Here is a 57,671-nt window from a genome sequence, read left to right as displayed (position 1 = left end):
CCCGGCGCGTTGTCCGATGGTCCGCCCGTGTGGATCTGTGGCGACTGTCATCTCGGGAATTTCGGCCCGGTCGCGGATGCGGCGGGTCACGTGGCAGTCCAGATCAGGGATCTGGATCAATGCGTGATCGGCAATCCTGTGCACGACCTGCTCAGGCTGGGACTGTCGCTCGCGACCGCCGCGCGCAGCGCGGACTTGCCGGGCGTCATCACCAGTTGCATGGCGGAAGCGCTCATCGACGGCTACCAGAAGGCCTTCGACGACACCCGCAGCAACGAGACGAAGCGGGCGCAACGGCCGGCGGTCGTGCAGGTCGCGATGAAAAGGGCGCTACACCAGTCGTGGCGCAAGCTGGACCGGCAAACGCAGCACGGTTGAATTGACCGTCGCAAACGCAGCGGAATATCTGGAGCACTGCCGGCGCTACGCTGTTGACCGGCGGGGCGAACAGGTCAGATAGAGGAAGGCTCCCGCCGACGCGCCGGTGAGCGCAGGTGCACGTCATTGCCGCTTACGAACGCCGGCCAGCACCCTTGCGAGTTCGTCGATGGTGAACGGTTTGCTCAATGCGGTCCAGCGAAATTGCATCGCTGGCAATTGCGGGTTTGCGTATCCCGACGAAAACACCACATGCAGTGAAGGCGCTCGCGCGGTCGCCTGCTTCGCCAGTTCGATACCGTCGATATCCGGCATGCGCAGGTCCGTGATCAGCACGTCGAAGGGTTCTTTTGCCAGCCACTCGAGCGCCTCATGCGGCGACGTCGTGAATTTCCCCGAATGCCCGAGCAGGCCGATCAGTTCGTTGGTCGCTTGAGCCAGATTCACGTCGTCGTCGACCAGCAGGATACGCAATGGGGTGAGAGGGCCGCCGAGCGCCGCATCGCGCGAAGTCTTACTGCGTACCGGGTCGCCGGCATCGAGCACCTGGCGGATCTTATGCGCAAGCTGCTCGCGGCTGTACGGCTTGCTGAGCAGGTCGACGCCCGGGTCCAGCCTGCCGCCATGGACGATCGCGTTCTGCGTATACCCCGACGTGAAAAGGACCTTCAGATGCGGCAGCAGCCGCAGAGCTTGCGCGACCATGTCCGTGCTGCGAAGCGGACCCGGCATCACGACATCGGAGAAAACCAGATCGATGTGGACGCCGCTGCGCAATACGGCGAGCGCTTCCTCCGCGGCGTCGGCTTTCAGGACCCGGTAACCGAGGTCCGAGAGCGTGTCGAGGGCGGTCGACTGCACGTTCCTGTCGTCTTCCACGACGAGGATCGTTTCCGATCCTCCCTTGGGCGCCGGCGTGACGCGTGGCGGCAGTTCGACTGCCGGCCGGGTCGAGCGGGGCAGATACAGTTTGACCGTCGTGCCGTGCCCGACCTCGCTGTAAATCTTGATATGGCCGCCGCTCTGCTTGACGAAGCCGTAGGCCATGCTGAGCCCGAGACCCGTACCTCTGCCCTCCGGTTTGGTCGTAAAGAAAGGATCGAAAGCGCGATCCACCACGTCCGGCGGCATGCCTGTGCCGGTGTCGGTGACGGCCAGCAGCACGTACTGGCCGGCCTGGATGTCCGGCACCGAAGCGACGTACTCGTCGTCCAGCATCGCATTGGAGAGTTCCATCGTCAGCTTGCCGCCCTCGGACATCGCGTCCCGTGCGTTGATCGCCAGATTGAGGATCACGTTTTCCAGCTGATGGATATCGACGAGCGTGTTCCACAAGCCGCCGGCGACGACCGTTTCCACGTCGATCGTCTCGTCGAGAGCCCGGCGCAGCAGATCGTCCATGCCGCGAAGCGCGGAGGCCAGGTTGATAACGACCGGCTGTAGCGGCTGCCGCCGTCCGAACGCGAGCAGTTGCGACGCGAGTTTCGAGCCGCGCTCGACCGCCGTTATCGCTTTTGCCACGCGCTCGCGAGTCCATTCATCGCGGTAATGCCGGCTGTCGAGCAATTCCAGATTGCCGCGCAGGATTTGCAGCACGTTGTTGAAATCGTGAGCAACGCCGCCCGTCAGTTTGCCGACTGCTTCCATCTTTTGCGACTGGAACAGCGCCTTGCGCGTGTCCTCCAGCATCCGGCTGGCTTCCATACGCTCGGTGATGTCGCGCGTGATTTTCGCAAAGCCGGCCAGCGTCCCCTCTTCGTCGCGGATCGCATCGATCACCACGTGCGCCCAAAAGCGCCGGCCGTCCTTGCGCACCCGCCACCCTTCGGCTTCGAACCGTCCCTCGCTGGCTGCGATCGACAGTCCCCGTTGCGGCAGGCCGGCCGCGGCATCCTCGGGCGTGTAGAAGCGCGACATGTGCGAGCCGATGATTTCGTCGGCGCTGTACCCGTGGATCCGGCGCGCGCCGGCGTTCCAGTTCGTGACGATGCCGGCGGGAGAAAGCATGAAGATCGCGTAGTCCGTCACTCCGTTCACGAGCATGCGAAAGCGCCGTTCGCTCTCGACGACGGCATCGTGCGCGGTCTTCTTGTCCGTCATGTCGCGCACGATCTTGCCGAAGCCGAGCACACGCCCCGTGTCGTCGATCAGAGCGGTGATCACGACATTGGCCCAGAAGCGTGACCCGTCCTTGCGGATGCGCCAGCCTTCGGACTCGGAGCGGCCGGTGCTTCGGGCGATATCGAGCAACGCAGCGGCGCTGCCTTTGTCGCGATCGTCCTGCGTGTGGAAAATGTCGAAACGCTGCCCGATGACTTCGTCAGCCAGAAAGCCATGAATTTTCTCGCCGCCGACATTCCAGGTACGGATGATGCCTTCCGGCGAAAGTCCGATGACCGCGTAGTCGATGACCGAGTCGATCCATCGCTGCGCCCAGTCCTCAGGCATGGATGGCTCGCCTTGCGCGCCGTCTGTTGCTCGGTAGTCGCCGGGTTTCGATTGATTCATGCTATGCGATCCTGGGGAATATGATCTCGTAGCACGTGTTATGCCACAGCTGGGCAGGATCGGGAAATCGGTTCAGGAACCGAGCCAGCCGCGTCGTGCTGGCGGGTTCGATCAGTTCGACGGCACCGGGTTTCAAGGCGCGGGAAGGAACTGGACATCGCCGTACCAGGCGCGCGTCGTGGTAGCGGTATTGTCGGTATCGGTCAGCAGCCCGTAGCCGGTTATTCTCCCTGGCGGTTCGTGAAAGACCCGCTCGTAGTCTTGCACGATATTGCGACGCAGATTTTGCCATTGACCCGCATCGCCGGGCTGACCGGAAACCACGATCATCTGTACGCGGTTCGTGCGAGGGTTCGCAATGACGGTGCCCGGCGCGGCGTTGGTCGACCAGACGTACATCAACGTCGCATAGGGCAGATCTTCGCCGCTCAGCTGTTTGGCCAGCCCCATCTTCGCCCGGTCGAACATCGACAGCTTGCTCTTGTCGCCGTCGAACATGAACATCAGCCGCGCTGGCGCGTCTTCCTTCGACGCGACGCGGTTATCGGCGCCCTCGATCGGCCCCTCTGCTTTCCAGCGCCATGCCACGACGGGTGTGCGCGCGAGGTCGATATTCCCTTCGTGCATCAACGCAGAAGCGGAGCGGTTCGCGTCCGCCTGCAGCACCGTGGTGTGGTCGTCGTGAACCAGCGTGTATTGCGTGATGGGCTTGCCTCGCACCACCGGCAGGTTCTTCCAGCCGGCGGGCAGCGATGCGCCGGGCTCGCTCGTGGAAAAAGCGATACCGGGTTTTTCGTCCTGGGCAAGAACGGGGAGCGGCAACAGCACGAGCGCGACACATGCGGCGATCCAGGCTGGCAGTGCGGTTCGTTTTTGCGCTCGGCGGCTCGAAGGAAGGTGCATGGCGGTCGCATTCGTCTTTTGGATAGCAACCATTGTAATAGGCTGCGCGGGCGACATTTCAGCGGCCGCGTACGTCCGCGGCGGGTCGGGCCCAAGCGGCGCCGGAGCGTCTGAAAATCCTTCCCGACCGTCGCCGGCTCGTGCAACAGCAGGCGCACGGCCGACCTCGCAGTTGCAGGCTTCAGGATTTCCTGACCTCCGGATCAGGCTTTGCCGTAGTCATTTGCAGCCGCCGACGACTGCATGCAATCGCCCGTTCATCCATCATCGGTGGGGCTTGCGAAGATCGAAAGGCGATGTGCAAAATGATTGCGGACTTTCTGGACCGACGCAGGCGCTTGCAAGAGATCGACAGAATCTGCCAGCGCCTGTTCGAAACGTGGTGCGAGGCGCGCAGCCTGACACCGCTGACATACCTGCTGTTTTGCTGGCCGTTGCGCGACACTCGTCCTGTCGCGATACGACGTTTGCAGCAGACGTTGAAGGAACTGCGCCGCGATCATGCGGAAGGTTTCGATGCCGGCACGTTCGTGGCGCTCGATCAGCTCGTCGACCGTCTCGACGAATTGATCGATCGGGCAGAAATCCCGGTGACGCTTTCGCTGGTCACCTAGCCGGGCGGAACTTGCCCGCCGCGAATCCTGCGAGATGAACGGAGCAAGGCTTCACCAATCGGGCGCCTCACGCACGAGTTCGGATTCGGGACATGATCAAGATCCTCATCGCCGACGATCACGCGATCGTGCGCGGCGGCCTCAAGCAGATCATCGCAACTACCGCCGACATGATCGTGGTGGAGGAGGCTGGCCACGGCTCGGAGGTGATCGACAAACTTCGCAGCTGTGACATCGATCTGCTGTTGCTCGACATGACGATGCCCGGCATTAGCGGCGTCGATCTGATCCGACGCGTGCGCTCGGACCGGCCCGGGTTGCCGCTTCTCGTGCTCAGCATTCACAACGAGGCGCAGGTGGCGTCGCGCGCGCTGAGGGCAGGCGCGACCGGTTACGTGACCAAGGACAGCGATCCGGAGGTATTGCTGGCGGCAATCCGTAAGCTCGCCGACGGCGGACGTTTCATCGACCCGAAACTGGTCGACGCGATGGTCTTTGAAAAGCACGCGGGAGACGTGCCGCCGCACGAAGTCCTGACGGATCGGGAGTTTCAGGTGCTGCAGCTGCTCGCCAGCGGCCGGAGCATCAATGACATCGCGCAAGCGTGCTCGCTCAGCGCCAAGACGATCAGCACGCACAAGATGCGGCTAATGCAAAAGCTGGGTCTTTCGAACAACGCGGAGGTGATCCGTTACGCGATCAGGCACGGCTTGATCAGCGAGTAGTCGATGAAGCTGGACCATTGCTTTCGAACGAACCCGTCGCGCGGGTACACCTGATGGGAGAACATCGCATGGAAGTGCTATCGGCGCGTGAAATCGAATTGCGAGCGTGGATAAGCCGATGGTATGACCATGCCGTCGCAGTGGGCCTCGTACGGCCGCCGTTTCTGCTCGACGATGCAAAGGCCACACGCCTCGAGGCCTATTTCGCAGCGGGGTTGACGCCGGAGGAGGCTGCGCAGCTGTTCTTCGGAACCGTGCATTAAGTCTCGCCGCTCCTGGCGGTTCATCGACCGCAAACTCCCTCTCCAAGCACGGTGCCAGGCGCAAGTACCTGGCACCCGCCCGGTCGCCCGGCGCTCGCCATTGCGGTTGCCTCGCGCACGTCTCGCCCGCTCATCATAAGCGCGCATTTCCCACATATCGGGGAAACTCCCTGGCTCTCGAAAATTGGAATTCGACTTAACAAAGTTAGAATGACTGCTCTAAGACGGCTTCAGACCGTCTGCCCGACCGACGGCCCGGCGTGGGAACGACCTTCACGAATCGCAGTGGCAGCGATCACCGTGTCCGCGAGAACCTGAGAGATATCCCGTGAGCAGCCCAAAACAGATGCCATTTGCCCTATCCGTTTCGACCGACGTGTCGCAACTGCCGAACCAGTTCGTCGCCGGCTTTTGCGCGCTGATGAGGTTGAACGTCGATGCGTGCAGGTCCGCGGTCACAGGTGCCGCGCTGCACTGGGAAAGCCTATTGCGCGCCCAGACACCTGAACAGCTGATCAGACGCCAGGCCGATGTGATGCCTTGGCTCGTCCTGCAGTTCACCGGTTACACGCGCGGCTGGATGGACATCGCGTCGGAAACCATCGCGCCGTGCCGCGCCGGCAGCAATCACGACGACGGGCATCAGCTCCACGAGGGCACCCTGTCCGCTGAGCAGCCGGCCTGCGCAATGAGCATCGACGCGACGCTGAGCGAGGACCTCGTGCCGCCGCAGGAGCAGCGGGACGGCGAGTCCGTCGCCGAAGCAGACGTAGAGGAAATGGTCCGTGCCATTCTCGAGCGCGTTGCAAAGCCAACCCCCGACACGCCGGAACGCCGAAGTCCGCCTCGCGCACGCCGCTCGTCGACACGATAGGCGACAGGCTTCCACAAATTCTGCCGGGTCTGGTTCTCGCGTGCTGCCGATGCAGCCGTGGCCGGATCTGGTCACCCGTTGTTTCTTCCTGCCGCGAGGTAAGCGATATGTTGAGCCCGCACGAAGTGGCCACGCTGCTGCTGTTGAAGGATGCGCCTGAACGAATCGATTCGGATCGGGTAGAACTTGGCGCGCTGCGCGAACTGCAATTGATCGCGAATGAGCCAGCTGGCTCGGGATTCCGGCTTCCTCACGTGACGCCGCGTGGCGACGCTGTGCTACGGGCGTTCGCAAGGGTCCGTTGACTCGTGCAAGACAGCAAATAACACAGCATTCTCCCGGCGCGGGGAACGAATTATGCGGCAGCTCGAACCGAGGCTCGCGGTTCGATACCTGAAAACATCCGACAGGATGCTGCCACCAGCTTATGAAATATCTCGCCCGGGTTGCCGCACTTGCCGGCCTGGCTATTGCCGTCTGGCTCGTGTGGCACGTCGACGCGCAGAAGGTGCTCGGTTTGATGCGCGCGGCCGGCGCCGGGCTCGCGCTTGCAGGGATGGTCCATGTTCTGCCGATGCTCGCCAACGCGAGGAATTGGCAGATGCTGATGCGCGGCCCGATACGCCCGAATCTGTTCGCCGTACTGCGCCTCGTCTGGATTCGGGAGTCCGTGAACGGCATGTTGCCCGTCGCCCGAGTGGGCGGCGAAGTCGTGACCTTTCGCATGATGCGCAAATGGGGCATGGAGCCGGCCCCCGCCATGGCGAGCCTCGTCGTCGATCTGCAACTGACGCTGATCAGCGAAATGCTGTTCGCCATTGCGGCAATCGGCTATCTGATCGCCCATGCGGGCGCCGCGGCGTTGCACCTTGCGGCCAGGCTCGGAGGCGGCATCGCCATTCTGGCGGTTCTGCTTCTGGCGTTTTCGTTCGTGCAGCGCGCGAGTCCGTTCGCCCGTCTGACGAAGCTGTTCAATCGCATCACCAGCGGCAAATTCCGCTCGCTCGTCGGCGAGTCGGTGCGCATCGATCAGTCGATCAGCGAGCTCTGGCATCAGCCTGGCGTGATCGTCCGTTACCTGCTCACCTGGCAATCACTCCAATGCATCGCGACCGCGCTCGAGCTATGGCTCGCGCTCTATTTTCTGTCGGCCAAAGCAGGTTTCCTGCAGGCACTCGTGCTCGAGTCGCTGATCCAGGCGCTCAGCAGCATCGCGTTCTTTGTGCCTGGCGCGCTCGGCGTTCAGGAAGGTGGGTTTCTGCTAATCGGTACGGTGCTTGGTTTTCCTCCGCAGCTATGCCTGGCGCTCGCGGGTGCGCGCCGTTTTCGTGACATCATCGTCTTTTTGCCGGGGCTGATTGCGTGGCAGGTGGAGGAATGGCGCGACAAGCGGCGGGCTCCGGCCGGTGCGGCGGCAGGTGGCGCCGCTGAGGATTCCGGTGAGCACCGTAGCCGCCCTTCGCAGAGGGTCGGTCGCAAATCATGAGGCGAGACACTGGAAAACATGATGCGGTAGTGCTGTTCGGCGCCTTCGATCGCCACAACCTGGGTGATCTGCTGTTCCCTCACGTCGTCGCAGGACTGCTTGCGTGCGATGACGTGATCTTCGCCGGCCTCGCGCAGCGCGACCTGCGCGTCCACGGCGGTCACGCTGTACAGGCGCTCGCGCAATTGGCCGCCGAACGCGGCAAGGACCGCGTGCATATCGTGCACGCAGGCGGCGAGATCCTGACTTGCGGCGACTGGGAGGCGGCGGTGATGCTGCTGCCGCGGGACGAGGCACGGAAGATCATCGCGCGACTGGATGCACATCACGATGAGCGACGCGCATGGGCACGTGCGCTGACGGGTCTCGATGCGCTTGCTCCCTACATGGCGTCCCGTGAGATGTTTCCCTTTGCGTCGAGCGTCATTTATCAAGCGGTTGGCGGCGTCGATGTCGAGCGGCTGGACCCCTGCATGCGAGCAGAAGTCCTCGCGAAGCTCACGCAAGCCGACGACGTCAGCGTGCGCGACGTCCACACGCAGAATGGGCTCGCCGCGGCGGGCATTGTCGCGCGGCTCGTGCCGGACCCGGCGGTGATGGTGGCCGAGTTGTTCGGCGCGACCATTCGCGCGCGCAAAGAGCGGAGCGGCGTGGCGAATTTGCAGCGGGCGTTTCCGGACGGATATGTCGCCGTGCAGTTCAGTGCGGACTTCGGCGACGATAGAACGCTCGGTGTGCTAGCGAGCGAGCTCGATCGCGTATCCAACGAGAGCGGGCTTGGTAGCGTCTTTTTCCGAGCGGGTGCCGCGCCCTGGCATGACGATATGGCGTGCTACGAACGGATTGCCGCACGGATGAACGTCTCACGTACTCAACTCTTCCGTTCGCTGGAGATATGGGACATCTGCGCACTGATCGCCGATGCCGCTGCTTATGCGGGAAGCAGCCTGCACGGACGGATCGTCGCGATGGCGTTCGGTGTGCCGCGGGTGAATTTCGTTCATCCGGCGCGCGTGCATGACGCGACGAAACAGTCCGCGTTTGCCGCGACGTGGGAGCCAGCGGGCGTGTCGGGCTGCGTCGGGATCGAGGCGCTTTCGGAAGCAATGCTCGATGCGCTGACGATCGACCGGGCGTTGCTGGGGCGGACGGCCACACACCTCGCCGCGCGCTACCGCGAGGGGTTCGCACAGATGCGAGCTGCGATGTGTTGCGCGTGAAATCCGGGGCCTTGCGCGACGAGCGCAAAGCCCTGTCAGACAAACGCCGCAAGCAATGCCGTCAGATTTTCAGTCGAGAAACCTTCGTGCCGGCCAGCGACACGTCAGCCATCAGACCTGAATTCGTCAGCACGATCGCCTGAACGGGTTCGGTGGCCGTTGTCGTATCGATCGTGCCGTTCGCTCCGACCTTCACGAGCGCGACCGAACCTTCGCCACCGACCGACCATCCATTGGATTTGCGAAAGCTGTCGAGCGCCTCTTGCGTCATGAACAGAAAGATCATGGCCTTCGACTGCGCGCCCGCCTGCAACCCGAACGATCCCGATATCGTCTTGAAGTAGCCGACCGATTTCCCGTGCACCCGCAAAGCGCCTTCACCGTATTGGCCACCCGCGATGAAGCCGACCTTGAGCACGGACGGGAACACGAGTACGCCGTTCGCCTTGTCGACGAGTTCTCTTGAACCTTTGACCGTCTCGAACAGCCGCGTCAGGGTCTCGTTGACCTTCGCATCGATGACCTGCCGCTTCGATGCGTTGGATTCGGCGGCAACGGCGTCACTCAACGTGACCGCAGACCCGCTCAGCGCCACACCCGCGACTGCCAGAACCGCGGCACCTGTTTGTAAGAAGCTTCTTCTGCGCATGCTGCCTCCATCGTGGTTCACGGTCGGACCCGTGATGCTGCAATGGTTGAAGGAATATATTCCACCGACACTTGCCAATTGCGTTGACTGCTGCGGGACCGACTGCCTGTCGCCTTGAACGAATAAGCCGTGCATTCAGTCACCACCTGATCGTAGAAGATGACCTCGCTATTGTATGTAAGGGGCAGCACGGGTATTGCGTTGACATGCGTCGAATCGCGCAATTTGCGAATCGAAACTTTAAGCCTGCCTTAATCCGCACTTCATAGATTGAACGCTGGCCGAGCCGAGTTTGGTCGAAGGCTTTTCGAGCAAATCGACTTGGGAATGAAATGGCTTATCGGATGGAGAAGAAACATGACGCGGACGCGAGGAATCGATGCCCACTAGAACGATCACTAAAGGCAACCATACATACCGGATCGTAACCATTGGGGTAGCGGAAGGTGGCTACACATTTGAAATCATCCACATCGACCGTTCTCGGAACGTAATCAAGGAAGTGCGCCACCAACCGGGTATCGCTTACGCTCTGGAGGAAACCGCGTTGGACAACGGAATTCAAGTGGCGACAGAAATGGCCGGACAGCAGAAAGACTGAATTCCGTTTCGTTTCTCCTTTGCTTAGCCGACGTGCGCGAGCGCGCGCGCCGTGCGAACCGTGGACGGCCGGTCGCGCAGCAGTAGTGGCATCAAACGCCGATTGGCTGTCCGCGCCGCCCACTCGCAATACGCGGCGCTGCCGAGCACCCAGCCGTTGAGCGTCGCCTGCATCAGGTTATCGACCTCGCATTCGTCGAGCGGCTGTGCGCCCAGATCGCGGTAAGCCTGCTGGCGCTCGAACGGCGTATTGCCGAGCGCCCGGTACAGCGCGTGATCCTTGATGAAGCTATCCACACGCGACCCAATGTGGTGCGCGCAACTCGACCACTGGTAGTTTGCCGGGTCGGCAACAAGACGCTTGCGCACCGGTGCCTGATCGATGACCTGGCTCGTGAGCAGGAAATACCGCTCGGGCTCGATCACCGTCGCCCGGTACCCGCCGCGCCACACCGCACCGCGGCGTCCATGGCGGCGGTTGAAGGTCTCGACATAGCGGCGGCACACTGCCTGCATCGCCATGGCCACGCTCGATTCGTATGAAGGCGTGACGAGGAACTGGACCGCGTCAGGCATGAGCACCCACGCGTGGACTGCCAGATCGGCGACGCGCGCGGCGTCTGCCAGACAGGCGAGGAAGTACAGGTAGTCTCCCTCGTCCAGGAATGCAGGGCCCGCGATTCCCTGCAAGATAACGTGTTGCGGTTGTTCGGGGACGTAGTGCCGTGCGAGCCGTGTCATGCTGAATTAACCGGAAATCCGCTGTGGGAACGCGATCCCACAGATATCGCACGCGTCATGGTGCGTAACGCGCTACAGAAAATTCTATCGATCATCTCCGCGCATTTGCATCGCGAAAAGGCCATTTTTCTGGCCTCTTTTCGCTGATTTGCCGATCGCAGCCAGCACCTTTTATGTCACCGCTGAATTACGGCGCCGCTGCGCATCCCAGCTCTATCCCTTGTTGAAAAGACTTAAAACACGCGAGACCGTCTTGGTGGTCAGCACCAGCAAGGCGCCGGCGACGCTGTAGTCGACGTGATGCATAACGTCGACCAGATAGAAAACGGAAAGCGCAATGATCGGGTGGTAGATCGCACGGCTTATCAGGCTTTTCATCGGTATCTCACGCTGTAGTGTTCGCGCGAAGCGGTCAGTTCAGCGACGCGCCAGGTTCTAAAGTCCGAGGAAGGCTTGACTGCCGAAGTACGGATGACGTCGATCCGTGATGTTCCTTCCTGTCGTGAACTCTGCCTGCGACAAGCCGCTGCCGTCCTGCCCGTGAGTCGATGTTTCTTGACCGATCGTCCACTTTTCGCCGACGCATTGCGCGAGTCTCCAGCCGATCCGCAAAATGCTTCATAAGCTTCGCGAAAACATCGGTAAGGAATTTGTCATCGCGTGAGATAGCAGGTATAACATGTAGCCCTTGGCCGTCCTCGCGATTGCGCGACGGCCAGGTTTCTCGCCCGGGAAATCGCATTTCACGCGAGCTATCCATGGATGCAGTCTCTGATGTTCTGCGCGCCGTTCGTCTGAGCGGCGCCGTGTTTCTGAACGGGACATTCACCGCGCCGTGGTGTCTGATCGGCCGCACCGATGCATCGCTCTGCGGCGCTTATTTGCCGCCTTCCGAGCGCGTCGTTTCCTATCATCTGATCACAGAGGGGAGTTGCTGGGCGAAGCTGGCCGGCGATCCCGGTTCGGCCATTCACGTCCATGCCGGCGAACTGATCGTGGTGCCCCAAGGGGAAACGCACATCATGGGCAGCGCGATCGGCTTATCTCCGGTGCCGTCGGACTCGCTGCTGGCCGGGCAGATGGCGACAGCACCCGGTGAAGTGATGACGCTGTCCCATGGCGGCGGGGGCGCTGTGACGCGCATCGTGTGCGGCTTTCTGGCCTGCGACGATACTTTGAACAATCCGCTGCTCTCGGCGCTGCCACGACTCTTCAAGATCGACATGCGCCAGGATCCGCGCGCGGCATGGCTCGAGTCGTCTCTCAAACTTGCTGCCGCCGAAGCGGCCGAGTCGCGCGCGGGCGGCACGATCGTGCTTGCCAGGCTATCGGAACTGCTTTTCGTCGAAGCGATCCGCAGCTGTATCGAAGCGCTGCCTGAGAACCAGACCGGGTGGCTGGCCGGCGTGCGTGACCGCTACGTTGGACGCGCGCTTTCGCTGCTTCATGCGCAGTCGGCGCATGCGTGGACCGTCGAGGAGCTTGCGCGCAAAGTGGGACTGTCGCGCTCCGCGTTGGCGCAACGCTTTGCCGATCTACTGGGGCAGCCGCCGATGCAATACCTCGCCAGATGGCGCATGCAGATTGCGGCGCACGAACTTCTGACCGGTAGCAAGCCGCTCAACGCTGTGGCGGAACAGATTGGCTATGAGTCGGAAGCCGCGTTCAGTCGCGCGTTCAGACGCGAATTCGGCATGCCGCCTGCCGGCTGGCGCAAGAGCAAGGGACAGCCCAACGGCGCGGCAACATCAGCGCAGCCCGCGCAACATCCGGGTGGCCTCGCCGCAATGCCGGACCGGTGATGTCTGCCAGGAGGCGCCGTGCCGGCTCGACGACCTCGTCTGTCGATCCGTGCAAGCAGCGAGAAGAAACGGCGTTTCAGTCATATCGCGCGGCGACTCGATCATAGAACCTCCAGACTCCCAATCGTAAATTGAGCGTGCCGGAAAGCCAGACCATTCGACTGGCTCTGCCCGGCGAACCGACGCTCAACGCCGGACCGCGCAGCGGTCCACATTGGGAGAACTTTTATGAACGCAGTATTGCGGCTGTCCGATCGCGATCGCTACGCCCGATGCATTCGCGCTTCGAAATTGGTCAATTGGGATATCGACCGTGATGTGATCGGAGGCCGTACCTTCGATATGTCCCAGAAGTATTTGCCGGACGGACTCTCGCTGGTGCCGGATTTCATCACGCTGTCGGACGCGGAAAAGCGGTTCGTTAGCCAGATTCAGGGGCGCACCTACGCGAACGTATTCGGGCTGGTCGAGCGCTTCATCAATGCCAAGGTGCTGGAAGTGAGCCGAGACTACTGGCTCGGCGATCAGGTCGCGCTCGAAGCGCTGGTGCGCTTCAGCGACGAAGAGCTCAAACACCAGGCGCTGTTTCGGCGCATCGAACGAATGATCGGCGAAACGCTGCCCGCCGGTTATCGCTTCGACGTCGATCCCGATGCGCTTGCCGCCGTGGTCCTCGGCAAGAGCACGTGGGCGGTGCTGGCCATGACGCTGCATATCGAACTGTTCTCGCAGATTCACTACCGCCAGAGCATTCATCCTGACGATCAGCTATCCGAGCTGTTCAAAGATGTATTTCTCTACCACTGGAAGGAAGAGAGTCAGCACGCGATTCTCGACGAGCTCGAATGGAAACGCCACGACGCTACGCTGACGGATGCGGCGCGCGATCACGCGGTCAACGAGTTCATCGAACTGCTGACCGCGTTCGACGGCATTTTGCGCGTGCAGGCGTCAGCGGACTCGCGCTATTTCATCGCGAACTGCGGGCGTGCCGTAGTCGAGGCCGAAGCCATGTCGATCGAAGCGAATTTCCATCACGCTTACCGGTGGCAGTACCTCCATTCCGGTATGCATCATCCTCATTTCGCGGAAGTGCTCGATGGGCTCGTCTCCGAAGAGCAGGGGACGCGCATCCGGGCGGTCCTCGCCACGATGCATTGAGCGCGCGGACGCGCACGACTCATCCAGCTAAAGGAGAGAAATATGAATGCCAATGTACAGCCTACCGAAGCGCATATCGTCAACGGACTCAACGTCGACGATCTGCTCGCGCTGATCGACGACGTCAGGCGCGATGTGTCGAAAGCCGCGACCAGCTGGCGCGTCGCGACCGTCTGGCAGGGCCAGACGCATAGTCGCGCGGAGGTCGACGGGTTCTCGATCGGCGGCCAGCGTGTGCCGCGCCGATTCACGATAGATATCGACGAGCCTTGCGAACTCGGCGGATCGAACCGGTTTGCGAATCCCCAGGAACATCTGATCGCAGCGTTGAACGCGTGCATGACGGTGGGCTACGTCGCGCAATGCGCGGTTCGCGGGATCACGCTGCAATCGCTCGAAATCGAAACGGAAGGCGACATCGACCTGAGGGGGTTTCTCGGGCTCGATCCGCAGGTCGCGAACGGCTACGAGAGTTTGCGTTACACCGTTCGTATCAAGGGCAACGGCACCAGGGAGCAATTCGCGGAAGTGCATGACGCGGTGATGGCGACGTCTCCGAACGTCTACAACCTGGCGAATGCGGTTGCGTTGAAAGCGACGTTCGTCGTCGAGTGAATGGCAAGGCGTGACGCGCGCGGCGAGGACCGGATGGTTTTCGCCGCGCCGCGTTTGCCTGGCGTGGACCTTACGAGGCGGTGAAGACAATCATTGGCGGGCGCGGCGACGGTCGGTGCTTCATCATTCCAGTCCCTCGTGCTTCATCGCAAGCTGGACGGCCGGACGCGCGCGCATGAGTTCGGCAAAGGTTGCCAATTTCTCGGGCACTTCGATACCCATCTTTTTAGCCCAGAGCAGCATGGTGAACAAATAGGCATCAGCCACACTCGCTTCGCTGCCGAACAGGTAATCACCCTTGAACATGGTGGCGATCAACTGAAAGCGTTGACCGAGCTTCTCACGCGCTGCCGTTGCTTCAGCATCCGAAGTGGGCTTGAAAACACGGCCGAACTGCTTGTGGATTTCTGTCGAAATGAACGCGAGCATCTCGAGCAGGCGCAGGTTGCCGGGTTCGCTGTTGGGCGCAAGGGCAGGCTTGCGCTGTGCGACCCACGAAAGAATCGCGACATTCTCGGTAAGCCGCTGACCGTCATCCATCTCGAGGGTTGGGACGTAGCTTTTTGGATTGATCTGATTGAACTGCTCCCCCGTTTCGGTCTCCTTCGACTTCAAATCGACGCGAACCCTGTCGAAAGTGAGGTCGGCCTCATGCATTGCGATATGGTCGGCGAGGCTGCAGGCACCAGGCGAATAGTAGAGCTTCATGGTAGGGGTCCCCCTTTCTTGAAATGAACTCGACCGTTTCATCGCAGCAAAGGGTGTGCCGCCGCCAGAGAAACCGTCCGGCGGACTCGATAGCATGTAGAAAGTAGGGTCACTAGTATTCTGACTATGGCTCCTACAATAATTCAAGCTGTCTGACCCGGCCCATCCGAACCAGGATCACAACCGCAGCACGGCATCGGCGACGGCCAGCACAGGAGGGACTATGCGGTCGGAAGTGAAGTCCGGCGTGCGTCTGAGACGTTATGCAATCGCGGTGGCGGCCGTGGTCGTTGCGCTGATCGTCGTCGGCCGCATCACCGGCGTCCTCGTCGACTGGCTGTGGTTCTCCTCGGTCGGCTATGGTGGCGTTTTCTGGACCCTCCTTTCCGCGCGGGTGCTGCTGTTTGCGGCTGTGTTCGTAGTCTCGGCGTGCGCGATCTGGTTGTCGGGGATGTTGGCGCATCGTTACGCGAGGCGCGTCGATGTCTTGCGAGCGCAAGCGGCCGATCCGTCGCATGCGAGCGAGGTTGCGGTCGAACTGTCGGAACTGATCGCGCCGCACGTTCCCTGGCGCGCCAGTATTGCCTGCGCCGCGATCGTCCTGGGGCTGGTTGTCGCCGCTAGCGAAGCTTCGAACTGGGACATCGCGCTTCGCTTCATTTATCAGGTGCCTGTTGGCGCGCGCGATCCGATCTTCGACAGGGACATCGGCTTTTATCTTTTCTCGCTCCCCGCGTATGTCGCTCTGAAGAACTGGCTGCTGCAGCTAGTGTTCTGGAGCGCGGCCGTGGCAGGTGCGGTCTACGCGTTGCGCGGCGACATTGCGCTGGAGCGGCCACCACGCACGCTGTCGGCCGCCGCTATCACTCATGGCTCCGCATTGCTCGGGTTGTTCTTTGCGGTGAAGGCGTGGTCGTGGTGGCTCGACCGCTTTCTGCTGCTCTATGGCGACAACGGCGTCGTGGTCGGCGCGAGCTATACCGATGTCCACGTCGAGTTGCCGGTCCTGTGGATGCTTATCGGCCTTGGAGCCGCCTCGTCCGTTGCCCTGTGCATCAACATGCGCCGGCGCAGCCATCTGCAGCCCGTCGTTCTCGCATTGCTCGTATTCGGCAGTTCGATTGTGTTCGCCGAGATCTACCCATCGCTGTTTCAGCGCTTCTATGTCAAGCCGAGCGAGCTGAAACTGGAAACACCCTATATCGAGCATACGATCGCGCTAACGCGACAGGCATACGGCCTCGCAAACATCGAGGTCAAACCGTTCGAGGCCGAGCAGGGATTGACGCTCGACTCGCTGCAGGCCAATCGGGCGACCATCGACAACATCCGGCTATGGGATGTGCCACCGCTGATGGACACTTACGCACAGTTGCAGGAGATCAGGACTTACTACAAGTTTCTTTCGGTGGACATCGACCGCTATCAGCTCGATAGCGGATACAGACAGGTGGTGCTGTCGGCGCGCGAACTCGACCCGGCGATGCTTCCATCCAACGCCCAAACCTGGGTGAACCTGCACCTTATCTTTACTCACGGCATCGGCGTCGTGATGTCGCCAGTCACCGAGAAGTCCACTGAAGGCTTACCGTCTTTCTATCTGCACGATATTCCGCCCGTCTCCAGCGGTGGCCCGGCCATTCGCGAACCACGTCTGTATTTCAGTGAAGGCCGCCAGGACTATGTGATCGTAAACGGCAACGTAGCTGAGTTCGACTATCCGCGCAGGCCGACGAATGCATACACGAGGTATAGCGGGCGCGACGGCGTCACGCTCGGCGGTGTGGGGCGCCGCAGTCTCTTCGCCTGGCAGCTCGACGATCCGAACATTTTGCTGAGCGGCTATATCACTGACCAGAGCCGGATCCTGCTTCACCGCAACATTCAGGACCGCGTGCGGACGATCGCGCCGTTCCTGACTCTCGACCATGACCCCTATGTCGTCGCGAGCGATGGGCGGCTGTTCTGGATCCAGGACGCCTACACCGTCAGCCGGTGGTTTCCGTACTCCCGGCCCGGTTTCGGCGACAACGCCAATTACATTCGAAACGCGGTCAAGGTCGTGGTCGATGCGTATGACGGCACGGTCGATTTCTACGCCAGCGATCCCGCCGACCCGCTCTTGCGCACATACGAGCGCATCTTCCCCGGTATGTTCAAGCCTTTGGACGCGATGCCAGCGGGTCAACGGCAGCATATCCGCTACCCCGAAGATCTGTTCCTGATCCAGGCGCAGCTCTACCGCGCGTATCACATGGATGCGCCGGAAGTGTTCTACAACCGCGAGGACCTGTGGCAGTTTCCTCAGGAACTGGTCGGCATGGATGGCGGAAGCTCCGCCAGTACCATGCCGCCGTATTACACGATCATGCGACTCCCCGGCGATCCGCGCGCCGAGTTCATTCTGATGCTGCCGATGGTGCCGAGCCAGCGGGAGAACATGATTGCGTGGCTCGCGGCGCGCTGCGATCAGCCCGGGTACGGCAAGCTCATCGTGTATACCTTTCCGAAGGACAAGCTGGTCTACGGGCCGTTTCAGATCGAAGCGCGCATTCAGCAGAATACCGAGATCTCGCAGCAGATCTCGCTGTGGAACCAGATGGGCTCACGCGTCATTCGCGGTCATCTTGTAGTCGTGCCGATCGAGAACTCGATCCTCTACGTTTCTCCGCTCTATTTGCGCGCGGCGTCCGGTCAGTTGCCGGAGATGAAGAGAGTGATTGCCGCCTATGGCGAGCGTGTGGTGATGGAGGACACGCTGGATCAAGCGCTGGCGGCGCTATTCCAGCAGACCGCGCGAGCGTCATCGCCGTCCCGGGGCACGGTGGATGCTCGCGCGCGAGAGGCACTTGCTCACTATGACCGCGCCATCGAGCGATTGAAGGCGGAAGACTGGAGCGGCTTCGGCGCGGAACTGAATGCGCTGCGGCCGTTGCTCGAGGCGCTCGGTGCTGGCCGTTCCGATGATCAAAAATCACCAGCGGGACAGGGGACAGGCCGTTGAATGCCTGTGCGTCGATCAATGCGGCTCGCCGAGGCAAGCGTCGGCAACATCGACGATCGGCTCGCTGTCGGTGTGAGCTTCCGGAAACCGATCAACGCACCTGATCTGAACGTAGGTCCACCACGTTCCCGGTGGATCGTGACCCAGCCACATCACGGTGGCCGCGACCTTGGTTCGCAGCCCCCATTGCCGCCAGTCGGCGCCGGTCGGCGAAAAGTTTCCGTGAATGTCCTTATACAGGTTGCGGTCCAGGCCGTACCGCTTCAGATAGGGCGGGTTGATGCGCTCCTCGAGCGTAGCCGGCTCGCCACGTGCGATGCCCACCTGCGCCAGATCCGCGTCCCGGCGGAAATCGCTGACGGCACGGCCGACCACCAACAGCTCGAACAGCAATACCCCGCCAATTGCGATGCAAGTCGCAACAATGCAAAGCGAGAGCGCCCAAAGCACCCGCCTTGTGGTCGTCGGTGTCTTCATCCCTGCCGACCTCGGTACCGGCATCGCGATTCGCTGCCAGCAAGAGCCAAGCCGGTCCGCAGTCCGGTACGGGTACTTCAGGCCCTTTGTAGAAGGTCAATCGCCTTTTCGGCGTCGTCCAGCGAGTCGAGCGCGAGATAAGCGATGAACTGCGTGCCAAGTACAGCGGCCGACACGCCGCGGAGATTGATCCCGCCATCCGCCAGCATCTGGCTCAATTGCGCGATGATGCCCAACTGGTCCAGACCCATTACACGGATGGAGTGAAGGCTCGGCGTGACGCTGAACCCCGCCTGGGTGGCGGCGCGGGTCACACTGTCTCCCTGTAGCGGAGCGACGAACACGACTCCCTTACCCGATGCCTCTGGCGTGCGACGCGCCACGATGAACTGCAAGTCGGCACCAGCATCCCGCAAGACGCTTAAGACTTTCGCAAGACCTCCCGGTTTGTCGTCGATGGTAGCTGCCCAAACCTCGACATGTTCCACACTCAGTTCCATGGCCGTCCCTCCCGGCTCGAACCTCATTAGAAAAATCTACTTCACGAACGGCAGGCGGGCAAGGCCCGTTGGACGGCGCACCGGTCGGCGATCCGCGTCCAACTTGCTGCTGCTGGGCATCTGTATCAAGATCAAGTCGCCTCTTCACCAACAGGCGACTCTGATGACAGACGATCCCGATGACGATCCCGCTACCGATCCCGACGAGCTGAAAGGCCCAGGCGGCATGAGCTTGAGGCAGATCCACGAACAGGTGCGGAAGTCCGCCCAGCGCGACCGCGAAGCGCAGACTGCACGCCACGCGCCCGCTCCTCCGCAAAGCCGCTGGCAGCGATGGGTGCGCTATGTATGGGGCCGTAGCGGGCGACGCTAGGCGCAGGTTGAAACAGGTCCGAACTGCATCTACCCGGCTACCCATTTGGGTGGTGTGCGCCCCCCGTGGTTCTGTCATTGTGAATCCGTCGTCATCACGCAATGGGCAGGGGGCTTGAAATGGAAACCACATCCTCGAGCGGCAATCCTTTGATGGATCTCTCGGACAATCTGGCGGACATCGTCGCGCGTGTAGGGCGGAGTGTCGTGGCGGTACACGGCCGGCATCGCATGCCGTCGAGCGGCGTAATCTGGCGACGTGGCGTCGTCGTGACGGCAGCACACACGATCAGGCGTGAGGAAGGAATCGAAGTCACATTGGCCGACGGCCGCACGGTCGCCGCGGTCCTCGCGGGCCTGGACCCGGGCTCCGACGTCGGCGTGCTGAAACTGGACGGCGTCGATCTCGACCCGATCGATTCTGGCGATGCCCACTCACTGAAGCCGGGTCATCTTGCGCTCGCCGTCGCCCGTGCGGACGATTCCGGCGTTAGCGCTGATTTCGGCGTGATCGGCGGCGTAGGGGGAGCCTGGCGCACGTGGAGAGGCGGACAACTCGATGCGTTCGTGCGACTGGACGGCGGCCTGCGCCCTGGTTTCTCCGGGGCGGCCCTCGCGGATATGCGCGGGCAGGTCGTCGGCATCTGCACGTCGGCGCTGATGCGCGGCGCCGGCATCGTGATTCCGGGGACGACCGTGGAGCGCGTCGCCGATGAACTGCTGGCGAAAGGGCGCGTGTCGCGGGGCTACCTTGGTGTCGGCACGCAGCGGGTCGGCCTGCCGGAAGCCTGGGTCAAGGAAATGAACCTGTCGTTCGGCAGTGGCCTGTTGATCAACTCGCTTGCGCCGGGCGGCCCTGCGGAGCAGGCGGGCGTGCTGATAGGCGATGTACTGATCGAACTGGACGGCAAGGCTTGCCGCGACATGGGCGACGTCAGTGCCGCGCTGGGTTCGGCAAGCGTTGGGCAGCAGTTGCAGATCGCCTTGATTCGAGGTGGCGAACGCCACGCGTGTTCGGTCACGGTGGGCGAACGGCCCCAACGGAATTCGTGCAGATGAGGTCCGGGAAGGGACGAAATGTCGGATGGACAGACAGGACAGACAGCGCCTTTGCGGGTCGCCGTGATTGCGGCATCGTGGCAAGAGCGCGCGAGCCTGCAAGCGCTTGTCGAGGCGAACCCGGCACTCAAGTTCCTGGGTAGCGCAGCCGACGCCGAAAAGCTCGTCGATTGCCTCGCCGGTTCGGTGCCGGATGTGATCGTCACCGACATCGCGCCGGAGGCAAGCGACGCGCTCAAGACTCTGCTCGAACTCTCGCACGCGTCGCCGTCGCTCGTGCTGTTGAGCGACGACCCGGACAGCGACTGGATGCTCGATGCGCTGCTCGCCGACGCGGCGGCCATCCTGCCGCGCAACGCGATGCCAGCCGAAATCGTCGCGTCCATCGAAGCCGTCGCCGCGGGCCTTTGCGTGCTGACGCCCGACATCCTCGCAAGGCTGCTCGCCGAAACGAGACCGTCGCGCCAGAAGGCACCCGGCGACACGTTCGAAGCGTTGACGTTACGAGAGATCGAAGTGCTGGCGATGCTCGCCGACGGACTCGGCAACAAGGAGATCGCGCGGCAACTCGACATCTCGGATAACACGGTGAAATTCCACCTGTCGTCCATCTTCGGCAAACTCGGTGCGACCAACCGCACCGAGGCGGTGATGCTCGGCATGCGGCACGGATTCATCATGGTGTAGACAATCTCGTGTTGGTCTACCCACGACGCTGCACGACGTCATGTTCGAGCGTTTTCCACGAGCGCGGCAATCTGCACGAATTCGACGTCGGGGCGTACACCGTAAAGACCGGTTACCCGATGGCGGAGCTCATCGGTGAAGAACGCTTTGGCTGCGTCCTCCGAGTCCCAAACGTAGAAGTTCGTGGCTTCACGCTTTGCGGAATTGAGCGTGAAAGCCTTTGAACGTAGCCCCGGCATTCCCTCGAACCTCCCACGTGCGGTCTCGGCAATCGTCCGCACAGCTCGTTCATCGAAATTGTCGCCGTAGCGAAACGTAACGAATACACCGATCATGTCGTACTCCTTTCGACGCAATCATCAATGGAAGCTTTGACGGAAGGGCCCGTCTTGGCAGGAACTGCACCCGCGCGGACTCGCGCATGCAGGTATGGCTGGGCTTGCCTGATCTACGTTAGTTCAATTCGCTCGTTAGCGGGCGGCTCGCTCGATTGCGAGCGAGAAAGCGGTGACGCAGAGCTTCGGTTGCCTCGCCAGACGCGCCAGGCAATGGCTGGCCTCAGCAGCGACGGCGGTGGAACCATCAGGTTGACGACCTTCAGAAACGCGGTTGCCAATGCGCTGTCGCGGGTCGCGGCAACGTGAAGCCAGCCGATATACCGGTTGATGAAACGTAGCATCGGCGGCCGCCGGCCCTCGATGAGCGGATTGCGAAGGTCGTTGCCGACCGCGATATCCCATGCAATGTCGACGATTTTCGCGGCCTCCGCGAAGAATCGCCGCGCAAGATCGTGCGCGCCTGCGCGCAGCAGGCACCGTTGCAAGGTCAGCGCTTCCTGCGCCGCGACCGTCATGCCCTGTCCGTAGACCGGGTTGAAGCTGCAGATTGCGTCACCGAACACCAGGTAGTTGCCGGGAAAGCGTGCAAGCTTCTCGTAGCGACGACGCAAGCTGTGGACGTAGCGGTAGCGCCTGTAGCCGCTCAACGGCTGGGCTGCGGCGACGATGTCATGAATTTCCATGGTCGGCAGTGTCGCCAGATACGCGAGAAAGCCCTCATCGTTATCGGGCGCCTCGTCGCCGAGAAAGCCGCCGGTACTGACGATCCAACTGTCGTTCTCCTGTGCGAGGATCACGCCGTTTCGCCAGTTCGGCGCACTACCGGCGACGATGATGCCGAGCTTGCCGTCGAGATCGGTCGGCCGACGTCGATAGGTGCGGGTCGTGTAGCCGATGCCGACCTCGACCTTCTCGCTGACGGGAGCCGGGTAGCCGAGCACTGCGAGCCACGTCGCGCTGGACGAACCGCGTCCACTCGCATCGACGACGAGATCCGCGTCGAGGGTCTCTTCGGGCTTGCCTTCGGCGCGTATGCGCACACCCGTCACGCGCTCGCGGGCGGAGTCGCTGGCGAGCCCTCGCACCGCGCAGTTCTCGATGGCGCGCACATTCGGCAGTGCCAGAAGCCGCCGTCGCAGATGGCCTTCGAGCACCGGACGGCTCGCGAGAAGGCCGGTCAAATCGCTGTTGCCATTGGCAAGCGTGACGTTGCGGCCGATCCAGAGCAGGTCGTTCACGACATCGCCGAGCAACCCGCCGCTTTGCGTGACGACCTCGTTGTTGTATCCGGGAAAGAACTCCTCGAGCACCTCGCTGCCGCGGGCAAGCAGCCCATGTGTGTGACGGCCCTGCGGGACGCCTTTGCGCCAGCTGTCCTCTGCCGGAAACGCATCGCGTTCGAGCACGGTCACGGTGGAATAGAAATCCGACAGCGCGCGCGCGGCCAGCAGCCCACCCATTCCGGCGCCTATCACGATCGCATGCTTACCCAGGTTCTTCATGGCAAATCCTCCGGTGCGATCCGCCGCAATGAGTGCAGCGATGATCGTCTGGCGTGCATGGTAGGATCGACGCGTCCCCTGAGCGTCCCCTCGACGCCGTCATGGAGGCTTGCATGACGATGGCTCTGTTCAACGTGCGGACGCTTGGTTTTCCGGAGATTCGTCGGGACGACCAGCCGTGTCCGATAGGATTGCGCAAAGGCCTGGCCCTGCTGATCTATCTGGCCGAAGCGAAGGGGCCGGTCGGACGCGACGTCGTCGCGACCATGTTGTGGCCGGATAGCAGCGAAGATGTCGTACGGGTGCGGCTGCGGCGCCTGATGTACCGCCTCCAGCTGACGCTGGGCGGCGACGTCCTCACCACCGACCGGTCGACGCTTCGATGGTCATCGGCGATCGACCTGCGTATCGATTCGCAACTGTTCGAGCAAGCCTGCGATGTCGGAGAGTTCGAGCGGGCATGCCGTCAATATTCGGGCGACTTTCTCGAAGGTTTTTCACCCGGCGATTGCCCGCAGTTCGACGAGTGGGCTTTCTTTCGCCGCGAGGCCTTGCGGGGCAGGGCGATCAACGCGCTTGAGCGGGTGGTGCAAGACAGGCATGCGGCAGGCGACTACGCGGCTGCGGCAGCGCACGCGGGCCGTCTCGTTGCGCTGGACCCGCTCAGCGAAGCTTACGCGCGGCATCTGATTCGCAATCTGCTGCTCGCCGGTGATCGGGCTACGGCCGAGCGCCACTTCGATGCGCTGACCCAGCGCCTTCGCGACACGCTCGATGTGGCGCCCGAAACCGAGACCCGTGCGCTGCTGAACGCCGTCACCGCATTGCCGATCGAGGCGCCGCCGCCGACCCGTTATGTCCTCGGCGGCGGCGTCCATCTCGCGTTCCAGACCTACGGCGCCGGCCGCATCGATGTGTTGCTGCTGCCTGGTTTCGTGTCCCACGTCGAACGGATCTGGGAGGAGCCACGGTGCCGGGCGTTCCTGTCCTCTCTCGCTGAGATGGGCCGGCTCATCCTGCTCGATCGTCGCGGTATCGGGCTTTCCGATCGTGTCGGCTTCAACCCCGGCGTCGACGCAACCGCGCAGGACATCGGCACGGTGCTCGACGCCGCCGGAAGCCGCCGGGTGGTGTTGTTCGGTGCGTCCGAGGGTGGCCCGGCGTGCATCAAATTTGCCGCCGATCATCCCGATCGAGTCATCGGTCTCGTTCTGTTTGGCTCGCTGGCGAAGGGAAGCGCGGCACCCGACTATCCGCACGCGCTGCGGGCTAGCCAGTACGACGCGTGGCTCCAGCAACTCGTCGCGGCGTGGGGCGGGCCCGCGGGCATCGAAACGTTCGCGCCGAGCCTGTCTCGTGACCCCCAGGCGCGAGCGTGGTGGGCAGGTTTGCTGCGGGCCGCGTCGAGCCCGGGAGCGCTCAAGGGCGTGCTCGAGGCGTTGCGCGATATGGATGTGCGGGATCTGCTGGGCCGGATTGCGGCTCCGACTCTGGTGCTGCACCGTCACGACGACCACGCCGTTCGGATCGGCGCTGGCCGGCATCTTGCCAGCCACATCGCGCACGCACGATACGTCGAACTCGACGGCGCGGATCACTGGGTTTTCGCGGGCGACCAGGCAGCCGTGCTGACCAGCATCAGACAATTCGTTGGCAGTCTGGCTGCATGACTGAATCGGTCCTGGATGCTTGACGCACCTCAACGGAGAATCATTGGTGGGATCTCCGCAACCAGTGCATCGATGGCGCAACGAGTCTTCGACGGAAGATATCGCGTGTTCGGCCACACCGCGTGGATGTCCTGTGGTCGCACGCCGCAACGCTCCCTCACTGCGACGAGTTCGCCCGTCATCACATATCGTGTCAGCAACCAGCATGGCAACTGCACGAGCCCCAGACCGGCGACGCCTGCTCCGGCAATCGCCTGGATATCGTCCAGGCTCAGTTGCGGCTTGATCAGCAATTCGCGTTCAATCCCGTCCGTGTCGAGTACGCGCCACGGCGACATCGCACCGGCGCGCGAGTAGGCGATGCCCGCATGCTTCGCGAAATCGTCGATATCGACGGGCGTCCCATGCCGCGCAAGATAGGCCGGGGCCGCTCCGATGCTCGTTTCCTGAACGCCGAGATGCCGTGCGGCGAGGCTCGTGCTGTCGCGCAAATCGCCGATGCGCACCGCAAGATCGATGTTTTCCTCGACGAGATCGACTGCCCGGTCTGTAAACGAGATGTCGATCTGTAGTGTGGGGTGCATGCGTGCCAGTCCGAACAACACCGGAGCGACGCAATGGTGGCCGAATGCGAGCGGCGCGCTGACCCGCAGGCGCCCGCGTGGCTCGCTGTATCCGGTCTCCAGTTCGGCTTCGGCGGCGTCCAACTCGGCAAGCGCCCGGACGCATCGATCGTAGTAGCTGCGCCCCGCCTCCGTCAGTGTCTGGCTACGCGTCGTGCGCTGAAGCAGACGTACGCCGAGGCGAGCCTCGAGCTTCGCTATCACTTTGCCGACGGCCGACCGCGTAAGGTGCATGCGTTCGGCCGCAACCGTAAAGCTGCCGGCTTCGATCACCTTGACAAAGACCGCTACGCCATCGAGTTGATCCATTGAATTGAGTCCTTGTGGGAATAAGTTGTGGGAAAAAACTGCCTCAATAGGGACGTTTGTTCCCGTTATAGTACATCGGACGTGATGCTGCTGATCGATTAGCTCCCCTGTGTACGCCGACGTGTACGCGCAAACGCACCTGTTCCCTGCGATATCTCATGACACTCGCCACCCCTCCGCAAAATGCCGTGGCGCTCGCCGCGGTATGCCTGACCTCGCTGATGTTCGGTCTCGAAATTTCCAGTGTGCCGACGGTGCTTTCCACCCTTGAAAGCGTGCTGCACGCAAATTTCAAGGAGATTCAATGGATCATGAACGCCTACACGCTCGCGTGTACCACCGTGCTTATGGGCACGGGCGCGCTGGCAGATCGTTTCGGACGCAAACGCGTCTATGTGGTCAGCATCGTGATGTTCGGGATCACCTCGCTCATCTGCGGGCTCGCACAGAGTGCGCCGGTCCTGATCGTCAGCCGTTTTTTTCAAGGGATGGGCGGCGGAGCGATACTGATCTGCCAGGTGGCGGTGCTGTCGCATCAGTTCCAGGAGGGGCGCGAGCGCAGCAAAGCGTTTGGCGCTTGGGGAATCATCTTCGGCATCGGCCTTGGGTTCGGTCCGATCATCGGCGGCATGATCGTCGCAGTCGCCAACTGGCAGTGGGTGTTCCTCGTCCACGCGTTGATCTCGATCGTGGCACTAGGTCTCGTCTACGCGGGTGTGCAGGAGTCCCGTGACCCACATGCGCAACACCTGGACCTTGCCGGCATCCTCACGCTTTCCGCGTCATGTTTCGGGCTCGTCTATTTCATTACGCAAGGACCGGATCTCGGCCTGGACAGCCTCGTCGCGCGAGGCATCGTCGCGGCGACGGGGTTGAGTTTTATCGCGTTCATCGTCGTCGAGAAGCGTAGTCGTCGGCCGATGTTCGATTTTTCCGTGTTCCGGACCCGCCGGTTTTCAGGTGCGATATGCGGATCGATGGGCATGAACTTCAGCTACTGGCCGTTCATGATCTACCTGCCGATCTATTTTCAGGGCGCGCTCGGCTACTCGAACGTGAAGTCCGGACTGTCGCTGCTCGCCTATACGCTACCGACACTGATCGTGCCGCCATTTGCCGAGCGGCTTGCGCTGCGCTTCGATGCGCGCAGGGTCATTCCGCTCGGACTGTTCATTATCGGTCTCGGCTTCATCGTGATGAGGTTCGGCGCTGGCGTGGAGCAGGCGAGTTGGCGCACGATGCTGCCGGGATGCCTGTTGTGCGGAACCGGGCTGGGGATGACCAACACGCCGGTCACCAATACCGCGACCGGCTCGGTCTCGCCGAACCGCGCAGGCATGGCCTCGGGTATCGATATGAGCGCGAGACTGATCAGCCTGGCCATCAATATCGCGCTGATGGGTTACATACTCTTCGAAGGCGTGCTTTCTTATCTTTCTCGCGCGCTTGCCGGCCTTTCCGAAGCATCGTCGCTGCGTTTTCTCGCGCAAAAGGTGGCCGCAGGCAATTTTGCGGATCTCACGCAGGACAGCGCGAAACTCGCAAGCGCCGATCCGCATGGCGTGATCGCTCATGCGGCGCTCGTCCACGGCTTTGGTCTCGTGATGCTGTACGGCGTGATCTGTGTATGGGCTTTGGCGCTGCTCAGCGTCGTCGCGTTCGGACTGGGCACGCAAGCGCATCGTCCGAACTCTGCACTGGATGAGTGTGCCCGTCACCCGAGCACCTAAGCCTGCTGAATCACGCGTCCCACTGGGGAGCGAAGGGGGGAGTGACGTAACGCTGGTCCTTGCGAAGCGCTGCGATTGCTTTGCGGTCATCGTCGTCGAGTCGAACCGCTAGCGCATTGAGATTGGCTTGCTGGCTTTCGCGCCGCTGTGCTTTGGGGATCGCAATAACGCCGTCCTGATCGAGCAGCCAGGCAATGGCAATCTGTGCGGCAGTCGCACCGTGCTTGCTGCCGATCCGCGCCAAAGTCGTATCGCCTGCCGCACGTCCCTGTGCGAGCGGCGCATACGCCACCAACGGGATGTTTTTCGAACGCAGATAGGCGAGCATCGCGGACTGATCCAGGAACGGGTGATATTCGAGTTGATGACAGGCGATCGGCGCGCCAATGTCCTCAACGGCCGCTTTGATCAGCGGCATATTGAAGTTGCACACGCCAATGCCGCGGGTAAGCCCCGCCTCCTTGAGCTCCATGAGCGTCTCCAAAGCAGCCGCAAGATTCATGTCGCGGGACGGCCAATGGATCATGTACAGGTCGACGAAATCAAGCCGCAGCTTCTCGAGACTGCTGGCAAATGCGCGGCGCAGGGCATCGGGTTCGAGGTTCTCGTGCCATACCTTGGTCGTCACGAATAGCTCGTCCCGCGCGATCCCCGAGCCGGCGATGGCGGCGCCCACCGATTCCTCGTTCTGGTACATCTCGGCGGTATCGATATGCCGATAGCCGACTTCCAGCGCGCTTTCGACGACCGGCTGACAGTCGTTGCCGGGCATGCGGAACGTGCCGAAGCCCAGGCGTGGTATTGCGAGCTCTGCGCGTTTGATCGTTTCCATGCTGTTCCTCCGTGTGGGTGAGGCGTCCAATGTCTCACGCGCCAATTGATGAATAAAGTATGGTTCAATCAAATCTGAAATGATTAAAATCACGAATCCATCATTGCTCGAGGCGCATCATGACCTTCGACGGTCGATTGTTCGCGGGGATAACGGTGCTTGCCGCTGTCGCGGAAAGCGGAAGTTTCGTTCGCGCCGCGGAGGCGCTCGGCGTGTCAGCGTCCGGCGTAAGCAGAGCGATAAGCCGGCTGGAAAAGCAGATCGGCGTCCGCTTGCTCGACCGTACGACCCGATCGCAAACCTTGACCGACGAAGGAAGGCGTCTCTACGAGACCGTCAGCCCGCATCTGGTCGGCATCGAGTGCGCGGCAAGTACGGCATCGGGTTCTGCCGGCGTGGTCCAGGGCAAGTTACGCGTCAACGTGGACCCGTTCTTTTCGCGGACCGTCCTCGCGTCGAAGCTGCCGGCATTTCTGCAGCAGTTTCCAGAGCTTTCGGTGGAATTGATCATGCGCGATGACGTGGGCGATCTCGTTGCGGATGGCTTCGACCTTGCGATACGTTTCGGGCCGCCACCCGTTGGTACTCTGGTTGCTCGCAAGCTGCTGGAAGCGCGGATCATCACGGTCGCGTCTCCGGCTTACCTTGAAAGCAACGGCAGACCCAATCGTCCTGATGACGTCGTCGATCACGAACGCGTACTTTTCTACAATCCGTTATCGGGACGCCCCTTTGAATGGGAGTTCCATCGGGGCAAGGAAGTCGTCAGCATCCCGGTTTCCGGGCGGCTGCTGGTCTCCGATGTCGGCACGATGCTGAACGCTTGTGTAGCGGGCGCAGGAATCGCCCAGGTCATGTCGATCGGAACGGAAGCACTGATCGCACAGCGAGAGCTTGTCGATCTGTTTCCGGACTGGCCGGATGAACGTTTCCCTCTATATGCGCTCTACCCGTCGCGTCGGCATCTGGCCGCAAAGGTGCAGGCGTTCATCGCGTTCTGCGTTGATGCGCAGATCACGCCGAATGGATCTGCGGCCTCGGCGCAAGCAAAGCGGAGCCGATCCCCATCGAGGCGTTCGCGTTCCCGGTCGCGCTGATGTGTGCGGAGAAGGCGAGGAGCGGGGATTTCAGATATTTAACGAACGCTGACCGGCGAGGCGGCACAGGACTCAAGGAGGCTATGCGATGCTCGCACTCTTTACCGATTTCGGGGCCGACGACATCTACGTCGGGCAGGTGAGGGTCGCCTTGCTACGACACGCGGCAGCCGGCACTCCCATTGTCGATGTGCTGCACACTGCGCCGAACTACGACGCGAACGCAGGCGCGCATCTGCTCGCCGCGCTATCGCATTGGTATCCGCCGGACTGTGTGTTCCTTGCCGTGGTCGATCCCGGCGTGGGTAGCGAGCGGGATGCCGTCGTGCTGCAAGCCGACGGGCAGCGGTTCGTCGGGCCGGACAACGGGCTGCTCTCGGTCGTGGCGGCGCGCGCGGCGCATACCCGGACCTGGCGGATTACATGGCGTCCGGGCGCGCTTTCCGCCTCATTTCATGGTCGCGATCTGTTCGCGCCGATGGCGGCATGGGTCAGCCGCGGCGAGTTGCCTTCCGACAAGCTCGTTGAGAGGGCAGGCTTGAGCGTGCAACTGGATGCGGGCGATTTCGCCGAGGTCATTTACGTCGATCACTACGGCAATGCGCTGACGGGGCTGCGGGCTGGAACGGTGCCGAGGTCTGCACGGCTTCGCATCGGAGATGCCGATGTCGAATACGCGCGGGTCTTTTCCGATGTAACGGCCGGTCAAGCTTTCTGGTATGAGAACTCGATCGGGCTCGTCGAGATCGCCGTGAATCGCGGCAGCGCCGCGACGCAGCTTAGTGTACGTGTCGGGGATGCCGTCGAAGTGAAGGGGGGCGGTGAATCGATGTCATAGCCCGCACTATCAGAGTTGGAGCGCCGCGAAAGTGCCTGAAAATTAAAACCTACGAGCGGTGAAGGAGGGCTGGGCGGCGACCCTTCCGTCGCCGCCATTTGCGCTTACGGCAAAGTGATCTTGCGCGTGAATTCGGCCGTCACGTTGGGTCCCGTGGCTACACCGAATACCGGGTAGACAGTTTTCGAGCCGCTAGCAGCCAGGCCCATGTAGTCGCCGAGGAAGTGGCCGCCCGCCACGGGCGCGTTAAGGATGTTGAACGAGGTGTCGGTGAGCTTGCGTTCATTACTCCAATTCGCCGGATTGGTACACGCAGTAGCAGTCGAGCAGAACACCGCGAAATAGTCGGTTCCCTCGAAGCCGGCGGGGGTGTTCGTGTCGTTACGAAAGTCGTAGTAGGTCACCACGATCGTATTGCCGTCGCCCGACGGCACGACTGCCGGAATGAAAGCCTGCTGACGGCAGGGGTTGGTTGCGTTTGGCGGCGTCTTGTTGATCATCACCGGCGTTGACCAGGTAGCACCGCCATCCGTCGATTCACTGAAGGCGATCCCGTCGATCGGAATCGATCCAGTGGGCGTGGTGCAGGTCGCGGACGAAAAGCGATCGTCCTGCCAGGTGAGATAGATTGCCCCCGAGACCGGGTTCACAGCGACACTGTAAAGAATGGACGCATCGCGTATCGACTGGCCGCTGTCAGGCGAGACCACTCCGACCGCCTGAATGTCGTTGGTGAATGTCGGCGCCGACCAGCTCGCGCCTTTATCCGCAGACTTGATATAGCCGATGCTCAGGCCCGACGGCGTCGCATTGATCGCCGTGAAGAAATCGAGCAGGGTTCCATCAGGCAACACGCGCACCATGTTGTCGATTGTCTGTGCGTTCGTTCCCGGCTGATAAATCGGGGCGGCGGTGCTCCATGTCACGCCTTTGTCAGTGGATCGCGAGAAGAAGCTCGGGCCGGTGAAGTTGAACTTGAATACGGGAGCGCCGCCCGCGGCGGATGCTGCACCGTTACGCAATTGCCGCGCGATCAGAACGCCATCGTTTTCCGCGAGCAACCTGGCGCCTTCCTTCGTTGGAGGGAACACGCTCAACTGGTCCCAAACCGCATAGACGTAGTTGGTCGCGGTCGGGTCCGCAGTGAGCGAGTTCTTGTCGTTGAGCACGTGCGGCGAGTTGCTGCGGATCAGCGTAACGGGAGTCTGCCACGTTACGCCATGGTCGCTGGAGCGGCTGACCAGCATTCCGCTATTGCGCGCGCCAAACGGCGTGGTCGGTTGCGCGGGGTCCAGCACCAGAGAGAAGAAGAAGGCCGTTCCGTCTTGCGCAAAGTCCACCCAGGGATCGGAAGCGCGGCGGAATTTGCCGCCAGTGCAGTTAGTCACGCCGGACGGAATCGAGTTGGACCAGGTGCTGCCCGCATCTTTGGAGACGACGCCGACGAGCCCGCGTGAGCCGCCGTCGCTCCAGCGATCCTGCTGGTGGCCGGCGAGGAGGCGAGACGAGTCCGTCGGGTCCACCGCAACCCAGGGCTCGATCGAGGTGGCGGGAAACAGGACGCTGCCGAATGCGGACTCCTGCGCGTTCAGCTGGTCGGCGGTGCAACCGCTAAATGGGTCGCCCGCGGCCACCTGGACGAGCGATCCCAGCGTTTGCGCGTGCGCGCCCGTGGCGATCGAGCATGCGAGCGTGACGACGCCACCACCTGCAATGCCCTGCAAAACAGACCGGGATAGGCAACTGAAATTGATTTTCATTCTGGGCCTCGCGAAAAAGGGAAAACGCCTGTGAGTTGCCGGCTTTCCTTCGCCGGCGCGATCACTTCCGACCTTCCGATATATGTGAAAACGTCTTTTCCCAGCGCAGAAACGATGCTTGCTTGCCGTCCGCCGAAGACATGCAGCAAGGCACGTATCTACCGAAACACACTAGGTCGCGGTGGCCAGATTTGTGTGAATAAATCTTGGCGTATGCCATTTCAACACTTGATATCCCCAGCATTGCTGGCATGGCATGGTGATTGCAGCGGATCACACATCGCGGTCGAAGAATGTATCCGCTGCAGAATCGTGGCGTTTGAGATCGACAACCAAAAAAAAGCCCGCCCTCGAAAGAGGGCGGGCTTGGATTCAAAGAAGCCACCCGGGGTGTTAGAGACCCAGGGATGCCTGCACTACATCAATGACTCGTGCCCAGATAAGCGGCCTTCACCGACGGATCGTTGCGCAACTGCAGCGCCGGCCCGTGTGCGGCGATCCGGCCGTTCTCCAATACGTAACCGTAATCCGCCACGTTGAGCGCCGCCGCGGCGAACTGCTCGACGAGCAGCATCGTCACGCCCAGGCCCTTCAGATTTTCGATGATGCGAAAGACCTCTTCGACGAGTATCGGTGCGAGCCCCATCGAAGGTTCGTCGAGCAGCACGAGTTCCGGGTTCAGCATGATCGCGCGCGCCATCGCGAGCATCTGCTGCTCGCCCCCGGAGAGGGTGCCGGCGAGTTGATGGCGCCGCTCTTTCAGACGCGGAAAGAGTTCTATCGCGCGTTCCAGATCGGCGTTCACATCGCCGCGCGGCCGGGCCCACGTGAGGCGTGGAAAGGCGCCGAGGATCAGGTTGTCATGCACGCTCATCGTCGCGAACACGCGCCGTCCTTCCGGCGAATGCGCGAGTCCGAGACGCGCGATGCGATGCGAGTCGAGCGCGTCGATCCGCTTCGCGCTCGCGCCCACGCCCATCGTGATCTCGCCGTCGCTCGCACGGATCATGCCGGAGATCGCGCGCATCGTGGTGGTTTTGCCCGCGCCGTTCGAGCCGATCAGCGTGACGACCGAGCCCTTGGGCACGTCGATCGAAATGCCGTGCAGCACTTTGACCTTGCCGTATCCTGCATGCAGATTCTTGACCGATAGCATGTGTGTTCCTGAGTGTTCCTGTGTATCTCGTGAGTCGAGGTAGGGGAGCGCGGCTCAGGCCGCTTGCCCCGCCGCCTCGCCGCCGAGATAAGCCTCGATGACTTTTTCGTTCGACTGGATGTCGGCCGGATTGCCTTCCGCGATCTTCTGCCCGAAGTCGAGCACCGACACGCGATCGCACACGCTCATCACGACATCCATGTGATGTTCGATCAGCACGACGGTGATGCCGTGATCGCGCACCTTGCGGATGATTGCGACCAGCTCCTTGATGTCGGGCGCGGTCAGGCCGGCCGCCGGTTCGTCGAGCAGCAGCACTTGCGGGTCGAGCGCGAGCGCCCGCGCGATTTCCAGCAGCCGTTGCTTGCCGTAGGGCAGGTTGCGCGCTTCTTCGCCGGCCGCATGTTCAAGCCCGACGAAGCGCAGCATGCCCAACGCACGTTCACGGGCGGCGCGCTCCTCGCGCCGGTAACGCGGGGACATCAGTCCGACGTCCGCGATATGTGCCCGAAACGTGTGATGCAAGCCGACCAGCACGTTTTCGAGCGCGGTCATCTCGCCGAACAACTGCACGTTCTGGAAGGTGCGCGCGATGCCCGCCAACGCGATCTGCGACGAAGTCTTACCCGCGAGCGACATGCCGCGATACTCGATCGAACCTGCGGTCGGCACGTAGATGCCGGTCAACACGTTCATCATCGTGCTCTTGCCGGAGCCATTCGGGCCGATCAGTCCGTGAACCGTGCCGCGCCGCACGCTCAGGTCGACCTGGTTGAGCGCCTTGAGCCCGCTGAACTGCATCAGGATGCCGCGTAGCTGCAGGATCTCTTCCGTGTCGCCCGCGTGCACGGCGGCGACCGCGTCTGCGCCGATCGTCGCGGCTTGATGAGCGTCGACGGTGCTCGCGCGCACCGCGCCGCCCATCATGCTCTTGCGCACGAATCCGATCACGCCGTCCTGCAGGTAGTACACGACGAGCAGGATCATCAGGCCGAAGATGCTCAGCCGCCAGTCGGCGAGCGTATCGATGCAGTATGAAAACGCGGCGAGCCCCACCGTACCGAGCACCGGAATCGCCACCTTGCGTGCCGTCGACACCTTGCGCGCGAGCGCTACGCCTGCGCCGATCACGACCGCGACCGCCAGCACCGATGCGACGATGCGGAACATATCGATGTCATCGAGCAGCTTGGGTAACAGCACGATGATCGCCGAGCCGAGCACCGCGCCAGTGCGCGTCTTGCGCCCGCCCATGATGATCGCGAGCAGGAACAGGATGGTCAGCTCGAAGTTGTAGGTATTCGGTGAGATGTACTGCTCCGAATACGAGTACAGGCAGCCGGCCAGACCGGCGAAGCCCGCGCTGATCACGAACGCGTAGACCTTGTAGCGGTACACCGACACGCCCATACAGTCCGACGCGATCGGACTGTCTCGCAGGGCTTCGAAGGCCCGGCCCAGATGCGACTTGAGCACCCGGTGCACGACGATCAGCGAGGCCACCAGCAGGGCCGCGACGAGCCAGTAGTATTCGACTTCGTTCATCGGCCGCGCGCCGAGCGACGGCTTCGGAATCTTGACGCCCATCGGCCCGTTGGTCAGAAAATCCATCTCGTTGATGAGAATCTGAAGGATCGTGCCGAACGCGAGCGTCACCATCGCGAGGTAGGGGCCGGACACGCGTAGCGCGGGCAGCGCGAGAATCGCGCCGAAGCCGGCCGTGACGAGAATCGCGAGCGGCGCGGTCACGAAAATCGGCAAGCCGAGCTTCATGAACAGCACGCCGGCCGTGTAGGCGCCGACCCCGAACAGCCCCGCATGTCCGAGCGAAACCTGGCCGGTGTAGCCGACCACGATGTCGAGACCGAACAGCAGGATCGCGTAGATCATGATGGTCTCGACCAGATGGATGTAGTACGGATTGCCCGACAGCACCGGGAACACCGCAAGCGCGATCAGCACAAATGCCGTCGCAACGAGTTTCTTCAGATTCACGGCGGCCCTCACACTTTCTTGATTGAAGTCTTGCCGAACAGCCCGGCGGGTTTCATCGCGAGCACGATGAGCAGCAGGACCAGCCCCGGCACATCCTTATAGCCGGTGGAGAGATAGAAGCCGGTAGTGGTCTCGGCGATGCCGAGAATCACGCCGCCGACGAGGATGCCCAAACCGCTCGTGAGACCGCCGATGATCGCCACCGCGAACGCCTTGAGGCCGAGCACCGCGCCCATCGTCGCGCCGGTCAGCGTGAGCGGCGCGATCAGCACGCCGGCGAACGCGGCGGTCAGCGACGAGAGGGCATACGAAAACGTGATCACGAGGCCGGTGTTGATGCCCATCAGCGCGGCGGCGTCGCGGTCGTTCGCGGTGGCCACGACGGCCTTGCCGAAGATCGTCTTGCGATTGAAGAACTCGACGGCGAGCATCATCGCGAGCGCGCCGCCGACCACCAGAAGTTCCATCGGCAGAACGTTCGCGCCGAACACCTTGAGCGGCGCTTCCGGCAGCGGCGACGGGAAGCGCAGATCGTCGCGGCCCCAGACGTTTTCCGCGACGTTCTTGAAGATGATGCCCAGCGCGATCGTCGACATGATCCAGCCGAATTCGGATTTAATCCTGATCGCGGGCCGCACCCCGATCCGTTCGACGAACGCGCCCTGCAACAGACCGAACGCGCAGACGAGCGGGATCATCAGCCAGTAGTTGACGCCGAGCGAGACCAGCGTGAGGCCGACCAGCGCGCCGAGCATCAGCGCGTCGCCCTGGCCGAAGTTCAGCGTACCGGAGGTCGCGAATGTGAGTTGGTAGCCGAATGCGATCACGGCGTAGATCATGCCGAGTGCGATCCCGCTATAGATGAGCTGTAAAAGAATGGTCATCGTCGAGCGCCTTAGAGTTCACCATCTATAAAACAAAGCCGCCCCCGCTGGCGGGCGGGTGCGGCTTTGGAGCATGCTGCCGCGCTGGATTTGCGCTTGTATCCGCGCTTAGTTCGTCGACGCCTGCTTGGCGCGCAACTGGCTGCCGTCCTTGCGATCAGCGTCGTACGCATAGATCACGCGGCCGCCTTTGACCTCGCCAAACACCGGCACTTGCGCGAGTTCGTGACCTGTACGAACAGATTTCAGAAGCCGACGCCGCGCAAGAAAACGGGCAGGTCGCCCGCGAGCGCCTTTTTGAAGCGATCCAGCGGGAGCTTGCGGCTGTTCGCTTCACGGCACGGACTATCGATGCGCTATGCGCTGATGTGCAGCAGCAAGTCGCACAGGTACGTGCGGTCGAGCGACGTATTCTGCAGATTGCCGTTGACCGGTGCGGCATGCCGCGCGCGCGTTTCGTCGAGTCGTTTTTGGGATACGAAACTGATCTCGCGTGGACTGAAAACTCGGCGACGTCCCGCGAGTACGGTGCGGCACTTTCACGCAGTCTACCGGAGATCCAGACTGAACAGCAGAAGCTTATCGATATTGAGGCTAAGGCCGGCCTGCCCTTGCGACACTTGAAGAAGATCAACAGGCAGATGGTGGCAGCCGAGTCGAAGATGCGGCAGGCGAAGCGCAAGATGATCGAGGCGAATCTGCGTCTCGTGGTCTCTATCGCGAGAAAGTACGCGAACCGAGGCGTGCCCCTTCTGGATCTGATCCAGGAAGGTAACATCGGCCTGATGAAAGCCGTCGACAAATTTCAATATCGACGCGGCTGGAAGTTTTCAACTTACGCAACATGGTGGGTCAGGCAGTCAGTCACGCGTTGTCTTGCGGATCAGGCGCGCACAATCCGAGTCCCCTCGCATATGATCGAGTCAATCAACAAGCTAAACCGGATTTCGCGGGAGATTTTGCAGGAGACTGGGCAAAAGGCTAATCCTGCTGCGTTGGCTCAGCGCATGGAATTATCAGAAGACAAGATTCGTGACATACTGAAGGTCATGAGGCAACCCTTATCGCTCGAGACGCCAGTGGGCGAAGATGCCGACGCCACGCTTGGCGATATGATCGAAGATCCAATGGCTGGATCCCCGGCGGATGCGGCCGCGCGCTCGAATCTGCGAGCCGCAATCGACGAAGCGCTGGATTCATTGTCGCCGCGTGAAGCGAAAGTACTGCGAATGCGGTTCGGGATTGATGTAGCGTGCGGCTACACGCTCCAGGAACTTGGCAAACAATTCGACCTGACGCGCGAACGAATCCGGTACATCGAAAGCAAGGCGATGCGAAAACTGATGCAGCCAAATCGCGCCGACAAGTTACGGCGATTTGTCGACGATTAAGTCCCACGTCCACGCATCGGAGGGACTCGTGGTCAGAGCAACATCGAGCTGCAGCATCCCATCCCGATCTGTGTGTTCGCCAACAAGGAACACATCCGTTATCATCGAAATGTGATGGACCCGCTTGTCTACGATTGTGGCCGCATCCTTGAACGTTTCGCAGACGACGGCTCACGGCTTGGACGAACTCATGTGCATTGTCTATGCCAAGGACTTGAAGCCCGGTGCGATGGTTTCGCACCAATACGTAGACCTGTACATTGAGATAGTCAATGCTGGACCGCAGAACCTTCGGATCGGTGTTGTCGAGAATCTTTGGCGTCTTTCGTGGCAGCGTGATACCGTTCAGACCAATGCCGATTGCGCTTGTCCGACGCCAAGGCGGCTTGCTTCGTCAGGATGCGGTCTATGCATCATAGTCGCCCCGCGTGAAACCACGAAAAGGAACCGACTTGACGATAAGGGCGGATTCGATGATAGGTCGTGTCCAGCTTCCCAGCATGAGCATCTACGTCATGGGAAGCCGCTTCACCAACAGTTCCCGCGCATGTGGACGGTCACTTTGACGTCTTTCGGAGTCGACCACCTTGGACCGCCGCCAATCCACCTTTTGCTGAACCTTATTCCAACGTCTGGTGCTCATTTGCTCACAATCGCTGCCAGCAAGCGAATGCGGCGGCTTGATTGTCCCCACGGCTTTTCGGCTACTGAGTTGGATTCGAGCCGCTCGCTTGGGTACGCACTGCGAGCGACCCAATCGCGCAGCGTCGAATCCCTGAGTCGCGAAAAAAACGTCATCACGCCAGCTGTGAATATCGCCGTCAGCCTCAGCATCCTCCACAGGTTACGTATCCGATTCGGTGTCCGCACCATGTGCACGAAGGGCAGCGAAAGCGTCGCCGAACTGGACGATTGCCTCTAAATCGTCATCCAACGCGAGCGATGAGTCATAGTCAGATAATGCATTTTCCGTCGCTTCGACAAGCATGGCCTCAAGCGTTTGCGGATCGATCCTTTTCCTGAGCATGGAAGACTCCTTGTGAGGTGTGCAGCCATTCCCAGCAATTTGTGGGCCACAAGAAAGAGACGGTCAGTGCAGGTTCCGACCGACTGGGCCCCATCACTTTGTCGCGTTCCGGACATGCGACCGTCATAAGTGCAACAAGATGGTCATCTCCGGTGCAGCATCGGAATCCCTGAGATTCGGCCCTCAAGAGGTGTCTTGTGAGACGTAATCTCCGGAAATCGAAAAAGCCTCGCCATTGTCAATGCAAGAACACCTTGACGCATCGCACACTTTGCCCTCTTGTCGATTTGTGTTTGCGGGACTTACCTTTATCATCCGCCGTGTCGAATCAGTTCATGGCCTCAGCTCGCGATGGAACTGGCAACAAGTTGGCGACGAGTTCTCAAGGGCTCCTCTGAAAGGGAGCGGTTTGTCGAATTGGAGGGCAGTTGCATGTATTGGGGAAAGGAACATATCGCGCACGAAACGATCGTCGTAAGTCTAATGGTTCGATCAAACCGTTTGGAGATTTGAATGCATTTTCATGAGCTAACCAATGACGAATGGGGGCGACCAAGATGCCCCGCGAATACGTTTGAGCATCGACCGCTTAAGCGAGATGGACCGATGGAACCCGGATCGTCTCTTACCCGGCGGTTGCGCGTGGCCGCGTTGCAGCGCTTTATCGAAGTTAACGGGTCCCTAGATTACAAACTCAATTCTATGGTCATCCGGCAGACAGTCAATCACAGCAAGCGCGTCGCGGCACTCGCGGGTAGGATGACGAGCAAGATGAGCGGGATGGGCTGGAACACGGACACCGCCTGCGAAATTTGGGCGAAGCGCCTGTCAGTTGCTGCGCTTTTTCACGACATAGGCAAAGCCGCTGTATCGGCGCGAATCCTTGGCAAACCGAGTGCGCTTGACAAAGCGGAATACTCAGCGGCGAAGGCTCACGCGGCACTCGGTGCGAAGCTGATTGACCAGGTAGCTTCCGGCTTTCCGCAATCCGATTTGGCTGGTCTCCTCAGGGAGGTAGCCCTGTGTCATCACGAAAAATGGGACGGAACTGGCTATCCTAGCGGCCTTCGGGGCGAATCGATTCCGATGGCAGCGCGTCTCGTCTCAGTCGCTGATGCCTACGACGCCATCCGGTATGCGCGAGTCTACAAGCGCGCTATCCCCAGAAGTCAGGCGATACGGGCGATTGTTGATGGTGCAGGCTCGCAGTTCGACCCTCGTATGGTGCACCTCTTCCTTTCGGTCGTTTCTGCCGTTCGTCAGAAATAGATGGATCTAGAAGAGGAGGGAGGGGGCCACGGAACCGAAGCGCACCCTTCCCGATTCACTCGAACTCGTCAAGGGCAACTGATCCTTCACCAAATGAGCTCCTCTCCTCTCGCACGCCAAGTGTAGAACGATGCATGACTGAACCCCTGCTTCTCGCTTAGCTCTTTGACTGGCACACCGGCATCGGCTTCCTTCAGAAAACCGATGAGTTGTCCTTCCGTAAAGCGCTTCTTCATGTTCGTCTTCTTCTCCGAAACGAACTTTACTAGGTTCCGGTTAGCTCTACTCGTTGGGAGCAGGTCACTGGGGGACGAATCATGCGGGGCCTAGCAGGCCAAAGCCACAAATATCGAGGTGGGAAGATAGTAACGGGGATCACGGCCGGGATAGAAGCGCGAGGTCAGGGATCTCGACTATTGCTAGCGAGTGTTTCGCCGAAGCTCGATGATCGCACGAAGCTCGTCTGCACTAAATCTACCGTCCAGCACAATCTTTCCTTGCCGCCAGTCCGGCGCGTTCCGGACGTCATTCCAGTCGATCCAGCCATCAGCCTGTCTGAGTACATTTCGCGCTGTTTGGTCGTCCATGCTTCCTACCTCAGCGTAGAAGGTTGATGAGCCGAACACGGCGTATTAAAGGATGATGCGTACTAAAGGATGATGCGTACTTCAGCGAACTTGATCGCCGATTTGGAATCGTGACCGACTCGGCGGGTCTGGCATTGCGCGATGTCGATTGTAGGTTTTTCCGCAGTTGAGATCGAGTTCGGCTCCAGGACGTTGGGGTTTTGGGGATGTTTTCTAAGTGGTCCACCTGTGCGTGATCCAGTGATGACGCCACATGAGACCGTAAAGCATCGCGTCGGCAATGGTTTCGTCGCCACTCTACTCACGGATAGTCCCCAAAGAACGTTGCGCACGTCGTCAGGGCACGCTTCGACATTGAAACAATGCTGGTGCCCCAGCGCAGGGGATCCTCTCCATCTCAAATGCGCAACGCCGCCATTTGCGCAACCGAGTTCCGATATGTCCGCCTTCAGGAAGCTTCCTTGCATGTCTTTAGCCCCCCCGGAAAGTCAAAACTTGACACATATCCGCGCGACCGCACGGTCGAGGGCCGCGAGATGTAGGGCATCAAGCGACGTTTGTTGGGCGACGCGTCCCACTGCTGTTGCAACCTGTGTCTGGCAGTCTGTATTGCTGCGAAGAGGCGCCACGCCCTTCAAATTCAGCATGATATTGGCCTGCAGCTTATCCAGAATGGGTCGAATAACGCCCGGCAAGCTCTGGCGAGGCGTTGCGGGAGCATTGCCCTGACGCATCCAGTTGCTGAGCAGCTCGTACTGAATTTCTTTGTTAGCTTCAATTTGGTCCGAGAAAATGTTTGTCACATCCTCCGTGGTTAGTCCGTACTCAGACGCCATCGCCACCGCATTTGCGATGACTTGCGCTTCTCGCTGAGGGTCATAGACGGGTTGGCCCGTGTCCCACTTGTTCAGGGCGACCTGGTCCGCGGTGTTGAGGCGATCTGCCATGCTGCGCACGAGCGGCACGAACGCATCCTGCTGTGCCCCGGCAGAGCAGCCTGTCACGAGCCATACGGCTAGTGCGAGTGTCACGGCATTCCGAGTGCAAACACACCTCATGTTCTTCTTCAGTTTCAAAACTACGACTCCCTATTGGTTCATTCTCGCCTGCGGCGAAGCGCTCCGATACGACGTCCATCGCTACAGTCGCTCTGCAGTTCGCACTACATTGGACCTCAAATCCGGATAGTTAGGACATGGTCTGAGCCAAGACATTGGTCAACGCTAATTTTCGACGCCCACTCGACAAGAATTTTCCATTTTCCAGAGCGCCGGAGAATTTAACGTAATCATCAAAACTCTCACGGTCCAGACAGTTGTCAACATGACCAGCAAGCAAAACCTCAGATTCCGCGCCCCCCATTCTCGAACTTAAGCCGGCAAGCTCCGGGAGTTTGTCGTCCGACGTCCTTGAGCTTACATGCTTCGCCGAGCGCCCCCAGTTTGCCTCCGTTTTCATTGGAGCCGACAATCGTCAGAAATCTTCCGATATCCCAACCCGTTCAATCAAGGTCAGCTTGACCGCTTGTCGCGGAGCTCCTTCGTATAGACCGCTTTTGAAATTCGATTCATCCATACCTCCGCTTCTCGGTATTACGAAACGTTGGCTCACATTCTTTTCGACCGGGCCTCATTGCGCCCGCAAGTCGGTGTTGCGGACGAAATCGCGGATCTTGCTGAACGCAAAAGCGAGGCGAGAGAAATCGTACGCTTACGATTGCTCAGGTCAGGGCCGCCGAACGACCTCGAACCTACAACGCCAAGCGGCCCGCTCAGTGCATTCATAGTAGTCGAGATCGTAAGGTCCCGATTTCCGGCGCCATAAACCTACATCGACCCTTAGACCAGGTAGCGGCGGCCTGGGGTCGAACCGTAGATCCAAATGGCCGCCTTGGGCAAGTTCGTAGGAGCACCGGACTAACGGCGATCGCACAGAACCGTCATTATCAAGTTGCGGCGGAAAAAACATGGCAGAAGTAAATTCCTTGATATTACCGTCGCCCGGCCCTCTCGAAGTACCAATCCATTCACCCTCGTTATCGTTGGTTGTTGCCGTGTACACACCCCGCGCAATCTTGATGTTGGCAGGCATCGGGCAGCTTTCGTACGTTTCAGCAGCAGCGCAATACGATGCGCCGAGCGCAAGGGCAACAACAAGTAAACTTTTCATCATCGGTTTCGTTTCTCCACTTTGCAAAACGGTAAGTTCAAGCATCTGATCGTCTGGCTGAGCACTCAACACATTCTATTATGCAAACTATAGGTGGCAGCCAATTTCGCCCTTTGATGACCTATAGTCCACAATGACCATAGAAACCAAAATCATACTTATATATTAATGACGCGGATGATGAAAAGTAAAAGTAACTTATGCCTAATAAAATATCGTTTATAGTATGTCGAGCCCATGTTTCCCGTAGCAACAAGGAGGGCGGCGATAACGCATTCAGCGGACACGAGGAAATGACGAAGATGATCCGACGCACACTCAATGGCATTCAGCGCGAAACAGGCCACCCGCAATAGTCTGCGGACAGTATGAACACTTACCAGGGCGGCGGGATCGCGACAGGTGCATGAACCAGGACCGTGCTGGCACGCGGCACTTGCCCGTCGGTGAGCGGCAACAGTCTGTTGGCAGGAATGCGAAGAAATGAAAATGGCATCAAAAAGTAACCGGAAAGTCGTGGGCTCTTTGCCCGCGTCGTGCCCGAGACCACCTCTCGACCTAGCAACACGGTCCCCACCGACGATCGTGCGTTGGTATCAATATACTTGATGCTTTTCTTCTGGCAGTTGATCAGACAATTTAGTAGGGTACGCGATTGCGGCGCCCAGTGGACGAGTCACATAATTTACGGCATGTTGACAAAGGAATGTATATGGAAAAGATGAAGAGTGTGCTTTTTGGTGGCCTTCTGTCCGCGGTTCTAATGGGTGTAGCGGCGCAGGCCTATGCGGTCGCGGCGAGCGATATATGCATATACACAAACCAGAAAGACCCTACCGAGAGTTATCCCTACTACTGTGGGACCGGCCCGATAGATGGTCCGGGGAGTCAGGCGACGGAGTAATGTGGCCGGTCTTTGGGCTTGGCACAATGTCGGCCGAGAACCTAGGCGATGACAAAAGGAACTCGCGCAATCATCAGCGGCGTAGTATCAAACGTAGCATTGGCCGATGTCCGAGGGGAAGGTGCACTGGTGGAACTGGCTTCCATTCCGCTGTTTGTCTTGGCCAGATCACTGATTGCGGGCAAGGAACCCGCGGCGGAAGTGGTCCGCACGCCCGCCGCAGTTGTGAAGTGCTTCTATCGAAATTAGGGAGCGGCTGACCCATTTCATGCGCCCGGTTTTTCGCCTTCCAGAGGCCCCGAGTTAGTCCGTTAGCCGCGCAGGCCAGTCCTGCATGAACTGAGTTGGTGACAAGCCACGCCATGAATGACGACGACTGGCGGTTATAGAACATGTCAAGGTATTTGAACAAGTCGGCCATGGCTTCGCGATGCGTGCGATACTGGATCGGACGGAATTGGCGAAGGCCAACAGGTTAAGCAGTGATTTGATTCAGATAAAAGCGTCGTGTGAACGCGACAGGCGATTGGTAGTCAGCAGCGCCTGCGGGCGTTGCCGGTTGTAGAGGATTTCGATGTATTCGGTGATCGCCAAACGTGCCTGCTCGCACGTGGCAAAACATTAATGCTAGACCAGTTCATTCTTCGGCGTTGCCCCGACGGATTCGATCGGGGCGTTGTTGTAGCGGTTGCCACGGCGGCTCAGCAACGCGTGTATGTCAAGGTGGCCGATGAGTGTTTGATAGGCGAGCGGGCGCTAGTGCCATCCTCGATCGCTATGGTGAACCAGGCCGGCGGGTCACGACAGCGCGAAACAGCGCCGACATGACCAAATTTGTCGTCATCCGTTCCCTTACCGCCTAGCCGACAATTTCACCACTGTACAGTTCCTTCAGGCCGGCAAATACAGTCATGCCCCCGCCCCTGCTTCTCGGTATGACGAAACGTTGGCTTCCACTTTTTCCGACCGATCTCGGAACGGCGAGTTCCGGATCTGCGGCGCGCACGGATTCCGGACCTTCGGTTCAGCACGCCGAGCGAGCGCAGGCGTTACGTGTGTGACTTTAACGGCTATTCTCGATCGCTCACTTGTCAGGAAGTCGCACCTTGATCATGGTGCCGGCTCCCGGCGAGCTGATAACGTCGATCGCACCGCCCAGCATCAGAACACGCTCTTCCATCCCTGCCAGTCCGAATGACCTCTTTCTCGTTGCAAAAACATCGAATCCGCAACCGTCGTCGTGCACTTCGAGAAGGCAAGCATCGGGGGTTCGCTCTAATGCGATGATTACTCTTCTGGCCGCAGCGTGTCGGGTGACATTGGTCAGTGCCTCCTGAACGATGCGAAACAGCACGATAGCGCGATCCTCGCTTACGGCGATATTCTCGTCCTGCAAGTTGAGATGACAGACCGTCCGGCCGTTGCGGTTGAAATCGGCCACGAGCCACTCGAGCGCTGCTGCAATACCGGAATCAAGCGCTGCGGGGCGCAGCGACGCGATAACGCCTCTGACCACCTGCATCGTTACATCCACAAGTGAAACGAGCGCCTGCGTATGCTCGACCAGATCCGGGTGATCCGCGCCAAGCCTCATGCGCAATATCGACGCCCTCAGGCGAAGCGCGGTAAGGTGTTGCCCGAGTTCGTCGTGCATTTCCCGCGCAATGTGCTTGCGTTCATCCTCGCGAGCCGTCTCGCGATGTGAGGCAAGTTCACGCAGCATCTCGTAGGACTCACGCAAGCGGTGCTCAGCTTCCTTGCGCTCCGTGAGATCAACTACAAAAGCAACGCCTTCGTTCCCGCTACAGTCGAAAGCAGCGCGGCCGACCATGACCGGTATACGACTGCCATCCTTCCGCATGTATTCTTTTTCCTCGGGTTGAACGTCACCGTCGTTTCTGATTTGGGCCAAAGCCCGTTCGCTGCTTTCCTTCCAGTCAGTTGGCGTGAGATCCCTCCAGCGGAGGCATCCTGACGCAAGATCCTCTCGCTCATATCCCACCATGCGAAGAAAAGCGTCGTTGGCTTCGAGAATGTCGCCGGCAGCATTCCAGACGATGATGCCAATGATATTGGCGTCGACGAGGCGGCGAATCCTGGCCTCCCGTTCCCGCAGGTCGCGGTACAGGCGGGTGTTCTCCAGCGCAGTCGCCGCCTGCGACGCGAGCAGCCGCAGCAGTGCAATCCGGGTCGATCTGAAGGCGCGGGTGATCAGATTGTTTTCGAGGTACAGGGCCCCGATCAGCTTCGCTTGATTCATTAATGGCAGGCATAAGACGGAACGAGGCAGATACTGCCGGATATGAGGATCTGTCGCGAACCTGGGATCGGCCGCAGCATCATCGAGAATGACACTTTCGCCTGTGCGCAATACATCGTAGAGAACAGGCTCGGGAATCATGGTCGCGCTCACGGGTGCATCGCGCAATTGGACGCATGCCTTGTCGCTGTCCGTCCATGCTTCCGCTGCGAGCCGCTGTTCTCCTGTATGCGAAAGTATCAGTAATCCACGCTCGGCTCCCGCCTGCTCGATAGCGGTACGCATGATCGTCTCAATCAGTCTGTCGAGGAAAACCTCTCCGGAAACAGCCTGCGACACCCTTATGACGGTAGCAAGGTCAAGGTGTTCGAGAGGCGCCCCGATAGTGCTGCCTGAGTCAGGCGCTCGCTCGTCGGCCCTGAGACCTGGGTGCAGTTGGTCGAGTTGACGCACCTTGCCTTCTGCCCCCCAGCGTCGATAAGCCCGTCGTGCGTCCTGCAAATAGACACGGGCAATCTTCTCATACCCCCGCGCCGCGTAGAACGCGGATGCGAGTTCATTGGCAAGCGCTTCATTGTGTATGAGGTCGTTTGCGCGCGCAAGATGAATGGCCGCTTCGTAGAGTCGCATCGCCTCGAGATCACGGCCTTCCAGGCGCGCCATCTCGGCGCTTACCAGTGAAACCCGATTGCCGAAATTCGCCGGACAGTTGTTCGCCCAGATCTCCAATTGCCGACAATGCGCGGCGATGCTGTGGAGGTGCTCCTGTCGCTCCTCGGCCGGCACCCGGTCGAAATGCGCGGCCCTTGTGAGAGCGGCGTAAAAATGGTACTCGCATTCCTCCAGGTGCGGCGACGAGCTCCAAAGTTGCTCTTGCGCGATCGATGCCGCGTTCATGGCGGCCACATAGTCGCCTGAAAAGAATCGTCCCTGCAGTTTCCGGATCCAGTACCAGCACGCGGCCGTCGCGAGCGCGGGGTTGCCGGACAGGTGCTCCTCTGTACGAAGCTCGTTGAACTCGTCATAGTCGAAGTGGCCGAATTTCAGTGTGACGCCGCGGAGCATCCGGATCAATGCGAGTTGCGTGGTGAGGTTATCGACGACCAGGCCGAAACGTGCCTTCCTGGAAAACGCGAGGCCCTGTACAGTTTCGAGTTCGACATCGCTTAGAGGGTCACCGCCGAAAAGTCGGTCCGAAACGATATGGCAGCAGGTATAGGCGCCAGACGGAAGGTCACCGGTCCGGCCCGCTGCTTCGAACGCACGGCGCAGCACTTCGCTGCTGAAGCGCACGTGTTTCGTCCAGCGCACAACATACAGCGCGTAGCAAAGATAGGTGACTGCCTCGAAGCGTTTGAGTCCGCGTCGCTCGACCAGATCGAAGCCGAGCTGACCGAACTGGACTCCAGCGTGGTAATCGCCAAAGCGTGGCCCAGCGATCCGCGGGAACATGACATACGCGAAGCACGAGGCGTCGCAGTTCCCGCACTCCAGACTCAAGCTGATCACTTTGCATATAGCGAGAGAAGCCAGATTCGCGTCAAAAAACCAGGCTGGTCTGAGGAGCTTGCTAAGCACGTCAGTAATTGCGAGCGACGCTGGGTCCGACATCAACGGCATATCGATGAGTGCCTCGATAGTCCGGCCCGCAAGCCGCAACCGTATGTTTTCGTACTCCCCCCGTACGTTGCTTTCATGTGGGTGTGCCGGCCAGTCGATGCCGAGTTGACGGAGGTGATCGAGGCAAACCTCGACCGCCAGATCGCTTCGATCGAGAGTCAGGTAAACATCCATTCGCAGACACGCGACGCTCGCCTGATCGACCGTGTTCGTCGCGCGGTTTGACAGCATCGCCAGCCGCTCTTCGGCATCGGTTAGCCGCCCGGTGAGGAACTCGCATTCTGCCAGGTTCAACTGGAGCGGAAAGACCAGTTCGTGCCTACGTCCCCAGCAATCGTCCTGGAGGAGTTGAGCGCCGGCAGTGAGATAGGTGAGCGCCGACGCATAGGCTGTCGACGCCTTGGCTCTCTTGCCGGCGATCAGGTTAAAGGCAGCCAGTTGTTGGCGTTCCTGCCTGGATCTCACCAGCGCCGCGCCTCGGTTAAGCTGACTGACGATATCGAAGATCGCCTCTTCCCGTTTGCTAGCGGGAGTTTGCGCCGCGAGTAGCCGTCCAATACGCAGATGCGTGTGAGCACGTAACTCTTTAGGAATCAGCGAATAGGCGGCTTCCTGCACCCGGTCGTGCACGAACCCGTAGGCGTCTTCTAGTTGCTCCACCAACTCCTGCGCGAGTGCCGGCTTCAGCAGCGCCCGAATTTCCTGCTCCGAGACGCCCAGAACTTTAGGCAGCATCACATAGGAGGCGGTGTTGCCGAGACAGGCAAGCTGTTGCACGGCGCGTTGCGTTGACGCCGGTAGGCGCACTAGCTTTTCCACCATTAGGTCGACCACATTGTCGGTGTACTCTTTCCGGTGGATGCGGGGCAGGTCCCAGCTCCAACAGGCCGTGTCATGGGCAAAGCTCAGCAGATCGCTATCGGCAAGCTCGCGCAAAAACTGAATGACGAAAAACGGATTGCCCGCCGTCTTCTCATGCACGAGGTGCGCAAGCGGTGCCGCACGTCCCGGCTCACAGTGAAGCGCTTCGACAATCAGTTGCTCCACGTGTTCACAAGCAAGAGGCGCGAGAACAATTTCATCGAGCTTTGCGCCGGCAGCCCTTAACGTCTGAAGCTTGTGCAGCAGCGGATGTCCGGGAGTTACCTCATTGCTGCGATAGGCGCCGATTACCATCAGATGCTGCAGATCCGAGCGCGCAAGGAGCCCGTCGAGCAAGTCGAGCGTCGCGGCGTCGAGCCATTGCAGATCGTCAAGAAATAGTGCCAACGGATGTTCACGTCGCGCAAAGACGCCGATAAAGCGCTGGAAGACGACTTCAAAACGGCGGCGCGCCTGATTCGGCTCGAGCTCTGGGACGGGCGGGGGATCGCCGATGATCAGCCTGAGCGCAGGGATCAGATCGGTCACTAGTCGCGCGTTAGGACCGAGTGCCCCGATCAACGTCTCGCGCCAGGTTGCGAGTTCCGCGTCAGGCTCGCCGAGTAGCGGTCTGACCAGGCCCTGAAAAGCTTGAACGAGCGTCGCATAGGGTATGTCGCGCTTGTATTGGTCGAACTTGCCCGACGCGAACAGCCCGCGCGATGGTACGAGTGCCTTATGCAGTTCATGGACGATTGCGGATTTGCCGATACCCGAATACCCGGAGACGAGCACGAGTTCAGGGATGCCAGTCCTGACTACGCGATCGAACGCAGTGGTCAATGCATCCACCTCCCTCTGCCTCCCGTAGAGTTTCTCAGGGATCAGGAGGCGGTCGGTCATGTCGTATTCGCCCAGCACAAAGGGATCGATGTGGCGTTGACGCTGCCATTCGGTCAGGCAATGCCTCAGATCCCGCTCGACGCCAGCCGCCGTCTGATACCGTTCCTCGGGCGTCTTGGCGAGCAGCTTCATGACAAGCTCTGAGACGGGAAGGGGGACCGTGTCTACCCGTGCTATCGGAGGCACCGGCTTACGCGCAACATGGCAATGTACCCATTCCATCGGATCCGCAGCAGTGAACGGTAGGGACCCCGTGAGCATTTGATAAAGCGTAACTCCGAACGCGTAGAGGTCGCTGCGAGAGTCGATCGAGCGGTTCGTCCGCCCAGTCTGTTCGGGCGCCATGAAGGGTAGGGTGCCGGCGATCGTTTCGGGTGGCTGTGGAAATTGCCGCTCGCGCGGCAGTCGTGAAGCGATCCCAAATCCTGTGAGCCGCGGCCGGCTGTCCGTGCAGTCAACTAGCACATGAGCAGGCTTGAAATCCTTGTGAACGAACCCACTCCGGTGGAGCTTCTCAAGCGCCCCGGCAATTCCGACAGCGAGGCACAAAACACGTTCCACCCCGAGAGGCGCGCCCACCAGTCGCTCAAGTGGTTCGCCGCCCGGATCCTCGAAAACCAGTGCCATCCGTTCATCTTCGCGTACCAGCCTTATCGGGTGCACCGCCCACGTACCATTCAGTTGTTCTTTCAGCGCGAATTCGTGAGCAAGGCGCTCGAGAAGGGCGATCGAGGGATGTTCCTCGGTGGTCCGCAGAGTCAGGACGCTATCGCTGCCGCTCGGGGACTGGACGCGACAGAAAGTGCGCTCTGCATCCTCCCAAAGGATGTGGACACTGAAGCCTGTGTCAGAGCCATGTGGATCGTTCATCTGCCGTCATTCACTAGTCAAGTTCAGCCCCCGATCGTATCAAAGGACGCAGCCCAATTCGTCTGTCTAAAGTGCCTATGGCTACGCGTTAGAACCATAGGGTAATTGCCGCACAAGAGCGCCGCGACGCCGCAATGGCCACTTGCATCGCACCTTTGTATGGTTTATGGAAATCCTAGCAAAAGTATCTGACACTGGCTGTCCGGGCAAGGGTTCTAACATATGATGAAACCGTCGAGAAGGCTCGGTGAGGTCTTGACTACACCCGGAACGTCTGGGTTTTGCCAATGGAAAACCGGCGTTCATCGCAAGCGTGTAGCCCGTCGGAGGTCCAGTTCCAGGGAGCTTTAATGGCTGCAGCAACAGAGCGAACGGTCGCGATGCGCCCGCTGGACAATTCCATACCATTTTGAACGTCGTGGTGGATAGCAAGCTGAAACCGCTAACGTTCCGCGCAACGGCCGGAACTGACGGCGCGGCAGATTCGCCGGCTTGTTGTGCGGCTCGGAATTTGGGCCGTGGACTGGTTTCCGGACACAAATCCCGCGCAGCGAGACGCTGTCGAGATGCCTCGTTCCGATCGTGCTCACGATTATCCGCGGTTGATACGCCGATTTTGGGCCGGCCCCTAGCGTTGGAGAAGCCACGGGAATCTCAGAGTCCGCAGGGCGACGAAAGGGGTCATATCGAATGACGAGCGAAGGCCTGTGGATCCTGCGTCGACTGCATCCGCCGACGGTCTACCAGTCACGCACACGATAGGAGCGCTTGGACGAGTTCATCCAGATTGATGGCGGGATCACCGCTAGCTCGAGGACCGCGGTCCAGCGTGCACGCTGTTGGTGTGTATGTCGATGACGCAACCAGTCCCGTCATGCACCTGCAATTCACTCAGGCGGAATCGACGTTCCACCAATTTAAGGCGACGCGCGTTCTTATCGAGCGCTGCGGCAAACCTGGCGCTGTCAGGTTGGTGCCCATCTGCACTCCCTGTGTGAACAGTAGTAATGCTTACTATATGATTGTTTTGATTGCTCCCGGAACGTACAGCCGTACCATGTGCCGATGCGCTGTTTGACTATGGCGAAATAACAGGCCGCGTTCCTCCGTGTCTGCAGCACTAAGCGCTGACGAAAGGGGCTTAGCGATTGTGTGCGACGCGTATCTCGAAAGGGAACATCTGACGTCCGCGGTTACGGGTCGGCAGATCACGCGTGCAGCCGCTTTGATAAAAATGCGCTTAGCCCTAGGGAGTCTAGGAATTCCCACCTGCCGCGGGATAGCTGCGCGATTGGTCGGCGACGCTTTGCTCCAACACGCCGGGTTTGCGTGTCCTGCTCATCGAGCAGTTTCCCCACCACATACGTCTCGTCGCGCGGCGTCACAAACACCACTTCTAAATTCCTAGTGCTGCGAGGTTTCTACCGAACCGCCCTAGCGCACCGAGCCAATCGATAGCCGGACTTGACATGCCAGCAACGAATCGTCGGTTCCGTACCTGAGTACGCCGCCTCGCTCCGAACGAGAAGTGTCCGTCAACAGCGCAGCTGATCATAACAGCAGGGAACCGCTGGCCGTGGTAAAGCGATTTCGTCGCGTTCATTCTCTCCTTCCAACGAGCGCCTCATCGGCAGCGTGATGGCGCATTTTCGGGCAACGGATAGCCATCATGCCAATGCCCGCGCGGCCAAGCGGGGCGGCTAGGGGCATCGATATCGCCGAGCTCGTACTGGAAGCGCTCCAAGGTCGCGGCGATCGCTGCATCAATCTCATCTTCGGATCGACCGCGGTAGCGAAACCGGCCGAGGATCTTGTCGTAGCCGCCCTTGCCGTCGAAGATATGATTTGCCTTCGGCGTAATGGCCGCATACAGCGGTGCGATACCGTCCGGGACAACGGCTCGCAAGAGGCGGCTGCCGGTCGCCTCGGGGAGCAGCAGAAACCCTCCTAGCTCGGTGGAGCGGGCCGCTGCACCCACGCCTGCCTCGGATGCGAGCGGCGTCCCGTAGTTGAGCTGCTGACGGACCCACAGGCTGAAGATGTCAATGCCGTAGAGATCGCGGAACAGGAACGGAATTTCGCCGCCGCCTACGCGCGCGCCAATCTCAAGGAAATACAGGCCGTCGGAGCCACGAATCACTTCGAGATGAAAGGCGCCGTCCACCAGCGATAGAGCGCGGAGACTCGTTTGCGCGAACGCGAGTAGTTCGTCGTTCGACGGTCCAGGCTGCAACATTATCGACCCGAGCGGTTTGCCATTGGCGAAGTCAAGACATGAGTTAAGGTAGCGCGACGCCCGGATCAGCAACGGCTTGCCGCTCGAGACGATACCGTCAACGTGATAGATCGGCCCTTCGATAAACTCCTCGCATTCGTACGAAGTGCCCGTAAGTCGGGGCAGGAGCGCACCGAACTGTTCCACCGAATCGACCCGGTGGACACCCATGCTTGCCGCGCCGGTTCGCGGCTTGACGATAAGCGGATGCCGCAATCCGGCGACAGTGGCGAGCGCGTCCTCCCGATCGTTCAATTCGACGAACTGCGGCACGCGCAGACCGGCCGCACTGACGACGCGCTTCATCACCGTCTTGTCGCGAAAGCGTGCTGCGGTGGCGGGCCGGTCGCCCGGGACGTCGAAAGTTTCCCGCAGCTGTGCCGCGGCGAGCAAGTCGAATTCGGACAGCGCGATCAGTCGGTCGACGCCGTTCAGCCTAGTACGGCATGCGTCGAACGCCACGCGCAGCCTGTGTATATCGTTGAAGTCCGGGAGGATCTCGATGTGCGAGATGCGCGTCGCTTCGAGAGCTTTCGCGCCTTCCGGTGTGCACAGATAGGCAACGTCGTGCGCATCGTGATCGATGTATCGGTGATAGGCGGCAAAATCGTCGGACCAGCGATTCATTACGACACTTCGGGTACGGCGGGGGAAGGGGGTATACGTCATCGCGACTCGTCCTTTAATGGACCTTGAATGTCAACCCCATTTCGAGCGCGCATTGCGCGCCGTTCAGTCGGCGTTCGAGCGTGGGGCGATCGGGCGCTGTAAATAGCACGTGGCCGAGCCGGCCACGGAAGTCGGTCGGCGGCGATACCCAGTCGCCGGCGCGCGGATAGATTTCCGCTTCTTGGAAGCCAGGCTGCGCACGCACTTCGTCAAGCCCGCTGACACCGACGAACGGCCCGGCTGCCTCGGGTGCGAGAAACCGGACGCCGCTTACCCGGGTGCTCCGCCCGTGGCAGTATCCCGGGGCCGGGTCCCATTCCCCGAGATAGCTACGGAGCATGACTTCCGGTAGCGAGATTGACTTAGCTAGCTCAACCAGCCGGTAGATCCGGTCGCCGCCGAGCCGCGCGGCGATTTCGATCAGCGTGGGACCGTCGCGCGTCATGCGCACTTCCGCATGAAACACGCCCAGCGTCAGGCCGATCTCTCTCGCCACCGTTTCGACATACGCGCTCAGCCGAGCTCGGTCGCGGTCGTCGAGCGTAGCGTCGACCACATGTCCCATTTCGACGAAGTAGGGCTCGGGCCCGAGGATCTTTTCGGTAATGGCAAGCATGCGCGGACCGAGCGGACCGACGTAGCCTTCCACGCTATATTCAGGTCCGTCGAGATACTGTTCAAGCATCATCGCTTGACCAACTTCGCGGCCCATGTCCTGAACAGATCGATGCGCAACGCTGTCGATCGTCGCGTGCAACTGCGCGAGCGAATCGACGCGGCGCACCAGTAGGCTGCCGCAACCATCGACCGGCTTCACGACGGCCGGAAATCCGACGTGCGCCGCCGCGCGGGCGACGTCGCCACGCTTTGCGATCGGCGCGAAACGCGGTACAGCCAGCCCGGCCATGCTGAGTCGCTGACGGCTACGGTATTTGTCACGTGTGAGCGCGGCCGCTTCGGGCGGTAGATGCGGCAACCCCAATTGCGCGGCCGCCTGCGCGACGACGTCGACCGCGTACTCAAAGCCGGGAACGAGCGCGTCGATGCCCCCGACTGTCCGCACTGCTGCAGCGACGTCATCAGCCGAGCCAGTGTCGACACTCGTCAGCGACGCCACGGTCCGTAGGTGTGTTGGCGGCACGATGTGGGTATCTGCGCAAAACACGTGTACCGGGTGCCCGAGCCGCTGCGCTGCAGCGATCAGCGCAGTGCCCGATGAGACAGGCTCCACTACTACAATAGCCACGATGCGCTCCTCATGCAACGACCACGTCCGACTGGCGCCCGGTTTCTGCCTTTAGTTCGTCGAAGTAATCGCCGACCAAGCCGATGAAGTTGCGAAGATGCATTTCGGCCTTGTCGATGCCACCCCATCCTTCGATCGCGCGCTGGACGGCGCCCCACATCAGATCGTCGTGGTCGTGCGATTCGTCGTATTGGATATGGCCAAGCGAACCCTTAACGGTGTGGTGCCCGAAGGCTCGACCCGCAGCCTCGGTGATCGTCTTATTGTAGCGGCCCGAATACCATTCGACGAACCAGTTCCACGCCATCGTCGGCAATGGGCCATCGCGTTCGATGCTGAGATACAGATAATTGATCAGCTTCCTAGTCGAGTGGAGCGGCTCAATGGTGTCAATCTGTTCGGCCGTGAGACCGAATTTTTCGATGTCGCGCAGAAAGAGCCCTTCGTGGCCGTATTCCTCGGCGAGGTATTGCGCGAGGATCTGCGCGAGTTGATTGTCCTTGAAGCCGATCTTGTAGAGCGCGAATGCATCGACTTCATTGTTCAGGCGGATGCGCAGCACTGTCTCGACGAGATGTCGCCGATAGTATTCGCGGTCGATCCATTCGCCACGGTGAAACGCGGCGGTGTCGGGCGAGGCGGTAAAGAGCGCCTGCATTTCACAGTCTGCAACCAGTTCAAAACGGGCACGATCTTGGTGGGCCATTTTCAGTCTCCAGTAAAACCACATGAAGGGAAACAGCATCGCAAGCGCGACACATACAACGACGAAGCGAACCATCCGCAGTTAGGGTCTCGGCAACATTCGAAGACGCGGAAGAAAATGCAGTGCGAGACGACGATCCACCTGCCGGCAACGCCGGCCTATGCTTGGCGGCAGCAGGCTATGCTGGCGCTGATCACGAGCAACGTGCCGATGCTTTGCAAGACCGTCATAGGCTGACCGAGGACGACAAAACCGATTGCGGCAGCAATGGCGGGTTCGATGCTCATCAGAATGCCGAACGCGGACGCCGTCATGCGCCGCAGCGCGAACATCTCGAGGACGTAGGGCAAGAGCGGCACGAGTACCGCGAGATACGCGGCATCAATCAATTGCGCGGCGGGCAGATGGCCACCGCTTTGCGCAAGACCAAACGGCGTGGTGACCAGGGCCGCGACGATCAGCGACATTGAGAGCCCCTCCAAGCCATCGAACAGCGTGCCGACTCGTTTCATCATCACGATGTACGTTGCCCATCCGAGCGCAGCCCCAACAGGAAAGACCAGGGCGGTTAACGAGGTGGCCCACATGCCGTCCTGCCGCGCAATGAGGACGACGCCGACCATCGCCACCATGGGCCACACTAGCATCCGGAATCTGCGGATGCCGGCCGTCGCGACGATGAGGGGACCAATGAAGCTGATGGCGACTGCGAGACCAAGGGGCACGCGCTGCACGGCTTCGAAGTAGCACAGTGTCATGCCAGCCATGGCGCTACCGAGGACGAAAGCGGCGATCCAGCGCTGTCGGGAGTAGGTATGGAGCGGCGGTCGCACCACGATCGCGAGCATCAAGCCCGCGAAACAAAGACGCAGCCAAGTCGTGCTGAGCGTACCGTATTGGATTGTCACGGGTCGCGACAATGCAGCACCAAGCTGCACGCTGTACATCGACGCGATAGCCATGGCAGGCGCGAGCACGCTGGCAACAGGTTGCGAAGACGGCTCGGAATCAGGGGCGTTAGCATCAAACGCATCGCCTTTAACTGGCTCAACCCTAGTGTCGATACGATTTGCTTGGACGACATCTAAATCTTCGCTCATACTCGGCTCCGCGGTGACGACGAGAGAATCCTAACAGCGCATATCCGCTTTGTATAAGCCGTTAATTTTTTTGAGCGCATCAATCATATTGATGATTTGCGATCGAGAAAAAGCTTGTTTTTGCAGGTAAAGCCGCCGGCGGTAGGCTGACTGCGTGTGCAAAAGAGAGTTCTGGTTCTTATCGGATGATTGTCTCGATTGCGCGCCGGACAGTCCAGTCATGCGATGTGCCGCAGCGTGCTTTGAGTATGGCGGGATAATGGGCTTCCTTTGCTCTGAAATGCGTCAACTTGATGGCTGGTGTCGACACGCAGCGGTTTCTGCCCATGCGCTCTGGAAGCGGTCAATGCGCGGCAGAAGCCATTTCGCGACGAACGCCGGCCTAACGGTCACCGTCAACACGCCCACAGCCGAGCCCCTTCTTCAGTCGCGCAAATCCCAGATTCAACCGATCGAACCCCTCGCGGATGTCAGGGAGCGCCCGAAGGGCGACGGCCGTTAGTACAAGACGCGGTCGCCCGCCGGTAGCGCGGTGGAACAGCGGTACGTCGAGGCATTCTTCGAGGCTGCGAACGAATTGACCAACGTCGGTGGGCGTAACATTCAGTTCCATTGCAGTAGCCGAGAAGCCCGGGTGGTGCGCGCTCGACTCCAAGGCTCGCAGCGCGGCCGGGGGAGCCGGCCATGCACAGAAAGATTTTCTTTCAACGACAAACAAAACATCTCATTTGTGAGCGTAACGTCGACTGGCCAGGAATGTTCAAATCGGTCTGCAAAGCAAGGGCATTTCATGTTGCCGTTTCCGTTTTCATCGTTTTCAGGAACAGTCACAGAACATAATTTCTCTTCCACGGTAGTCATTGTCACGGGCGGCGGTTCAGCTCTCCGCAAAGCCGTCCCGCCACTGCGACGGAGGTGGTCGAATTAAGGGCACGTTCTTCATGGCGCAGGCCGCCGCGAAGGTGATGCAACAGCTCGGCGGCGCCATCGGTGCGACCTCGGGCCTGCATTCAATGCTTTCGATCCGCGTGGTCGCAATGGCCAGCCGGCCGATGTTGCCGAGGCGATTCTGTTCATGGCTTCTCTAGGCGCGTCGTGGATTACAGGTACCGTTTTCTTCAGATTGTCCATGATGGCGGAAGGCCAAGCCTGATCGAGTCTTCCTTGAGAGGAGCAAAAATGATCTATCTGCAAATCAACCCTGGACGGTGTTATGAACTTCGAATTACTGGGATCGCATGGACGAGCATAAGCGTGGCGAAGCCGACAAAGTGCAGACCTGCGGGTGTGAAATCCGTTTTTGCTGCATCGACCTTACCGCCTGGAGATCAATTCCTTGAGCGCCCGCGGCCTGTGCAGGGTCGTCACCCGTGCAACCCTGATCGGCAAAGGCCACTTTCAGGGTTTCTTCCGTTGCTACCTTCTGCACCTGGCACGCCAGTTCCGCCACTTGTGCGCGCTCCTACTCGTTGGCCGGTGTACGTGCACGGCGAGCATCTGTCGGAGCGTATTCCTGCATGTGTCATGCTGTGCCGGCACATCCGGTTGACGTACCGATCCAGAAGGTGATCGCGCGGACAGAAAATGCAGGCAAAAAACTTTCCCTAGAACTGATATGACTTTCCGTGTCAATCGCGATCGGTTCTCGGTCTGGGTACATCTGAATTTCCTGAGGGCGACGTAGCAGTACGTCTCGACGGTGGGTCACACTGATATCCGCGGGTTGGTTACCGC

45 protein-coding genes and 8 pseudogenes (1 of these 53 running past the window's edge) are annotated in these 57,671 nt (G+C 60.5%); 23 read left to right on the top strand and 30 right to left on the bottom strand.

Going from position 1 to position 57,671, the window contains the following annotated elements; genetic code table 11:
• Nucleotides 1–366, top strand: a pseudogene (locus tag ACLFKU_RS25280) (DUF2252 family protein) (its annotated part extends 174 nt beyond the left edge of the window); the annotation flags it as partial.
• Nucleotides 367–501: 135 nt separating this feature from the next.
• Here the strand turns inward: ACLFKU_RS25280 and ACLFKU_RS25275 are convergent.
• Both ACLFKU_RS25275 and ACLFKU_RS25270 read right to left on the bottom strand, forming a co-directional pair.
• A complete protein-coding gene (locus tag ACLFKU_RS25275) occupies nt 502–2,826 on the bottom strand; it encodes a PAS domain S-box protein (RefSeq protein WP_410850922.1) in 2,325 nt (774 codons plus the stop codon).
• Nucleotides 2,827–3,018: 192 nt separating this feature from the next.
• Nucleotides 3,019–3,789, bottom strand: a complete 771-nt coding sequence (locus ACLFKU_RS25270) for a DUF3047 domain-containing protein (protein WP_410850886.1) — start codon at nt 3,787–3,789, stop codon at nt 3,019–3,021.
• A 140-nt stretch (nt 3,790–3,929) separates the two neighbouring features.
• Between ACLFKU_RS25270 and ACLFKU_RS25265 the strand changes: the two genes are divergently transcribed.
• From ACLFKU_RS25265 to ACLFKU_RS25235, 7 genes are all read left to right on the top strand, one after another.
• A complete protein-coding gene (locus ACLFKU_RS25265; protein ID WP_368581373.1) occupies nt 3,930–4,403 on the top strand; it encodes a hypothetical protein in 474 nt (157 codons plus the stop codon).
• Between the two features lie 92 nt (nt 4,404–4,495).
• Nucleotides 4,496–5,128 (top strand): response regulator, encoded by a 633-nt coding sequence (locus ACLFKU_RS25260; protein ID WP_368581374.1) that lies wholly within the window; start codon nt 4,496–4,498, stop codon nt 5,126–5,128.
• A gap of 68 nt (nt 5,129–5,196) precedes the next feature.
• Entirely contained in the window at nt 5,197–5,391 is a 195-nt protein-coding gene (locus ACLFKU_RS25255; protein WP_368581375.1) for a hypothetical protein, read from the top strand.
• Between the two features lie 328 nt (nt 5,392–5,719).
• Nucleotides 5,720–6,265 carry a phasin family protein gene (locus tag ACLFKU_RS25250; RefSeq protein ID WP_410850885.1) on the top strand — a complete coding sequence of 182 codons (546 nt, stop codon included), beginning with the start codon at nt 5,720–5,722 and terminating at the stop codon, nt 6,263–6,265.
• Between the two features lie 107 nt (nt 6,266–6,372).
• Nucleotides 6,373–6,570 (top strand): hypothetical protein, encoded by a 198-nt coding sequence (locus ACLFKU_RS25245; RefSeq protein ID WP_410850884.1) that lies wholly within the window; start codon nt 6,373–6,375, stop codon nt 6,568–6,570.
• 122 nt (nt 6,571–6,692) lie between these two features.
• Nucleotides 6,693–7,751: a lysylphosphatidylglycerol synthase domain-containing protein gene (locus ACLFKU_RS25240; RefSeq protein ID WP_410850883.1), complete on the top strand. Its 1,059-nt coding sequence runs from the start codon at nt 6,693–6,695 to the stop codon at nt 7,749–7,751.
• Nucleotides 7,752–7,780: 29 nt separating this feature from the next.
• Complete coding sequence (locus ACLFKU_RS25235) at nt 7,781–8,971, top strand: polysaccharide pyruvyl transferase family protein (protein WP_410850882.1); 1,191 nt, start codon at nt 7,781–7,783, stop codon at nt 8,969–8,971.
• 61 nt (nt 8,972–9,032) lie between these two features.
• Here ACLFKU_RS25235 and ACLFKU_RS25230 read toward each other — a convergent pair whose 3' ends face one another.
• Nucleotides 9,033–9,620, bottom strand: coding sequence for a YSC84-related protein (locus tag ACLFKU_RS25230; RefSeq protein WP_410850881.1), 588 nt, complete (start codon nt 9,618–9,620; stop codon nt 9,033–9,035).
• Between the two features lie 379 nt (nt 9,621–9,999).
• On the opposite strand from ACLFKU_RS25230, the gene ACLFKU_RS25225 reads away from it, so the two are divergent.
• Nucleotides 10,000–10,221 carry a hypothetical protein gene (locus ACLFKU_RS25225; protein WP_368581380.1) on the top strand — a complete coding sequence of 74 codons (222 nt, stop codon included), beginning with the start codon at nt 10,000–10,002 and terminating at the stop codon, nt 10,219–10,221.
• A gap of 23 nt (nt 10,222–10,244) precedes the next feature.
• Here the strand turns inward: ACLFKU_RS25225 and ACLFKU_RS25220 are convergent, their stop codons facing one another.
• Together ACLFKU_RS25220 and ACLFKU_RS25215 are read right to left on the bottom strand one after the other, a co-directional pair.
• On the bottom strand, nt 10,245–10,961 hold the full coding sequence (locus ACLFKU_RS25220; protein WP_368581381.1) for a transposase: 717 nt from the start codon (nt 10,959–10,961) through the stop codon (nt 10,245–10,247).
• A gap of 213 nt (nt 10,962–11,174) precedes the next feature.
• Entirely contained in the window at nt 11,175–11,339 is a 165-nt protein-coding gene (locus ACLFKU_RS25215; protein WP_368581382.1) for a hypothetical protein, read from the bottom strand.
• 380 nt (nt 11,340–11,719) lie between these two features.
• Between ACLFKU_RS25215 and ACLFKU_RS25210 the strand changes: the two genes are divergently transcribed.
• The 3 genes from ACLFKU_RS25210 to ACLFKU_RS25200 all read left to right on the top strand — a co-directional run bounded on the left by ACLFKU_RS25210 (nt 11,720) and on the right by ACLFKU_RS25200 (nt 14,539).
• A complete protein-coding gene (locus ACLFKU_RS25210) occupies nt 11,720–12,763 on the top strand; it encodes an AraC family transcriptional regulator (RefSeq protein WP_410850880.1) in 1,044 nt (347 codons plus the stop codon).
• A 228-nt stretch (nt 12,764–12,991) separates the two neighbouring features.
• Nucleotides 12,992–13,924 (top strand): hypothetical protein, encoded by a 933-nt coding sequence (locus tag ACLFKU_RS25205; RefSeq protein ID WP_410850879.1) that lies wholly within the window; start codon nt 12,992–12,994, stop codon nt 13,922–13,924.
• Between the two features lie 42 nt (nt 13,925–13,966).
• Nucleotides 13,967–14,539 (top strand): OsmC family protein, encoded by a 573-nt coding sequence (locus ACLFKU_RS25200; protein WP_368581385.1) that lies wholly within the window; start codon nt 13,967–13,969, stop codon nt 14,537–14,539.
• Between the two features lie 123 nt (nt 14,540–14,662).
• Here ACLFKU_RS25200 and ACLFKU_RS25195 read toward each other — a convergent pair whose 3' ends face one another.
• Nucleotides 14,663–15,247, bottom strand: coding sequence for a glutathione binding-like protein (locus ACLFKU_RS25195; protein WP_368581386.1), 585 nt, complete (start codon nt 15,245–15,247; stop codon nt 14,663–14,665).
• A gap of 223 nt (nt 15,248–15,470) precedes the next feature.
• Here ACLFKU_RS25195 and ACLFKU_RS25190 point away from each other — a divergent pair, with 223 nt between their 5' ends.
• A complete protein-coding gene (locus ACLFKU_RS25190) occupies nt 15,471–18,251 on the top strand; it encodes a UPF0182 family protein (protein ID WP_410850878.1) in 2,781 nt (926 codons plus the stop codon).
• A gap of 15 nt (nt 18,252–18,266) precedes the next feature.
• Here the strand turns inward: ACLFKU_RS25190 and ACLFKU_RS25185 are convergent, their stop codons facing one another.
• Nucleotides 18,267–18,644, bottom strand: a complete 378-nt coding sequence (locus ACLFKU_RS25185; protein WP_410850877.1) for a hypothetical protein — start codon at nt 18,642–18,644, stop codon at nt 18,267–18,269.
• Between the two features lie 161 nt (nt 18,645–18,805).
• A complete protein-coding gene (locus ACLFKU_RS25180; protein ID WP_368581389.1) occupies nt 18,806–19,228 on the bottom strand; it encodes an ACT domain-containing protein in 423 nt (140 codons plus the stop codon).
• A gap of 163 nt (nt 19,229–19,391) precedes the next feature.
• Between ACLFKU_RS25180 and ACLFKU_RS25175 the strand changes: the two genes are divergently transcribed.
• The 3 genes from ACLFKU_RS25175 (at nt 19,392) to ACLFKU_RS25165 (ending at nt 21,346) form a co-directional block, all read left to right on the top strand.
• Nucleotides 19,392–19,601: a hypothetical protein gene (locus ACLFKU_RS25175; protein WP_410850876.1), complete on the top strand. Its 210-nt coding sequence runs from the start codon at nt 19,392–19,394 to the stop codon at nt 19,599–19,601.
• A 152-nt stretch (nt 19,602–19,753) separates the two neighbouring features.
• Nucleotides 19,754–20,659, top strand: a complete 906-nt coding sequence (locus ACLFKU_RS25170) for a S1C family serine protease (RefSeq protein ID WP_410850921.1) — start codon at nt 19,754–19,756, stop codon at nt 20,657–20,659.
• Between the two features lie 18 nt (nt 20,660–20,677).
• Nucleotides 20,678–21,346 (top strand): DNA-binding response regulator, encoded by a 669-nt coding sequence (locus ACLFKU_RS25165; RefSeq protein WP_410850875.1) that lies wholly within the window; start codon nt 20,678–20,680, stop codon nt 21,344–21,346.
• A gap of 38 nt (nt 21,347–21,384) precedes the next feature.
• Here the strand turns inward: ACLFKU_RS25165 and ACLFKU_RS25160 are convergent, their stop codons facing one another.
• Together ACLFKU_RS25160 and ACLFKU_RS25155 are read right to left on the bottom strand one after the other, a co-directional pair.
• On the bottom strand, nt 21,385–21,681 hold the full coding sequence (locus ACLFKU_RS25160; RefSeq protein WP_410850874.1) for a hypothetical protein: 297 nt from the start codon (nt 21,679–21,681) through the stop codon (nt 21,385–21,387).
• A gap of 113 nt (nt 21,682–21,794) precedes the next feature.
• Complete coding sequence (locus ACLFKU_RS25155; protein ID WP_368581393.1) at nt 21,795–23,186, bottom strand: FAD-dependent oxidoreductase; 1,392 nt, start codon at nt 23,184–23,186, stop codon at nt 21,795–21,797.
• A gap of 119 nt (nt 23,187–23,305) precedes the next feature.
• On the opposite strand from ACLFKU_RS25155, the gene ACLFKU_RS25150 reads away from it, so the two are divergent.
• Nucleotides 23,306–24,856: an alpha/beta fold hydrolase gene (locus ACLFKU_RS25150; protein ID WP_410850920.1), complete on the top strand. Its 1,551-nt coding sequence runs from the start codon at nt 23,306–23,308 to the stop codon at nt 24,854–24,856.
• Nucleotides 24,857–24,885: 29 nt separating this feature from the next.
• On the opposite strand, the gene ACLFKU_RS25145 is transcribed toward ACLFKU_RS25150, so the two are convergent.
• A complete protein-coding gene (locus ACLFKU_RS25145; RefSeq protein ID WP_410850873.1) occupies nt 24,886–25,788 on the bottom strand; it encodes a LysR family transcriptional regulator in 903 nt (300 codons plus the stop codon).
• Between the two features lie 158 nt (nt 25,789–25,946).
• Between ACLFKU_RS25145 and ACLFKU_RS25140 the strand changes: the two genes are divergently transcribed.
• Nucleotides 25,947–27,518, top strand: a complete 1,572-nt coding sequence (locus tag ACLFKU_RS25140) for an MFS transporter (RefSeq protein ID WP_410850872.1) — start codon at nt 25,947–25,949, stop codon at nt 27,516–27,518.
• Nucleotides 27,519–27,528: 10 nt separating this feature from the next.
• On the opposite strand, the gene ACLFKU_RS25135 is transcribed toward ACLFKU_RS25140, so the two are convergent.
• Nucleotides 27,529–28,350, bottom strand: coding sequence for an aldo/keto reductase (locus ACLFKU_RS25135; RefSeq protein ID WP_410850871.1), 822 nt, complete (start codon nt 28,348–28,350; stop codon nt 27,529–27,531).
• Nucleotides 28,351–28,469: 119 nt separating this feature from the next.
• Here ACLFKU_RS25135 and ACLFKU_RS25130 point away from each other — a divergent pair, with 119 nt between their 5' ends.
• Entirely contained in the window at nt 28,470–29,447 is a 978-nt protein-coding gene (locus tag ACLFKU_RS25130) for a LysR family transcriptional regulator (RefSeq protein WP_368581398.1), read from the top strand.
• A gap of 88 nt (nt 29,448–29,535) precedes the next feature.
• Nucleotides 29,536–30,285 carry an S-adenosyl-l-methionine hydroxide adenosyltransferase family protein gene (locus ACLFKU_RS25125; protein ID WP_410850870.1) on the top strand — a complete coding sequence of 250 codons (750 nt, stop codon included), beginning with the start codon at nt 29,536–29,538 and terminating at the stop codon, nt 30,283–30,285.
• Nucleotides 30,286–30,389: 104 nt separating this feature from the next.
• On the opposite strand, the gene ACLFKU_RS25120 is transcribed toward ACLFKU_RS25125, so the two are convergent.
• From ACLFKU_RS25120 to ACLFKU_RS25105, 4 genes are all read right to left on the bottom strand, one after another.
• Entirely contained in the window at nt 30,390–31,919 is a 1,530-nt protein-coding gene (locus tag ACLFKU_RS25120; RefSeq protein WP_410850869.1) for a sialidase family protein, read from the bottom strand.
• Between the two features lie 547 nt (nt 31,920–32,466).
• Nucleotides 32,467–33,201, bottom strand: a complete 735-nt coding sequence (locus ACLFKU_RS25115; protein WP_410850868.1) for an ABC transporter ATP-binding protein — start codon at nt 33,199–33,201, stop codon at nt 32,467–32,469.
• 54 nt (nt 33,202–33,255) lie between these two features.
• Entirely contained in the window at nt 33,256–35,196 is a 1,941-nt protein-coding gene (locus ACLFKU_RS25110; RefSeq protein WP_410850867.1) for an ABC transporter permease subunit, read from the bottom strand.
• A gap of 8 nt (nt 35,197–35,204) precedes the next feature.
• Complete coding sequence (locus tag ACLFKU_RS25105; RefSeq protein ID WP_176122035.1) at nt 35,205–36,080, bottom strand: branched-chain amino acid ABC transporter permease; 876 nt, start codon at nt 36,078–36,080, stop codon at nt 35,205–35,207.
• A gap of 215 nt (nt 36,081–36,295) precedes the next feature.
• Between ACLFKU_RS25105 and ACLFKU_RS25100 the strand changes: the two are divergent.
• A pseudogene (locus ACLFKU_RS25100) lies at nt 36,296–37,471 on the top strand (sigma-70 family RNA polymerase sigma factor); the annotation flags it as partial.
• Between the two features lie 844 nt (nt 37,472–38,315).
• Here the strand turns inward: ACLFKU_RS25100 and ACLFKU_RS25095 are convergent.
• Nucleotides 38,316–38,498 carry a hypothetical protein gene (locus ACLFKU_RS25095; protein ID WP_410850866.1) on the bottom strand — a complete coding sequence of 61 codons (183 nt, stop codon included), beginning with the start codon at nt 38,496–38,498 and terminating at the stop codon, nt 38,316–38,318.
• A 606-nt stretch (nt 38,499–39,104) separates the two neighbouring features.
• Here ACLFKU_RS25095 and ACLFKU_RS25090 point away from each other — a divergent pair.
• Complete coding sequence (locus ACLFKU_RS25090; protein WP_410850865.1) at nt 39,105–39,767, top strand: HD-GYP domain-containing protein; 663 nt, start codon at nt 39,105–39,107, stop codon at nt 39,765–39,767.
• Nucleotides 39,768–39,874: 107 nt separating this feature from the next.
• Here ACLFKU_RS25090 and ACLFKU_RS25085 read toward each other — a convergent pair.
• The 11 genes and pseudogenes from ACLFKU_RS25085 to ACLFKU_RS25035 all read right to left on the bottom strand — a co-directional run.
• Nucleotides 39,875–40,003: pseudogene (locus ACLFKU_RS25085) on the bottom strand (transposase); the annotation flags it as partial.
• Between the two features lie 839 nt (nt 40,004–40,842).
• Complete coding sequence (locus ACLFKU_RS25080; RefSeq protein ID WP_410850919.1) at nt 40,843–41,412, bottom strand: chorismate mutase; 570 nt, start codon at nt 41,410–41,412, stop codon at nt 40,843–40,845.
• 667 nt (nt 41,413–42,079) lie between these two features.
• Nucleotides 42,080–42,568, bottom strand: a complete 489-nt coding sequence (locus ACLFKU_RS25075) for a DUF3757 domain-containing protein (protein ID WP_410850864.1) — start codon at nt 42,566–42,568, stop codon at nt 42,080–42,082.
• A gap of 1,162 nt (nt 42,569–43,730) precedes the next feature.
• A pseudogene (locus ACLFKU_RS25070) lies at nt 43,731–43,872 on the bottom strand (IS3 family transposase); the annotation flags it as partial.
• A 30-nt stretch (nt 43,873–43,902) separates the two neighbouring features.
• Nucleotides 43,903–44,343: pseudogene (locus ACLFKU_RS25065) on the bottom strand (IS3 family transposase); the annotation flags it as partial.
• A 168-nt stretch (nt 44,344–44,511) separates the two neighbouring features.
• Nucleotides 44,512–49,941: an AAA family ATPase gene (locus tag ACLFKU_RS25060; protein ID WP_410850863.1), complete on the bottom strand. Its 5,430-nt coding sequence runs from the start codon at nt 49,939–49,941 to the stop codon at nt 44,512–44,514.
• A 1,624-nt stretch (nt 49,942–51,565) separates the two neighbouring features.
• A complete protein-coding gene (locus ACLFKU_RS25055) occupies nt 51,566–52,678 on the bottom strand; it encodes an acetyl-CoA carboxylase biotin carboxylase subunit family protein (protein ID WP_410850862.1) in 1,113 nt (370 codons plus the stop codon).
• Nucleotides 52,679–52,898: 220 nt separating this feature from the next.
• Nucleotides 52,899–54,131 (bottom strand): ATP-grasp domain-containing protein, encoded by a 1,233-nt coding sequence (locus ACLFKU_RS25050; protein ID WP_410850861.1) that lies wholly within the window; start codon nt 54,129–54,131, stop codon nt 52,899–52,901.
• A gap of 10 nt (nt 54,132–54,141) precedes the next feature.
• Nucleotides 54,142–54,837, bottom strand: a complete 696-nt coding sequence (locus ACLFKU_RS25045) for an iron-containing redox enzyme family protein (protein WP_410850860.1) — start codon at nt 54,835–54,837, stop codon at nt 54,142–54,144.
• Nucleotides 54,838–54,995: 158 nt separating this feature from the next.
• The gene (locus tag ACLFKU_RS25040; RefSeq protein ID WP_368599728.1) at nt 54,996–55,799 is read right to left on the bottom strand and encodes a DMT family transporter; all 804 of its coding nucleotides are present in this window, start codon (nt 55,797–55,799) and stop codon (nt 54,996–54,998) included.
• Between the two features lie 453 nt (nt 55,800–56,252).
• Nucleotides 56,253–56,655, bottom strand: a pseudogene (locus ACLFKU_RS25035) (LysR family transcriptional regulator); the annotation flags it as partial.
• A gap of 285 nt (nt 56,656–56,940) precedes the next feature.
• On the opposite strand from ACLFKU_RS25035, the pseudogene ACLFKU_RS25030 reads away from it, so the two are divergent.
• A pseudogene (locus tag ACLFKU_RS25030) lies at nt 56,941–57,090 on the top strand (SDR family oxidoreductase); the annotation flags it as partial.
• A 58-nt stretch (nt 57,091–57,148) separates the two neighbouring features.
• Here the strand turns inward: ACLFKU_RS25030 and ACLFKU_RS25025 are convergent.
• Nucleotides 57,149–57,449, bottom strand: a pseudogene (locus ACLFKU_RS25025) (IS5/IS1182 family transposase); the annotation flags it as partial.
• A gap of 10 nt (nt 57,450–57,459) precedes the next feature.
• A partial coding sequence (locus tag ACLFKU_RS25020) for a hypothetical protein (RefSeq protein WP_410850859.1) occupies nt 57,460–57,671 on the bottom strand: 212 nt, incomplete at its 5' end.

Origin of the sequence: Paraburkholderia sp. EG304 (genome assembly GCF_046543485.1) — a bacterium.
Taxonomy (GTDB): Bacteria; Pseudomonadota; Gammaproteobacteria; order Burkholderiales; family Burkholderiaceae; genus Paraburkholderia; species Paraburkholderia youngii.
The sequence above is the reverse complement of the archived record's forward strand: the minus strand, read 5'-3'. Positions and strand labels throughout refer to the sequence as shown.

Coding starts and splice junctions, on each gene's coding strand:
- ACLFKU_RS25165 (WP_410850875.1), top strand. CDS start 20,678: ATGTCGGATGGACAGACAGGACAGACAGCGCCTTTGCGGGTCGCCGTG.
- ACLFKU_RS25200 (WP_368581385.1), top strand. CDS start 13,967: ATGAATGCCAATGTACAGCCTACCGAAGCGCATATCGTCAACGGACTC.
- ACLFKU_RS25255 (WP_368581375.1), top strand. CDS start 5,197: ATGGAAGTGCTATCGGCGCGTGAAATCGAATTGCGAGCGTGGATAAGC.
- ACLFKU_RS25275 (WP_410850922.1), bottom strand. CDS start 2,826: ATGCCTGAGGACTGGGCGCAGCGATGGATCGACTCGGTCATCGACTAC.
- ACLFKU_RS25175 (WP_410850876.1), top strand. CDS start 19,392: ATGACAGACGATCCCGATGACGATCCCGCTACCGATCCCGACGAGCTG.
- ACLFKU_RS25075 (WP_410850864.1), bottom strand. CDS start 42,568: ATGCTTGAACTTACCGTTTTGCAAAGTGGAGAAACGAAACCGATGATG.
- ACLFKU_RS25170 (WP_410850921.1), top strand. CDS start 19,754: ATGGATCTCTCGGACAATCTGGCGGACATCGTCGCGCGTGTAGGGCGG.
- ACLFKU_RS25210 (WP_410850880.1), top strand. CDS start 11,720: ATGGATGCAGTCTCTGATGTTCTGCGCGCCGTTCGTCTGAGCGGCGCC.
- ACLFKU_RS25245 (WP_410850884.1), top strand. CDS start 6,373: ATGTTGAGCCCGCACGAAGTGGCCACGCTGCTGCTGTTGAAGGATGCG.
- ACLFKU_RS25140 (WP_410850872.1), top strand. CDS start 25,947: ATGACACTCGCCACCCCTCCGCAAAATGCCGTGGCGCTCGCCGCGGTA.
- ACLFKU_RS25220 (WP_368581381.1), bottom strand. CDS start 10,961: ATGACACGGCTCGCACGGCACTACGTCCCCGAACAACCGCAACACGTT.
- ACLFKU_RS25095 (WP_410850866.1), bottom strand. CDS start 38,498: ATGCTCAGGAAAAGGATCGATCCGCAAACGCTTGAGGCCATGCTTGTC.
- ACLFKU_RS25125 (WP_410850870.1), top strand. CDS start 29,536: ATGCTCGCACTCTTTACCGATTTCGGGGCCGACGACATCTACGTCGGG.
- ACLFKU_RS25135 (WP_410850871.1), bottom strand. CDS start 28,350: ATGGAAACGATCAAACGCGCAGAGCTCGCAATACCACGCCTGGGCTTC.
- ACLFKU_RS25240 (WP_410850883.1), top strand. CDS start 6,693: ATGAAATATCTCGCCCGGGTTGCCGCACTTGCCGGCCTGGCTATTGCC.
- ACLFKU_RS25060 (WP_410850863.1), bottom strand. CDS start 49,941: ATGAACGATCCACATGGCTCTGACACAGGCTTCAGTGTCCACATCCTT.
- ACLFKU_RS25190 (WP_410850878.1), top strand. CDS start 15,471: ATGCGGTCGGAAGTGAAGTCCGGCGTGCGTCTGAGACGTTATGCAATC.
- ACLFKU_RS25180 (WP_368581389.1), bottom strand. CDS start 19,228: ATGGAACTGAGTGTGGAACATGTCGAGGTTTGGGCAGCTACCATCGAC.
- ACLFKU_RS25045 (WP_410850860.1), bottom strand. CDS start 54,837: ATGGCCCACCAAGATCGTGCCCGTTTTGAACTGGTTGCAGACTGTGAA.
- ACLFKU_RS25215 (WP_368581382.1), bottom strand. CDS start 11,339: ATGAAAAGCCTGATAAGCCGTGCGATCTACCACCCGATCATTGCGCTT.
- ACLFKU_RS25270 (WP_410850886.1), bottom strand. CDS start 3,789: ATGCACCTTCCTTCGAGCCGCCGAGCGCAAAAACGAACCGCACTGCCA.
- ACLFKU_RS25260 (WP_368581374.1), top strand. CDS start 4,496: ATGATCAAGATCCTCATCGCCGACGATCACGCGATCGTGCGCGGCGGC.
- ACLFKU_RS25145 (WP_410850873.1), bottom strand. CDS start 25,788: ATGGATCAACTCGATGGCGTAGCGGTCTTTGTCAAGGTGATCGAAGCC.
- ACLFKU_RS25160 (WP_410850874.1), bottom strand. CDS start 21,681: ATGATCGGTGTATTCGTTACGTTTCGCTACGGCGACAATTTCGATGAA.
- ACLFKU_RS25225 (WP_368581380.1), top strand. CDS start 10,000: ATGCCCACTAGAACGATCACTAAAGGCAACCATACATACCGGATCGTA.
- ACLFKU_RS25105 (WP_176122035.1), bottom strand. CDS start 36,080: ATGACCATTCTTTTACAGCTCATCTATAGCGGGATCGCACTCGGCATG.
- ACLFKU_RS25230 (WP_410850881.1), bottom strand. CDS start 9,620: ATGCGCAGAAGAAGCTTCTTACAAACAGGTGCCGCGGTTCTGGCAGTC.
- ACLFKU_RS25080 (WP_410850919.1), bottom strand. CDS start 41,412: ATGAGGTGTGTTTGCACTCGGAATGCCGTGACACTCGCACTAGCCGTA.
- ACLFKU_RS25040 (WP_368599728.1), bottom strand. CDS start 55,799: ATGGCTATCGCGTCGATGTACAGCGTGCAGCTTGGTGCTGCATTGTCG.
- ACLFKU_RS25090 (WP_410850865.1), top strand. CDS start 39,105: ATGGAACCCGGATCGTCTCTTACCCGGCGGTTGCGCGTGGCCGCGTTG.
- ACLFKU_RS25205 (WP_410850879.1), top strand. CDS start 12,992: ATGAACGCAGTATTGCGGCTGTCCGATCGCGATCGCTACGCCCGATGC.
- ACLFKU_RS25130 (WP_368581398.1), top strand. CDS start 28,470: ATGACCTTCGACGGTCGATTGTTCGCGGGGATAACGGTGCTTGCCGCT.
- ACLFKU_RS25150 (WP_410850920.1), top strand. CDS start 23,306: ATGGCTCTGTTCAACGTGCGGACGCTTGGTTTTCCGGAGATTCGTCGG.
- ACLFKU_RS25155 (WP_368581393.1), bottom strand. CDS start 23,186: ATGAAGAACCTGGGTAAGCATGCGATCGTGATAGGCGCCGGAATGGGT.
- ACLFKU_RS25195 (WP_368581386.1), bottom strand. CDS start 15,247: ATGAAGCTCTACTATTCGCCTGGTGCCTGCAGCCTCGCCGACCATATC.
- ACLFKU_RS25115 (WP_410850868.1), bottom strand. CDS start 33,201: ATGCTATCGGTCAAGAATCTGCATGCAGGATACGGCAAGGTCAAAGTG.